The 54,053-nt window shown below is 40.4% G+C and carries 52 protein-coding genes; 29 read left to right on the plus strand and 23 right to left on the minus strand.

Features of this window, described 5'->3' with window-relative positions; genetic code table 11:
• The first annotated feature begins 587 nt into the window (after positions 1 to 587).
• The gene (locus tag J5X91_RS12215; RefSeq protein WP_011326765.1) at positions 588 to 1,127 is read left to right on the plus strand and encodes a gamma carbonic anhydrase family protein; all 540 of its coding nucleotides are present in this window, start codon (positions 588 to 590) and stop codon (positions 1,125 to 1,127) included.
• Positions 1,128 to 1,131: 4 nt separating this feature from the next.
• Here J5X91_RS12215 and J5X91_RS12220 read toward each other — a convergent pair whose 3' ends face one another.
• Both J5X91_RS12220 and aroE read right to left on the minus strand, forming a co-directional pair.
• The gene (locus J5X91_RS12220) at positions 1,132 to 1,386 is read right to left on the minus strand and encodes a DUF1488 domain-containing protein (protein WP_011326764.1); all 255 of its coding nucleotides are present in this window, start codon (positions 1,384 to 1,386) and stop codon (positions 1,132 to 1,134) included.
• Positions 1,383 to 2,207, minus strand: a complete 825-nt coding sequence (gene aroE, locus J5X91_RS12225) for a shikimate dehydrogenase (RefSeq protein WP_179807557.1) — start codon at positions 2,205 to 2,207, stop codon at positions 1,383 to 1,385. The genes J5X91_RS12220 and aroE overlap by 4 nt, the downstream gene beginning before the upstream one ends.
• A gap of 54 nt (positions 2,208 to 2,261) precedes the next feature.
• On the opposite strand from aroE, the gene J5X91_RS12230 reads away from it, so the two are divergent.
• Positions 2,262 to 2,699 (plus strand): group II truncated hemoglobin, encoded by a 438-nt coding sequence (locus J5X91_RS12230; protein WP_179807558.1) that lies wholly within the window; start codon positions 2,262 to 2,264, stop codon positions 2,697 to 2,699.
• Positions 2,700 to 2,759: 60 nt separating this feature from the next.
• Here J5X91_RS12230 and hemF read toward each other — a convergent pair whose 3' ends face one another.
• The 6 genes from hemF to J5X91_RS12260 all read right to left on the minus strand — a co-directional run bounded on the left by hemF (position 2,760) and on the right by J5X91_RS12260 (position 7,859).
• The gene (gene hemF, locus J5X91_RS12235) at positions 2,760 to 3,710 is read right to left on the minus strand and encodes an oxygen-dependent coproporphyrinogen oxidase (protein ID WP_208834945.1); all 951 of its coding nucleotides are present in this window, start codon (positions 3,708 to 3,710) and stop codon (positions 2,760 to 2,762) included.
• Position 3,711: 1 nt separating this feature from the next.
• On the minus strand, positions 3,712 to 4,275 hold the full coding sequence (locus J5X91_RS12240) for an L-threonylcarbamoyladenylate synthase (protein ID WP_208834935.1): 564 nt from the start codon (positions 4,273 to 4,275) through the stop codon (positions 3,712 to 3,714).
• A gap of 24 nt (positions 4,276 to 4,299) precedes the next feature.
• Positions 4,300 to 4,875 carry a topoisomerase DNA-binding C4 zinc finger domain-containing protein gene (locus J5X91_RS12245; RefSeq protein WP_011326759.1) on the minus strand — a complete coding sequence of 192 codons (576 nt, stop codon included), beginning with the start codon at positions 4,873 to 4,875 and terminating at the stop codon, positions 4,300 to 4,302.
• A gap of 248 nt (positions 4,876 to 5,123) precedes the next feature.
• Positions 5,124 to 5,597 carry a DUF494 family protein gene (locus tag J5X91_RS12250; RefSeq protein WP_208834936.1) on the minus strand — a complete coding sequence of 158 codons (474 nt, stop codon included), beginning with the start codon at positions 5,595 to 5,597 and terminating at the stop codon, positions 5,124 to 5,126.
• 20 nt (positions 5,598 to 5,617) lie between these two features.
• Positions 5,618 to 6,709 carry a DNA-processing protein DprA gene (gene dprA, locus J5X91_RS12255; RefSeq protein WP_208834937.1) on the minus strand — a complete coding sequence of 364 codons (1,092 nt, stop codon included), beginning with the start codon at positions 6,707 to 6,709 and terminating at the stop codon, positions 5,618 to 5,620.
• 28 nt (positions 6,710 to 6,737) lie between these two features.
• Entirely contained in the window at positions 6,738 to 7,859 is a 1,122-nt protein-coding gene (locus J5X91_RS12260; protein WP_011326756.1) for a LysM domain-containing protein, read from the minus strand.
• Between the two features lie 118 nt (positions 7,860 to 7,977).
• On the opposite strand from J5X91_RS12260, the gene def reads away from it, so the two are divergent.
• The 4 genes from def (at position 7,978) to trkA (ending at position 12,235) form a co-directional block, all read left to right on the plus strand.
• Positions 7,978 to 8,481, plus strand: a complete 504-nt coding sequence (gene def, locus J5X91_RS12265) for a peptide deformylase (RefSeq protein WP_011326755.1) — start codon at positions 7,978 to 7,980, stop codon at positions 8,479 to 8,481.
• 36 nt (positions 8,482 to 8,517) lie between these two features.
• A complete protein-coding gene (gene fmt / locus J5X91_RS12270; protein ID WP_208834938.1) occupies positions 8,518 to 9,483 on the plus strand; it encodes a methionyl-tRNA formyltransferase in 966 nt (321 codons plus the stop codon).
• Positions 9,476 to 10,771 carry a 16S rRNA (cytosine(967)-C(5))-methyltransferase RsmB gene (gene rsmB, locus J5X91_RS12275; protein WP_011326753.1) on the plus strand — a complete coding sequence of 432 codons (1,296 nt, stop codon included), beginning with the start codon at positions 9,476 to 9,478 and terminating at the stop codon, positions 10,769 to 10,771. The genes fmt and rsmB overlap by 8 nt, the downstream gene beginning before the upstream one ends.
• Positions 10,772 to 10,858: 87 nt before the next feature.
• Positions 10,859 to 12,235, plus strand: coding sequence for a Trk system potassium transporter TrkA (gene trkA / locus J5X91_RS12280; protein ID WP_011326752.1), 1,377 nt, complete (start codon positions 10,859 to 10,861; stop codon positions 12,233 to 12,235).
• 75 nt (positions 12,236 to 12,310) lie between these two features.
• Here trkA and J5X91_RS12285 read toward each other — a convergent pair whose 3' ends face one another.
• The 8 genes from J5X91_RS12285 to J5X91_RS12320 form a co-directional block, all read right to left on the minus strand.
• Positions 12,311 to 12,526 (minus strand): EF-hand domain-containing protein, encoded by a 216-nt coding sequence (locus tag J5X91_RS12285; protein WP_086996434.1) that lies wholly within the window; start codon positions 12,524 to 12,526, stop codon positions 12,311 to 12,313.
• A 68-nt stretch (positions 12,527 to 12,594) separates the two neighbouring features.
• A complete protein-coding gene (locus J5X91_RS12290) occupies positions 12,595 to 12,807 on the minus strand; it encodes a calmodulin (protein WP_011326750.1) in 213 nt (70 codons plus the stop codon).
• 149 nt (positions 12,808 to 12,956) lie between these two features.
• Positions 12,957 to 13,169, minus strand: coding sequence for an EF-hand domain-containing protein (locus J5X91_RS12295; RefSeq protein ID WP_011326749.1), 213 nt, complete (start codon positions 13,167 to 13,169; stop codon positions 12,957 to 12,959).
• 467 nt (positions 13,170 to 13,636) lie between these two features.
• Positions 13,637 to 14,308, minus strand: coding sequence for a flagellar brake protein (locus J5X91_RS12300; RefSeq protein ID WP_011326748.1), 672 nt, complete (start codon positions 14,306 to 14,308; stop codon positions 13,637 to 13,639).
• A 39-nt stretch (positions 14,309 to 14,347) separates the two neighbouring features.
• The gene (locus J5X91_RS12305) at positions 14,348 to 15,799 is read right to left on the minus strand and encodes a TrkH family potassium uptake protein (protein ID WP_011326747.1); all 1,452 of its coding nucleotides are present in this window, start codon (positions 15,797 to 15,799) and stop codon (positions 14,348 to 14,350) included.
• Positions 15,800 to 15,848: 49 nt separating this feature from the next.
• Positions 15,849 to 16,463, minus strand: coding sequence for a YigZ family protein (locus J5X91_RS12310; RefSeq protein WP_208834939.1), 615 nt, complete (start codon positions 16,461 to 16,463; stop codon positions 15,849 to 15,851).
• 78 nt (positions 16,464 to 16,541) lie between these two features.
• A complete protein-coding gene (gene pepQ / locus J5X91_RS12315) occupies positions 16,542 to 17,864 on the minus strand; it encodes a Xaa-Pro dipeptidase (protein ID WP_182684422.1) in 1,323 nt (440 codons plus the stop codon).
• A gap of 118 nt (positions 17,865 to 17,982) precedes the next feature.
• On the minus strand, positions 17,983 to 19,869 hold the full coding sequence (locus tag J5X91_RS12320; RefSeq protein WP_208834940.1) for a transglycosylase SLT domain-containing protein: 1,887 nt from the start codon (positions 19,867 to 19,869) through the stop codon (positions 17,983 to 17,985).
• 192 nt (positions 19,870 to 20,061) lie between these two features.
• On the opposite strand from J5X91_RS12320, the gene fadB reads away from it, so the two are divergent.
• The 3 genes from fadB (at position 20,062) to tusA (ending at position 23,943) form a co-directional block, all read left to right on the plus strand.
• Entirely contained in the window at positions 20,062 to 22,221 is a 2,160-nt protein-coding gene (gene fadB / locus J5X91_RS12325; RefSeq protein ID WP_208834941.1) for a fatty acid oxidation complex subunit alpha FadB, read from the plus strand.
• Between the two features lie 4 nt (positions 22,222 to 22,225).
• Positions 22,226 to 23,395 (plus strand): acetyl-CoA C-acyltransferase FadA, encoded by a 1,170-nt coding sequence (gene fadA, locus J5X91_RS12330; RefSeq protein ID WP_011326742.1) that lies wholly within the window; start codon positions 22,226 to 22,228, stop codon positions 23,393 to 23,395.
• A gap of 308 nt (positions 23,396 to 23,703) precedes the next feature.
• Complete coding sequence (gene tusA / locus J5X91_RS12335; RefSeq protein WP_086996459.1) at positions 23,704 to 23,943, plus strand: sulfurtransferase TusA; 240 nt, start codon at positions 23,704 to 23,706, stop codon at positions 23,941 to 23,943.
• 48 nt (positions 23,944 to 23,991) lie between these two features.
• On the opposite strand, the gene J5X91_RS12340 is transcribed toward tusA, so the two are convergent.
• The 7 genes from J5X91_RS12340 to dnaA form a co-directional block, all read right to left on the minus strand.
• Entirely contained in the window at positions 23,992 to 24,444 is a 453-nt protein-coding gene (locus J5X91_RS12340) for a hypothetical protein (RefSeq protein WP_011326739.1), read from the minus strand.
• Between the two features lie 95 nt (positions 24,445 to 24,539).
• On the minus strand, positions 24,540 to 26,609 hold the full coding sequence (gene glyS, locus J5X91_RS12345) for a glycine--tRNA ligase subunit beta (protein WP_011326738.1): 2,070 nt from the start codon (positions 26,607 to 26,609) through the stop codon (positions 24,540 to 24,542).
• Positions 26,610 to 26,611: 2 nt separating this feature from the next.
• Complete coding sequence (glyQ, locus tag J5X91_RS12350; RefSeq protein ID WP_011326737.1) at positions 26,612 to 27,514, minus strand: glycine--tRNA ligase subunit alpha; 903 nt, start codon at positions 27,512 to 27,514, stop codon at positions 26,612 to 26,614.
• Positions 27,515 to 27,654: 140 nt separating this feature from the next.
• Positions 27,655 to 30,081, minus strand: coding sequence for a DNA topoisomerase (ATP-hydrolyzing) subunit B (gyrB, locus tag J5X91_RS12355; RefSeq protein WP_011326736.1), 2,427 nt, complete (start codon positions 30,079 to 30,081; stop codon positions 27,655 to 27,657).
• 12 nt (positions 30,082 to 30,093) lie between these two features.
• Positions 30,094 to 31,188: a DNA replication/repair protein RecF gene (recF, locus tag J5X91_RS12360; protein ID WP_208834942.1), complete on the minus strand. Its 1,095-nt coding sequence runs from the start codon at positions 31,186 to 31,188 to the stop codon at positions 30,094 to 30,096.
• Between the two features lie 15 nt (positions 31,189 to 31,203).
• Complete coding sequence (gene dnaN, locus J5X91_RS12365) at positions 31,204 to 32,307, minus strand: DNA polymerase III subunit beta (protein WP_011326734.1); 1,104 nt, start codon at positions 32,305 to 32,307, stop codon at positions 31,204 to 31,206.
• A 13-nt stretch (positions 32,308 to 32,320) separates the two neighbouring features.
• A complete protein-coding gene (gene dnaA, locus J5X91_RS12370; RefSeq protein WP_041454303.1) occupies positions 32,321 to 33,703 on the minus strand; it encodes a chromosomal replication initiator protein DnaA in 1,383 nt (460 codons plus the stop codon).
• Positions 33,704 to 34,220: 517 nt separating this feature from the next.
• On the opposite strand from dnaA, the gene rpmH reads away from it, so the two are divergent.
• The 20 genes from rpmH (at position 34,221) to glmU (ending at position 53,254) form a co-directional block, all read left to right on the plus strand.
• A complete protein-coding gene (gene rpmH, locus J5X91_RS12375; RefSeq protein WP_004335215.1) occupies positions 34,221 to 34,355 on the plus strand; it encodes a 50S ribosomal protein L34 in 135 nt (44 codons plus the stop codon).
• 7 nt (positions 34,356 to 34,362) lie between these two features.
• Entirely contained in the window at positions 34,363 to 34,785 is a 423-nt protein-coding gene (gene rnpA, locus J5X91_RS12380) for a ribonuclease P protein component (RefSeq protein WP_208834943.1), read from the plus strand.
• A gap of 128 nt (positions 34,786 to 34,913) precedes the next feature.
• Positions 34,914 to 35,189 carry a membrane protein insertion efficiency factor YidD gene (gene yidD / locus J5X91_RS12385; protein ID WP_011329641.1) on the plus strand — a complete coding sequence of 92 codons (276 nt, stop codon included), beginning with the start codon at positions 34,914 to 34,916 and terminating at the stop codon, positions 35,187 to 35,189.
• An 8-nt stretch (positions 35,190 to 35,197) separates the two neighbouring features.
• Entirely contained in the window at positions 35,198 to 36,832 is a 1,635-nt protein-coding gene (yidC, locus tag J5X91_RS12390) for a membrane protein insertase YidC (protein ID WP_011329640.1), read from the plus strand.
• 135 nt (positions 36,833 to 36,967) lie between these two features.
• Positions 36,968 to 38,332 (plus strand): tRNA uridine-5-carboxymethylaminomethyl(34) synthesis GTPase MnmE, encoded by a 1,365-nt coding sequence (mnmE, locus tag J5X91_RS12395; protein WP_086996465.1) that lies wholly within the window; start codon positions 36,968 to 36,970, stop codon positions 38,330 to 38,332.
• Between the two features lie 1,034 nt (positions 38,333 to 39,366).
• Positions 39,367 to 39,816, plus strand: a complete 450-nt coding sequence (gene mioC, locus J5X91_RS12400) for an FMN-binding protein MioC (protein ID WP_208834944.1) — start codon at positions 39,367 to 39,369, stop codon at positions 39,814 to 39,816.
• A gap of 426 nt (positions 39,817 to 40,242) precedes the next feature.
• Positions 40,243 to 42,132 (plus strand): tRNA uridine-5-carboxymethylaminomethyl(34) synthesis enzyme MnmG, encoded by a 1,890-nt coding sequence (gene mnmG, locus J5X91_RS12405; RefSeq protein ID WP_011329637.1) that lies wholly within the window; start codon positions 40,243 to 40,245, stop codon positions 42,130 to 42,132.
• A 15-nt stretch (positions 42,133 to 42,147) separates the two neighbouring features.
• A complete protein-coding gene (gene rsmG / locus J5X91_RS12410) occupies positions 42,148 to 42,768 on the plus strand; it encodes a 16S rRNA (guanine(527)-N(7))-methyltransferase RsmG (RefSeq protein ID WP_011329636.1) in 621 nt (206 codons plus the stop codon).
• 14 nt (positions 42,769 to 42,782) lie between these two features.
• Entirely contained in the window at positions 42,783 to 43,568 is a 786-nt protein-coding gene (locus J5X91_RS12415; RefSeq protein ID WP_011329635.1) for a ParA family protein, read from the plus strand.
• A 20-nt stretch (positions 43,569 to 43,588) separates the two neighbouring features.
• Positions 43,589 to 44,515, plus strand: coding sequence for a ParB/RepB/Spo0J family partition protein (locus tag J5X91_RS12420; protein ID WP_086996472.1), 927 nt, complete (start codon positions 43,589 to 43,591; stop codon positions 44,513 to 44,515).
• Positions 44,516 to 44,657: 142 nt separating this feature from the next.
• Positions 44,658 to 45,038, plus strand: coding sequence for an ATP synthase subunit I (locus J5X91_RS12425; protein ID WP_011329633.1), 381 nt, complete (start codon positions 44,658 to 44,660; stop codon positions 45,036 to 45,038).
• A gap of 14 nt (positions 45,039 to 45,052) precedes the next feature.
• Positions 45,053 to 45,910 (plus strand): F0F1 ATP synthase subunit A, encoded by an 858-nt coding sequence (atpB, locus tag J5X91_RS12430; protein ID WP_011329632.1) that lies wholly within the window; start codon positions 45,053 to 45,055, stop codon positions 45,908 to 45,910.
• A gap of 59 nt (positions 45,911 to 45,969) precedes the next feature.
• Positions 45,970 to 46,203 (plus strand): F0F1 ATP synthase subunit C, encoded by a 234-nt coding sequence (gene atpE, locus J5X91_RS12435; protein WP_011329631.1) that lies wholly within the window; start codon positions 45,970 to 45,972, stop codon positions 46,201 to 46,203.
• A 41-nt stretch (positions 46,204 to 46,244) separates the two neighbouring features.
• Positions 46,245 to 46,715 carry a F0F1 ATP synthase subunit B gene (gene atpF, locus J5X91_RS12440; protein WP_011329630.1) on the plus strand — a complete coding sequence of 157 codons (471 nt, stop codon included), beginning with the start codon at positions 46,245 to 46,247 and terminating at the stop codon, positions 46,713 to 46,715.
• A gap of 16 nt (positions 46,716 to 46,731) precedes the next feature.
• On the plus strand, positions 46,732 to 47,265 hold the full coding sequence (gene atpH / locus J5X91_RS12445; RefSeq protein WP_011329629.1) for a F0F1 ATP synthase subunit delta: 534 nt from the start codon (positions 46,732 to 46,734) through the stop codon (positions 47,263 to 47,265).
• 14 nt (positions 47,266 to 47,279) lie between these two features.
• Positions 47,280 to 48,821 carry a F0F1 ATP synthase subunit alpha gene (gene atpA, locus J5X91_RS12450; protein WP_011329628.1) on the plus strand — a complete coding sequence of 514 codons (1,542 nt, stop codon included), beginning with the start codon at positions 47,280 to 47,282 and terminating at the stop codon, positions 48,819 to 48,821.
• A 60-nt stretch (positions 48,822 to 48,881) separates the two neighbouring features.
• The gene (atpG, locus tag J5X91_RS12455) at positions 48,882 to 49,742 is read left to right on the plus strand and encodes a F0F1 ATP synthase subunit gamma (RefSeq protein ID WP_011329627.1); all 861 of its coding nucleotides are present in this window, start codon (positions 48,882 to 48,884) and stop codon (positions 49,740 to 49,742) included.
• A gap of 33 nt (positions 49,743 to 49,775) precedes the next feature.
• Positions 49,776 to 51,161, plus strand: coding sequence for a F0F1 ATP synthase subunit beta (gene atpD, locus J5X91_RS12460; protein WP_011329626.1), 1,386 nt, complete (start codon positions 49,776 to 49,778; stop codon positions 51,159 to 51,161).
• A gap of 14 nt (positions 51,162 to 51,175) precedes the next feature.
• Positions 51,176 to 51,598, plus strand: a complete 423-nt coding sequence (locus J5X91_RS12465) for a F0F1 ATP synthase subunit epsilon (protein ID WP_011329625.1) — start codon at positions 51,176 to 51,178, stop codon at positions 51,596 to 51,598.
• A gap of 297 nt (positions 51,599 to 51,895) precedes the next feature.
• Positions 51,896 to 53,254 (plus strand): bifunctional UDP-N-acetylglucosamine diphosphorylase/glucosamine-1-phosphate N-acetyltransferase GlmU, encoded by a 1,359-nt coding sequence (glmU, locus tag J5X91_RS12470; RefSeq protein WP_089368914.1) that lies wholly within the window; start codon positions 51,896 to 51,898, stop codon positions 53,252 to 53,254.
• The last annotated feature ends 799 nt before the right edge of the window (positions 53,255 to 54,053 follow it).

Here is a 54,053-nt window from a genome sequence, read left to right on the forward strand (position 1 = left end):
AGTTTTATGTCTTTCGACAGCTCAATGAATTCTGAATTTATTTTAATATCTTTCGATATTGAATTGACTGTGCCGAATAATTACCGAAATAACTATTCTGTTGGTCACTCAGTTTTCAATTGAGACTCTAATTTGTTTGCCTTACTTAGCGAACTAAGCTTGGCTGTTAGAACTCAATCTGTACGAGTGCCCACACAGATGATTGCTTTATATTGTTAAAGAACATTTTGAGTCGCTTTAGCGTCTCAAGGGATGCGTATAATACATCCTTTATTTTTCGAGTCAACACTTTGTTTTAAACTTTCTTTTTGGAAGATTTAAAACGAAGTTTTATTTAACTCTCTGAGTAGTTCGTGTCTCGCTAGGCGTTGACGTTTCCCGTCTCAGTGGGGTCGCATTATAGGGAGATCCGAAAACAGATCAAGCATTTTTTACTGAAAAACTAAAAAAAAACGACGTTCGCTCAGTAACTGAGCTAAAGCGCCTAAAACTGATAGTTTTATAAACAATTACTGCTTTTGTGGCACTTAAATAAGCTCTGCTGTTACACTCATAATTTAATATAACTGTTAGTTAAAGGTGCAGATATGACAATCCGTTCTTATAAAGGTGTTATCCCTTCATTTAATGCGTCTGTTTATATAGATGAATCATCGGTATTGGTTGGCGATATTACTTTGGGTGATGATAGCAGCGTGTGGCCGTTAGTTGCTGCCCGTGGTGATGTAAACTATATACGCATTGGTGAGCGTACTAATATACAAGATGGTAGCGTGCTGCATTTATCGCGAGCAACCAAAAGTAACCCCGAAGGTTATCCGCTTATAATTGGTGATGATGTAACGGTTGGGCACAAAGTTATGTTACATGGTTGTCAGTTAGGTAATCGTATATTGGTGGGAATGGGCGCAATTATTATGGACAATGCCATTGTTGAAGATAATGTGATTATTGGCGGGGGTTCATTGGTGCCACCAAATAAGCGTTTGGAGTCTGGTTACTTATATGTAGGCAGTCCAGTTAAGCAAGCTCGAGCGCTTACCGAGCAAGAGCTTACATTTTTAAAAGTATCTGCGGATAACTATGTACTGCTTAAAAATGAGTACTTAAGTGACGACGTTATATAAGCACTTAGCTAATTAAGCTGACTTCTATTTGGCCTGCCGAGTTGTAACTTTCATCTTCGATAAGTTGCTCGGCGCGCTCTTCGTAATCAAAACGATTTTTTTCAAAATAACTTGTTGCATGACTTTCATCGGTCAAACCTAAACTACTTACCGCAATAACACATTCCACCAGCATGCCATTTACTTGTGCAAAAAAGACTAATTGGTGCGCTGGCTCTCTAAATTCTAACCTATCTATAAATTGTATTGCTTGGTTCATGTAAGTGCTCCCTGTTTTAGTGCATTAACGACAGGTAGTATTGCAGGCATTTTATTACGCCATACATAATATGCCTGGGCAGCCTGACCAACTAGCATGCCGCTGCCATCCAGCAATTTAGTCTTACTATTATACTGCGCTACCCAATTCATAAAAATGGTATTTTGCAGTGAATAAAACATGTCATACGCTACTTCACAGTTAGTAATATGTTTTTGATCAAGTGCTGGAAGCTCGTCATTCATACTGCTAGAGGTAGAGTTTATGATAAGCGCATAATCGTTTTCTGGTAGATTGTTAAAACCATAACCCGATACATTCCCATGTTGAGCAAACAACTTTGCTAAATTTTGTGCTTTTTCGGCGGTACGATTAACAATAACAACTTCCTGTGGCTGATGATCCAGCAAGGGTAAAACAACCCCCCTTGCAGCCCCGCCTGCGCCTATTATTAAAATACGTTTACCGGTAATACTGACATTATTAGCCAGCAGATCGTTTACAAAGCCGATGCCGTCGGTGTTATCGCCTAGTAACGTGCCGTCTGTTTGCTTTTTTAAGGTATTTACTGCACCGACAATTTTAGCTAAAGGTGTGAGCTCATCTGCCATTGCAAAAGCCTGTTCTTTAAAGGGCATAGTTACATTAGCTCCCTTACCGCCTTGAGCAAAAAAATTCGATACTGTTTTTTCAAAGTTATCGATAGGTGCTAAGATTGCGCGATAGTCGATTTGCTCACCTAAAGAGATAGCAAATTGTTTATGTATCGCGGGGGATTTTGAATGTTTTATTGGATTTCCAAAAACCGCATATTTGTCCATTTTAAAGCAACCTCTTTGCAGTAGTAATACTGCCTATTAACGATGATAAATAATATGATTAAACGACTTTTTTCAAAATCTAAGCCCACCACAATAGAGCAAACACCCACACCTGAAAAAACACCTTATGAAATACTAGGTGGAGAAGCAGGCGCACTTGCTATTGCAAATAGATTCTACGATATTATGGCTACAGATGAATACGCTAAACCATTATATGATATGCATCCTCTGCCATTAGATAGAATTCGCCAAGTGTTTTTTGAATTTTTATCTGGCTGGTTAGGCGGCCCAGACCTATTTGTAGCAAAACATGGCCATCCTATGCTGCGTAAACGCCATATGCCTTTTACCATTGATCAAGACTTGCGCGACCAATGGATGTACTGTATGAATAAAACATTAGACCTTGAAGTAGATAATCCATTACTACGAGAAGGCCTTAAGCAATCGTTTGGACAGCTAGCGAGCCATATGATTAACCAGCATTAACGCATAACGCTAAATACAAAAAGGCGCTATGTAGCGCCTTTTATATTTACACGAGAAGCCTTAAAGCTGGCACTCTCTAGCAATTAAATCATTTGGTTGTGTACTCAACCATTGCTGAGGGCGTAAGTAATACTGGTATAACTTAGCCTCAGCACTCTCTGCGTCTGGAGTGTAGTTATACTCCCAACGCGCTAACGGTGGCATAGACATTAATATAGATTCGGTGCGACCACCCGTTTGCAAACCAAACAGAGTGCCTCTATCCCAGACTAAATTAAACTCTACGTAGCGGCCACGACGATAAAGCTGGAAGTCGCGTTGCTGCGCTGTGTATTCATCTTTTTTACGACGCTCTATAATAGGTAAGTAAGCCTCTAAAAAGCCATTACCTACTGCTTGCGTAAAGGCAAAGCTTTGCTCAAAACCCAGTTCATTTAGGTCGTCAAAAAATAACCCACCTACACCGCGTGTTTCATCGCGATGCTTTAAATAAAAATATTCATCGCACCAGGTTTTGTACTTTGGATACAACTCATCGCCAAATGGTGCACATAAGTCATGTGCTACTTGATGCCAATGTACTACATCATCAAGTACAGGATAAAAAGGGGTTAAGTCAAAGCCACCACCAAACCACCATATTGGTTGTTCGCCTTCTTTTTCGGCAATAAAAAAACGCACATTGGCATGACTGGTTGGTATATGTGGATTTTTTGGATGAATAACCAATGACACACCGCAAGCATGAAAGCTTCGCCCTGCAAGTTCGGGTCTGTGTGCGGTTGCAGATGCGGGCATAGAGGCACCAAATACATGCGAGTAGTTAACACCGCCTTGCTCAATAATATTACCATTAGTGATAACGCGTGTACGTCCGCCGCCGCCTTCGCTACGCTGCCACTTATCTTCTATAAACTTAGCTTTACCATCGGCTGCTTCAAGGCCTTGGCTAATAGTGTCTTGCAAAGCCATAAAGTAGGCTTTTACTTGCTCTAATAATTCACTTTGCATATTAACCTCTAAATACTTTGCCATTCATGGCATCTTTAATTGTACTTGGTTGCGTATTACCACCGAGTGGCTCATCAACATAATAACCTACCTGCTCAGTAAACTGGCTTTTAGCCTCGGCAATGCTTAATACTGTATTTTGACCGCTTAAATTAGCGCTAGTTGATACCAGTGGCTTACCAAACTCTTGGCATAAGCGCTTTACGGTTGGATGGTTAGTCACCCTAACTGCAATAGTGTCATACTGCCCAGTTAACCACTTTGGGGTGTTTTTAGCTGCGGGCATAACCCAAGTAATCGCATTTGGCCAACTTGAAAAAATGTCGGCACGTTTATCCATTGGGATTTTGGCATCATCTACATATTTTAATAACTGCCCGTAGTTATCGGCAATTAAAATAAGGCCTTTTTCGACCGGGCGCTGTTTAATAGCCAGTAGTCGCTCAACTGCTTGTTGATTATCTGGATCGCAACCTAAGCCATATACAGCTTCTGTAGGGTATAAAATCACTTCGCCTTGCGCTAAACATGTTATAGCAGCAGCTATAGTAGATTGTTCTGACAAAATCGTCTCCAGGAGTTTTAAACGTTATTCAGTGGCTGCAAGTTTATGCATACAACTTTTTTGCGGGCATTGTAACACAGTGCTATTAGCCATTTTTCTCTCAATCAGCAGTGGCCAGTTACATTCTGGGCACGATTGCTCAACCGGTTTATTATTCAGCGTATATTTACAGCTTGGGTAGCAATCGCATGAATAAAATATTTTACCAAATTTATTACTACGTGAAACTAAACGGCCTTTTTTACATTTAGGGCAACTAGGTAATGGTTCTTCATTTTGCTTTGCCTCGTTTTCATTGGCAATGTAATGACACTCTGGATACCCTGTACAACCAATAAACATACCGTAGCGGCCATTTTTTACCACCAGCTGCTTACTACATTGTGGACATGCGGAATCTTCTAGCACTTTTATTTCACTGCTATCGTGATGCGCCAACGGGCGAATAAAATCGCACTTGGGGTAGCTGGCACAACCTAAAAATGGGCCTGATTTACTATTGCGGATCACTAACTCTGAACCACATTGTGGGCATATCTCATATTCTTTTTCTAGGGCGTGCTTATTCGCCGAGAAAAGCGAATGGTCGATTTTACTCATGGTGATCCTAAAGGTTGGTGAATTTTCGCCTAATATACCCAAAACACTTAAAGATACAATAGCTATACCCATTACATTAAATTAGCGGCCAATTATAGCGTAAAAAGTACGGTGCAATAATAAGGCAAAGATTATGGCATATACTTGCTATATAAATTACTTTTTCGAAAGTACTTAAGCAATTTAATTTACTCGTATGCTCATATTTTGTATTAAATAGGTATTAATAGGTATCTTGAATTTAGGTATTAGTGAAGTAAGTCGCCGGGCTGGTCAAATATAAGATCTTCCATTTGCTCACAAGCCACTTCTGCTCCGGGTATATTAAATAGCACCATTAACACCACCCACTTTAAATCGTCTAACCCTATAAAAGATTTATCTAGCGCTGCTAAGCGGTCCATTAACATTTCACGGGTAATACCATTAGTAACGCCAATGCGTTCAACAAACATTAAAAAATTACGGCACTGCACATCCAGCATTTTGCATTCGTGGTCGGTAAATATTCTCATTGTTTGTGGCGAGTCAGTGATTAAATATGGTGATGTGTCACTATGCTGTAATTCGGCTAGCTGCTCTAGCCAATCTAGTGCTTTAAATATTTCGGCTTGATTAAAACCAGCTCGTAATAATTCATCGGTCAATTCGTTAGGTTCAATGAAGAGCCCAGCGTCGTTGTGAATATAGTTTTCAAAAAGATACATAAGCACTTCAAACATATCACCACCTCGCATTTAGCTTAAGTATTTAACCTGATGTAACCATCTAAAACTCGCTCTATTTGATCATCTAGCTCCAAGTCCAGCAATCTGGCTTGCACTTTATCAATTGGCCACTGAGCACGGCGAACAATGTCATCAACACTGGTTACCTCAAAGCCAATACTATTTAACACCTCACACTGGGAGTCTTTATTGGTTTGGGTTGACTGCTCTGGAGTTAAAAAACCACTTTGATAAGCAAAGCTCACCTCATCAAGAATATCACTTACATTCTCCACGAGCTTAGCACCTTGCTTAATTAAAAAATGACTCGCTTGGGCAAGTGGGTTTTTAATCGATCCGGGAACAGCAAATACTTCTTTATTTTGCTCCAGCGCATAGCGTACAGTAATAAGCGAACCGCTTTTAATTTCAGCTTCAACAATAAGTACCCCCAGCGACAACCCCGATATAATACGATTACGACGCGGAAAATTATGTGCATTCGCGGCAGTACCAGGTAAAAACTCACTTACAAGCAAGCCCTGCTCTAATACTTGATTTGTAAGTAGCTTATGCTGCTTAGGGTAGTAAATATCAACACCGGTACCCAGCACGGCAATGGTTTTTCCGCTGCCAGCTAAGGCCCCTTTATGCGCAGCTCCGTCTATACCGCGGGCCATGCCTGAAGTAATAGTGATTCCAGCTAAGGTAAGTTGATATGCAAACTCAGCAGCTATTTCCAGCCCGGTGGGAGTGGCGTTACGGCTCCCAACTATGGCTATTTGTGGGCTAGTTAATAACGACACATCGCCTTTGCAAAAAAGCAATAAAGGCGCACTGGCTATTTGTTTTAAATCTTCGGGGTAAGCGGCATCAAAAATACTAATAACCGTTATATTATTGTGTAGGATTAACTGTTCATAATGCGTAATTTGCTGCCAATTAGTGTGCAACAAATTAGTAGCTTGATTAGCACTTAGTCCTAATTGCAGTAATTGCTGATGAGATAAGCCAAACAATGACTCAAGGGAATGGTTTTTAGATAGTGCTAAAAGGGTTTTAATACCCAACCCTTTACACATATAAAAGGCAAGCCAGTGGGCTAGCTTGCCAGATGACTGATCCATGCTCTCTCCTAGAGCACCGACTCGCTACTTAATGAATAACTGCAATATCTCCAACGCGAATTGGGTGCTGATTTTTAGTTATTAGCGCATAACTTACGTTGTCATACACCTTAAATACAATTAACTCACCTACTTTTTCTTTCGGCATTTTCCAAACCGTACTTCCATCATCGGGTTCAGCACCAAAAAACTCGTTAGCATTTGAAATTAACTTCTCAAAGCGACTTGAGTCCTCGGTGTAACGAGGACCACGAGGACCATCTATAACGCTTGGTGATTGGCGTTCAATATCAAGTACATGACCCACTTCTACTTGCTGCTCTGATCCTAAGTTTAGCACCACTACATCCATAGTGCTAAATTCTCTAGAATCGCTTGGCGAAGCAATAACATAACCCAATACAGCCTGGGTAGGACGATGCATATTAAAATACGCTGGTAGCATTTGCCCTTCCATTGCTGGAAGTAAAAAGTCGCCTTGTTTTATTTCGCGTTTCACCGACTCAACTCTGACCGATGCAGGCTCACCATTAGCGGCATCACCTTTTCTAAAGGCGCGAGCCATACCAACATAAGCAGCACGATTAGCAAGTACCCTTCCAGTTTCTGGGTCTAAATATGGCTTACCTTTATGATAAATTGCATAAGCTTGGTGTAACTTTAAATCGCCTTTAACGTATAAAATATGCCCTAACGTTTGTGTTTTCGTGTTCTCGTTTGCCCCTAAAATATAAGGTTTAGCTTTTATATCGTCGCTATTTATAGCTTGCTCATAAGTTATATAAGGTCTGATCATTTCTAGTGGCAAGGTGGTAATTGCATTTTTGCCTTTAGGGGTAATTCGCCCCTGAGGAGACAGCTTTCGGTACGCTTTATTTATCACTAAACGTGGATTTCCCTGCGCATCGTAGATTAATGCTAAGGCATCGCCGGGATAAATAAGGTGAGGGTTATTAATTTGCGGGTTCAATTGCCACAACTCAGGCCATAGCCAAGGTTCGTTTAAATAAACCCCAGAAATATCCCAAAGTGTATCGCCTTTTTTCACAACATACTGTTTAGGTGCATCTTTTTTTATTTTTAGCACATCAGCATAAGTAGAGAATGCAGCACCTAATGCAACGATAATTGCAATTAATGGAGATTTCATTGGGCTTCCTTGTATTGTTTTTTCATTATTATTGACCAAAACCTGTTAAAGGGGAACGCGAATGGCTAAAATAAGAGCATACAATACCCTAAATTAAGCATAAGTGTAAAAGGTAACTATGGCTACGTTAGAAGTTTTAAGATTCCCAGATGAACGTTTACGTACAATAGCACAAGAAGTTGCACATGTTGACGACCAAGTCCGTGTGATTATAAAAGACATGCTAGAAACTATGTATGATGAAAATGGCATTGGTCTTGCTGCCACACAAGTTAATATTCATCAACGCATTGTAGTGATTGACGTATCAGAAGAGCGCAACGAACCACTGGTATTAATTAATCCACAAATCATTAAAAAAGACGGTACAACCGTAAGCGAAGAAGGCTGCCTTTCTGTGCCTAACTCTTACGCAAAAGTTGATCGCGCAGAAACGGTTACTGTTGCCGCGCTTAACGAGCAAGGCGAAGAATTTGTACTAGATGCAGATGAACTACTGGCTATTTGTATTCAACACGAACTAGATCACCTTCAAGGTAAGCTTTTCATTGATTACTTATCGCCATTAAAGCGCCAACGTATTCGTAAAAAGCTTGAAAAAGAAGCCAAATTTGCAGAATAGTAATAAGCACCGTAACAAGCACCTTAGGAAAACTCAGTGACTCAACCATTACGCATTATATTTGCCGGTACGCCGGACTTTGCCGCACGTCATTTACAAGCGCTGATACAAAGCGAACACAAAATAGTGGGTGTGTATAGCCAGCCAGACCGCCCGGCAGGTCGTGGTAAAAAATTAAAAGCCAGTGAAGTCAAAGAGCTCGCACTTGAGCACAACTTACCGGTTTTTCAGCCACAATCACTAAAAACAGAAGACGCCTTAAATGAGCTTACTAGCCTTAATGCCGACATCATGATTGTAGTGGCTTATGGCTTAATTTTACCTAAAGCCATTTTAGATGCGCCGCGATTAGGCTGTTTAAATGTGCATGGTTCTATTTTACCACGCTGGCGTGGTGCTGCCCCGATTCAACGTGCTATTTGGGCAGGTGATGAACAAACCGGCGTCACCATAATGCAAATGGATGAAGGGCTAGATACTGGCGACATGTTACATATAAGCCGCTGCCCTATTAGTGCCACCGAAACCAGTGCCAGTTTATATACTAAATTAGCTGATCTTGGCCCTGGTGCACTTATTGACACTATTAACAACTTAGCGAATGGTAAAATAACCCCTGAGCCACAAAATGATGCCGCGGCTAATTACGCTAAAAAGCTCTCAAAAGACGAAGCCAATATTGACTGGTCTATGAGCGCGGCGCAAATTGAGCGTAACATTCGCGCGTTTAATCCGTGGCCGGTATGCTTCACCCAAATGGGAGGGCAGCCAGTAAAAATTTATCAAGCACATGTTGTAGAGCAATCAAGCAACCAGCCTGATAATAACGGGCGCGTTCTGTCGAGCGACAAAAATGGCGTTATTGTAGGTTGTGGCGAACATGCTTTATGTATTACGCAATTACAACCGCAAGGTAAAAAACCAATGGCAATTAACGACTTTTTAAATGGTCGTAGTGACTGGGTTACTCCTGGCACAATATTAGGCGAAAATAATGAGTAATGTTCCAAACGTACGAGCGCTTGCCGCTGAAACTTTATATAACGTAGTTGATAAAGGCGCTTCGCTTAATCAAGAACTACCATTTGCCAGCCAAGGCTTGCCACCTAAAGATAAAGCCCTGCTACAGCAAATTTGCTATGGCGTTTTACGCTATTTACCAAGCCTTGAAAACTACTGCCAACATTTAGTTGAGGAGCCGTTAAAAGGTAAGCGTAGAATATTTCAGTTTTTATTGTATGTGGGCATTTACCAACTACAACACATGCGTGTTCCGCCACATGCGGCAATTTCAGAAACTGTAAATGCACTACAACAATTGCGTGCTTTGGGTTTAAAAGGACTTATTAACGCTATTCTACGTAGTTTTCAGCGCCAACAACTTGAGCTTGAAGAAAAAGCCAAACTTATTCCGGTGTGTTTATACAATCATCCAAACTGGTTTATCAAACAAGTTAAAGAAGCTTATCCTGATAGTTGGGAAGATCTGCTTGCAGAAAACCAACAGCAAGCGCCTATGTGGCTGCGTGTAAATCAAGCGCAATACAGCACGCAAGAATACAGCGATATGCTAACAGCTAACGATATTGAGCATACACTTAACCCTGATTTTATAGATGGGATAAAGTTAGCTAAACCACGAGATGTATTTTCATTACCCGAGTTTGATACCGGTGCTTGTTCTGTACAAGATGCTGCTGCACAGTTAGCTGCGCGCTTTTTAGAGCCTAAAGATGACGACACTATTTTAGATGCCTGCGCCGCGCCGGGTGGCAAAACCTGTCATATTTTAGAATTGGCCGATGCTGAGGTACTTGCCCTTGATAGCGATGCAACTCGCCTAGAGCGTGTTAAGCAAAACTTAACTCGTATAGGCTTAGGTGCCGACCTACAATGTGGTGATGCATCACAACCACACACTTGGTGGGATGAAAAACAGTTTGATCGTATTTTACTCGACGTACCTTGCTCGGCTACCGGTGTTATTCGCCGCCACCCCGATATAAAGTGGTTGCGTCGTGCATCAGACATTGCCGATTTAGCAGCATTACAAGGCGATATACTCGATAGTATTTGGCCGCTTCTAAAGCCAGGTGGCACCTTGGTATACGCTACTTGCTCAGTACTCCCTCAAGAAAACCAACAACAAGTTGCTAAGTTTTTAGCTAATAACAATGATGTTGAGCATATTCCTCTACATGATAAAGACACGCCCACCACACCTGGTTTACAGTTACTTCCTGGTGAAAGCGATGGCTTTTATTACGCTAAACTAGTTAAAAAAATATAACCTATACAGCACACAACAATTAGCTATCTATCTTATTTTAGATAGCTAATACTTCATAGCAATAGGTACTTATAACACTGGTAAATAATGAAAATAATCATACTCGGAGCTGGCCAAGTAGGCGGCACACTAGCTGAAAATTTAGTTGGTGAACAAAACGAAATAACGGTCGTTGATATTGACGGCAACCGCTTACGCGAGCTTCAAGATAAGTATGACCTACAAGGCGTTGCTGGTCACGGCGCTCACCCAGATGTACTTCGCAGAGCCGGTGCGGAAGACGCCGATATGATTATCGCGGTAACCAGTTCAGATGAAGTAAACATGGTTGCCTGCCAAGTTGCGTATAGTATTTTTAATACCCCGACTAAAATAGCCCGAATTCGTTCTGAGCAATATTTAAAGTATCGTGAAAAGCTGTTTCATAACGATGACTTGCCGGTCGATCACTATATTGCTCCTGAGGCATTAGTAACTAAGTACATTCGCCGCTTAATAGACTACCCAGGCGCATTGCAAGTGCTGCAGTTTGCCGATGGCATGCTCTCTTTGGTTGCTGTAAAAGCTTACTATGGCGGTTTATTAGTAGGTTATGCGCTATCTACGCTTAAACAGCATATTCCCAATGTGGAAACTCGTGTAGCCGCTATTTATCGCCAAGGAAAAGCGATAAAACCTCTAGGCACAACAATTATTGAAGCCGATGATGAAGTGTTTTTTATAGCAGCCACTAAACACATCCGCGCCGTTATGAACGAACTCCAAAGGTTAGAGCGTTCATATAAAAACATTATGATTGCTGGTGGCGGTAATATAGGCGCAGGCCTAGCGCGCTCACTGGAAAAAAATCACAGTGTAAAATTAATTGAGCGCAGCAAAGAGCGCGCCGAGCAACTCTCTGAAATGCTCGACAACACGATTGTTTTTTGCGGAGATGCGTCAGACCAAGAGCTATTGTCAGAAGAGCATATAGATCAGGTTGATGTGTTTATTGCGGTAACCAACGATGATGAAGTAAATATAATGTCGGCCATGCTAGCAAAACGTATGGGCGCACAAAAAACCATGGTACTTATTCAACGCAGTGCATACGTTGACTTAGTACAAGGCGGCGATATTGATATTGCAATTTCACCACAAGAAGCCACTATTTCGGCATTACTTACTCATGTTCGCCGCGGCGATATTGTTAACGTATATTCACTACGCAAAGGTGCAGCTGAAGCTATTGAAGCTGTTGCCCATGGTGATGAAAACACATCTAAAGTAGTTGGCCGAACTGTAAGGGATATAAAACTCCCAGCAGGTACTACCATTGGTGCTGTAGTACGTAACGACGACGTGCTTATTGCCCACGACGATACCATTATTATGTCGGGCGACCATGTCATCATGTTCTTAATTGATAAAAAGCACATTAATATTGTAGAAAAACTATTTCAGGTGAGCGCTATATTTTTATAGCAGTACATTGTTGGTACTTTAAACACAAAAAAGCAGCTTAGTTAAGCTGCTTTTTTAATATAGGGTACTAAAGCTTTATTGTACTTTGGCAAACTCTTCTTTAGAAAGTTCGCCATTACCGTCAGTATCTAGCTGATCAAATATTTTTACTAACTGTGTATTTGCCGCAGCTTCTTGCTGAGAAATAACACCATCGCCGTTGGTATCAAAAGAGGCAAAATCCACTGCTGCATAGGCTGCTGCTGAAGACGCTAAAACTAAAATCGCAAGTGATGTATTTAATACTTTCATAATAATCTCCTAAAAATGAGAGGTCCTTCTCAGAAATCCCTGGCTGTGAAAAATAACCGAAAAAGTAATTAGTAGTTAGCAAACTCTGCTTTAGAAAGCTCACCGTTACCATCTGTATCTAACTCTGCAAATTGTGCGATTAAATCGGAATCTACCGACGCTTCACTTTGGCTAATTGCGCCATTACCATCTACATCAAGGGTATCAAAATCACTTGCTGCAAAAGCGGCTGATGACGATGCTAGAGCGATAAGTGCGAGTGCTTTATTTAACTGTTTCATAATTTAATCCTTTACTATGTTATTCAATGCTTTATCAAAAAATTAGATATACTAAGGTTTATACTTTCCTTGTTATTCTTTTTCATAAGCTCCCTTGCTTACTTAGGTTGTCTTTGGCAACACAGAATTTTATCAACCTTGCATTTTGCTTATGCTTTAGAAAATTCTTCTTTTGATAACTCACCGTTTTGGTCAGTATCAAGCTCTGAGAAAATACTCATTAACTCTGCATCAACAGCAGCTTCGCTTTGACTAATTGCGCCATTACCATCTACATCAAGGGCATCAAAATCACTTGCTGCAAAAGCGGCTGATGACGATGCTAGAGCGATAAGTGCTAACGTTTTATTTAATGTTTTCATAATCAATCTTCCTTCAAAGTTTATGTTAACTGCGATTAAGTGCTTCACTTTAAATCACGTTTAATGCAATACAGCTTAACTATTACAACTTCGATGCCAACATTTAAAACATCAATAACTTCAATTAGTTAAAGGTAACATGCACTTAAAGGTGATAATTAACTATCTATTTTTGTTGCCTTTTTGCAACACACTTTAAGCCCAAACAATAAGTTCGAACAAATTCAATGCCTTACAAAAAACAAAAAATGCCACAGATTATAAATACACACTGTAAGGAGACTGTTTAGCTGAGGTATTCAACTCGGTTACAGCTGAATAATTTTTGAAATGAAAATAACCAATAGCTTTTACTTTTATAAATTATTGTTTTTATAGATTATTTTATTTTTATCAATGCAGGTATGCGTTATTTAAAATTAAATTTAATAAATCGCTATTTTGTTGCAAAATAGCGAAATGTACAGTTACTCGGTTTCTGATTGGAGTATTGAAGGGTCAATAAAGTGATCCCCCATAAAGCTTTTCATTTCTTCTTCGCTGGCTAATAGCTTTATTCCACAGTAAGCACCTTGAACGTGTTCTTTCACGCTACAAATTTCTCCCTGAAAGTCTTTAACTTGCTTATTACTACTATCGAGGATGATTGAGCATTGCATCCCTTTAATATTTTCAGCCTGGGTTTTGTCTTTAAGATCAAACTTTACGCCCGTTAGCGAAATATCTTTAATTACCCCGTCGAGTATCCTGTCATCACTAAGTTTTAGCTTGGCCGATAATAAGGTAGGTATACGAGTTTGCGAGCGTAAATCGAATAACTGCACTTGCTTTGGGTAATTAATAAAAAGTAAGCGTGCGGGATGAGATGCAACTGACATTATTTGCTGACGAAAAGCGATAACCTGCCCACCACTTCCCTCTATTAGTGCTCTTACTACCACCATTACCCCATCGTGCAGGTAGTCGCTTGCTGTAGGCAGGCGCTTTGAGCTCGGATAGTTTAAAATAATAAATCGATTTTCGAGCAAACCTATAAACTCTGTTTTTACACGCTTGCTGGCTGTTGGTGTTAAAATTTCAAGATCAACCATGGCACCAGACATTATTTGGTGTAACTTTTCTAGGTTAGTTGTTGGCATATCCTTTTCCCTAATACTCTTTATAAACTAACAATTAAATTATCCGCGCCAAAATGTAGGCGTAAACAGCACTAATAAAGTAAATATTTCTAAACGGCCAAATACCATAGCAATAGTAAGCAACCATTTAGCACCATCACTAATAGACCCATAGTGCGATGCAACATCTCCTAAGCCCGGGCCAAGGTTATTTAAACACGCTGCAGTAGCAGAAAATGCTGTAATGTTATCCATACCGGTTCCCATCAGCGCTAGCATAATAATTATAAACACCAATGCGTACGCTGAGAAAAACCCCCATACAGCTTCTACTACTTTGTCTGGCAACGCTTTGCTGCCTAACTTGATAGAATATATAGCCCGAGGATGCACTAGCCTATTAAGCTCTCGCACGCCTTGTAAGTATAGTAAGAATACGCGCACCACTTTCATACCGCCACCGGTAGAGCCCGCACAGCCACCTATAAAGCTCGAAAATATAAGCAGTATTGGTAAAAATAATGGCCAAGCCGAAAAGTTATCGGTGGCAAATCCTGCCGTACTGCTAATTGAAACAGCATGAAATAGCGCTTGGTCGAGTGTTTCATCGCCATTCGCATACACTTCATGAGACGAAAGCACGGTAAAGCAAATCACCACCAGCGCTAACTGAATACATAAAAACACTTTAAACTCAGGGTCGCGAATATAAACACTGATATTTCTACTTGCTACCGCAGCGTAATGCAGTGAAAAGTTAATGGCTGCAATAATTAAAAAGAACACACAAATAAAGTTAATTACTGGGCTATCAAAATGCCCCATAGAGGCATCATAAGTAGAAAACCCACCAATGGCGACCGTTGAGAACGCATGGCTTATTGCGTCAAACCAATCCATACCTGCAATCCAATATGCCAAGGTACACGCAAGCGTAATTGACACATATATATACCAAAGGTGCTTTGCGGTGTCGGCAATTCGCGGGGTCATTTTAGAGTCTTTTACTGGCCCTGGTATTTCGGCGCGATATAGCTGCATACCACCAACCCCTAGCATAGGTAAAATAGCAACCGCCAATACAATGATCCCCATACCGCCAAACCACTGTAGTTGTTGGCGATAAAATAATACCGATTTAGGCAAGTACTCTATACCGGTTAGTACCGTTGCTCCGGTGGTGGTTAACCCCGAAAACGCTTCAAATACCGCATCAGCCAGTGATAGGTTTGGCTCTTGTAAAAATATCAGCGGTAAGGATGCAAACGCGCCAAGTACCAACCAAAACAACACAACAATTAAAAACCCTTCCCGCGCTTTTAAATCGCCATCTTCGTGGCGGTTAGGGTAATAAGCCATTAAGCCAATAGTGACACTAAAAATAAAAGCCAAAACAAAAGGAACACCACCACCGTCTTTATAAATTAAAGACACGATTGCCGGAGGCACCATGGTAATACTAAACAGTGCAACAAGTTGCCCAAGGATTTTTATAATGGTACGAAATTGCATTTAGCGTATCGCTTTTATTATTAGTAAGTTTAACGAGTAAGATATTGTCTTACTCTTTAATGGTTAACTCAACCGCGCCGTGGCTTAAATCAAAAATATCTTGAATTGCTTGCGTCGCTTGGCGGCTATCAATAGTAATAACCCATTCAATATTAGCAGTAAATTGCTTATCGATGTTAAGCACTTGATACTTCGTTTTTAATAGTTGCTCAATAACGCCTTGCATACTGTATTCACTACTACCAATTAGCTCAATACTTGGCACTTTATTTATCGTTGATAAGTTAGCTAATGCATTATTTAATGTGCCCCCATAAGCACGTACTAAACCGCCTGTACCTAGCTTTATACCACCAAAATAACGCGTAACCACAGCGGTAACTTCACCAAGCCCTGAGCCCATAAGCACATTTAACATGGGTTTACCGGCGGTGCCATTTGGCTCACCATCATCTGAAAACCCATACACATGGCTTCCTCCTGGTTTACCCGCTACGTAAGCCCAGCAATTATGCCGTGCATCGGCATACTTAGTTTCAATACTTTTTATAAACGCTTTAGCTGAACTTAAATCTGGGGTATGTGCAATATGCACAATAAAGGTGCTTTTTTTAATCTCTTCTTGATGAAAAACATCTGCTGCTGGGTATTTATATTCTGACATTCGTTGATGAACCAAGTTATAAACCAAAAAATGGGGCCAACAGGCCCCTCTTTATAATACAGCTAGTCTAACGCGTGATTAATCTAGCGCTAAATTTCGTGTCATATTCTCAAGGCTATCTTCGTGTACTATGATGTTATCTTCAATACGAATACCACCATAAGGCTTAAACGACTCTACCTTTTGCCAATTAATAAACTGTTTATTATCGGTTTGTGCTAAATCGCCTAGCAAAGAGTCGATAAAGTATAGCCCAGGCTCAATAGTAAACACTTGGTTTTTTTCAATTATGCGAGTACAACGCAAAAATGGATGTCCCTCTGGAGCTGCTTGTTGTGCGCCCATTTCATCAGCCATAAAACCACCCATGTCGTGCACTTGTAAACCTAGGTGATGCCCTAAACCATGTGGGAAGAAGGTAGAGGTAATTTTACGTTCAACTATTTCCTCAGCCGGTAGCTTAACAATATCAAAGTCGCTAAGTATTTGTGCAACGCTATTGTGACACTCAACATGTAAATCACCATAAAGCATGCCGGGTTTTAACCCCGTACCTAACTCTATTTGCGCTGCAGTCATTGCTTGCACTAGCTCTGCAAATTCGCCTTGTTTTTTAAAGTCATACGTACGGGTAATATCTGCCGCATAGCCATTAAAATTAGCGCCTGCATCTATTAAAAATGAGTTGTGTTGCTGCGGTGCTTTTGCCTCAAAGTGCGTGTAGTGCAAAATGGCGCAGTTTTCGTTTAGCGCCACAATGTTGCCATAAGGCATTTCGTTTTCACTTTGGCGAGTTGCCATTAAGTAAGCTTGCTGAATATCAAACTCACTGCCACCATTAAAAAAGGTATCGCGGGCAGCTTTGTGGCCATCTACTGCAATACGGTTGGCGTTGCGTAAACATTCAAGCTCATATTGGGTTTTATAAGCGCGGTGGTAATGAAAGTAATTTAGTACCGGCTCAGGATTCATAACACTAAAGCCTAGTGCTTGTGCTACTTCTAAGTATTCGCCCACATAAGCGTAGTTAGCTTTGTCGTAGGGCAATAGCTTTTCAACCTGATCGGGCTGTAATAACAATTCAATGTCAAAATACTCAGCCCAAAAATCGCGCGGCTCATCTGGCACTTTATGCCAAAAATCAACCGGACGATAAAAAATAAGTTTAGGCTTGTCGCTACCATTTACCACAATCCAGCAATGTGGATTGTCTAGTACAGGTAACCAAGCTTTAAAGTGTGGATTAACTTTAAACGGATAATACATATCATCTAAAAACTGACGCTTAGCTTGGCCCGAGTGAATAACTAATCCCTCTAACCCTTCACGTTCACAAATTGTACGAGTACGTTGTTGCAGTGTTGCAATATGTTCGGCGTATAAAACGGCTAATTTATCCATAATAAACCCATCTGTTGTATTTAACTTGCTTTGAGTCTACCACACACATAATCCATACCCAAAGCGCTCAAAATAAGGGGAACATCTAACCTTATTAGCATCCCCTTACCTTTATTAATTATCCGCCCATTTTCATTTCGAGTAGCGGCGCCAGTATATTTCCCTCGCGGTGTAAACGCGTATGATAAACCTGCCTGTAGGCAAATACGTTTTTAACATAATCGCGAGTTTCTCTATACGGGATCAATTCAATCCATAGCTCTGCTGGAATAGCTTCATCTGGTAACCAGCGTTTAATACGATGATACCCTGCGTTATATGAAGCCGTTGCCAATATTTCATTGCCGTGGTTTTTCTTTTTTAAATACTGCAAATAGCGCGTACCTAATCTTATATTTGTTTGTGGTTGATATAAGCGGCGGCTCGACACACTGCCTTTATTTACGTAATCGGCAGTACTGGGCAATAACTGCATTAACCCTCGCGCATTTGCTGATGAACGTGCATCGGGGGCAAATGAGCTTTCACGGCGCGCAATGGCAATACTCCACGCCACGTCTATTTTACTGCGCTTACTGTAGCGCTCAAATACATCTTGAAACGCAAACGGAAAACGCTGCTCTACGTTATCCCACGCTTTTATTTTTGCCAGTGTAAAAATAGTGCTGTCATGCCAACCCAGCTCTGTGGAGAGTATTGAAGCAGCTAACTTTTCTTCGTCACTCGAGGTGTTTGTTAGGTAATTCCATTCGCGACGTGCCGAGGTAAAGCGCTCAAGCTCATAAAAAGCTTTCGCACGCTTGTAGCCCGGGGCATTTTTTACTTTATTAACAAGCGCCTGATCAACAACTAAAGGTTGGTTATTTAAATCAACCGGTAACCCTAATCGTGCCGCGGCTAAAAAACCATAATAATCGCGATTAGCTGCTACTGTTTTCCAAATAGCGTCTGCTTTTTGTTGCTCACCACGTTTTGCGTAGCTGTACGCTAACCAGTATTGCTGGCCAAGACTTAAGTTATCTTTACCAGTAAAAAAGGCTGCAATACCCTCCCAGTCTTGGGTTTTAAGCATATTACCGAGTTGCCACTGAATTAGTTTGCTGTCTTGGCGATCTTTTGGCACTTTGTTTAGCCAAAAGCTTGCTTGTTTATGTCCGCTGGAAGCAAGCGACAGTGCAAAGGTATAATACACATCTGCTTTAGCTGCATCGCTGTAAGTAAATATTTTCTCTAGCTTTTCCCATGCTTTTAAAGCAAGCTCTTTATCGCGCCAAATTAAACGCTTTACACCATAAAGAGCTATTTGCCCTTCTTTAACCGACTTATTTTTGTATCTGTATAATCCGGCTGCAGCACTTGGATCGCGGCGTACTTTTAAGTATAAATCAGCTAAGTAACCTTCATTACTGGGTAGTAATGTTTTTAAATAAGGTAATAGGCTTTGAGTACCGCCTTCTGCCGCCATAGTCACCCGCTGCCAAACACCCTCTTTACTCATATAGCCTTTTTTACGCCATAACGAAAAAAGCCCATCGCACGCTTTAGGTTGCGACTTTCCTACCGTCCATAAATCAGTTACTTGGTTAAATATCGCTTTTTCTGGCGCACCTAAATCAAGTTGATAATCTAAATATGTACAAGTCAGTTCAGTATCAGAGGTTTTACGGTAATTGCGAATATACGCTGCTTTTTTATTATGCTTTTCTAAATAGCTTAACCATGCTTTACGCACTGGCCACTCTAGCGGCGTATGCTGATAAATAGTGAGGTAATCCTCTATTTCTGCTTGGTGTTTTATATCGGGATGTCGTTGCCAATATACTTTTTCAACATAAGGCTTTAATGGATGATCAAGATTACTTATAGCCATTTTAAAGTCTTGGTAATCACCATAGCGAACTTTTTTTTCAGCGTCTAAAAATGCATCGTTATCGATGTTTGCCTCAACGCAGTGAAGAGGGAAAATAAAAACCGCTGCCATAGCATTTAATAAATATTTTTTCATAATGCCTTCATAATAAAATTAAAATAATAAGCAAAAACTTTTGTTCCACCATAGCACCAAACAAGCTATATTTTAACCAACTGTTTTGTAACCAAGTTAAATTTTTCGTTGCATTTTTAATTCAAAGCAAGCACACTGATTAAATCGCAACTCATCGTACCAGTCTTAGTTCGTCAACTAGGGAGAATAATAATGTTATATAAAAGCGATTCCTTTGAAGTTAGCTTCATAAAGGAAAACATCGCCGAGTTTAAGTTTTGTGCTACAGCTTCTGTAAACACACTATCTCAGCAAACCCTTTCAGATTGCGCAACAGCATTAAAACAATTAGCTGCAAATACTGATATAAAAGGCATGATTTTTACCAGTGATAAAGAACACTTTATTATTGGTGCCGACGTATTCGAATTTTTACCTATATTTACTAGATCTGAAGCAGAACTAGTAACTTGGATAAAAGAAGCCACTGACGTTTTTGACGCTATCGAAGACTTACCATTCCCAACTCTAAGCGCTGTAAATGGCTTAGCACTTGGCGGTGGCTGTGAGTGGGTACTTGCTACCGATTATCGTGTAGCAAGCGAAACTGCACAAATGGGTCTTCCAGAAGTAACCCTTGGCATAATGCCTGGTTTTGGTGGCACAGTACGCTTACCGCGCATTATTGGTGCCGATAACGCCATGATGTGGATTACCTCAGGTTCTACTAACCGCGCAGCAGATGCCCTTAAAGTAGGTGCTTTTGACGCAGTAGTTAGTGCTGACAAACTTATAGAGTCAAGTGTATCAACACTTGAATTAGCAATTGCTGGCAAGCTCGATTGGCAAGCAAAACGCAATGTAAAGCTACAACCACTTAAATTAAATCGTGTTGAGCAAGGCATGAGCTTTGCAATGGCTGAAGGCATGGTAATGGCTAAAACTAAAGGCCACTATCCTGCACCTGTAATGGCTGTAAAAACCATTAAAGCAGCTGCTAACTGTACTCGTGATGAAGCAATGGCAATCGAAAATGCCAACTTTGCTAAATTAGCAGGCACGCCAGAAGTTGCCGCGCAAATTGGTATATTTCTAGCCGACCAGTACATTAAAGGTAAATCACGTAAACTTGCTAAACAAAGCGATGTAGAAATTAAACAAGCTGCAGTGTTAGGTGCTGGCATTATGGGCGGCGGTATTGCATACCAGTCTGCTTATAAAGGTACACCTATTATAATGAAAGACATCCAACAGGATGCACTTGACTTAGGTATGGGCGAAGCCTCTAAGTTACTTGGCCAAAAAGTTAAACGTGGCCATATGTCGATGGAAAAAATGCTTGGTACGCTAAGCAAAATTAAACCGACCCTTAATGATTCTGATCTACAAAGTGCCGATATTATTGTTGAAGCCGTAGTAGAGAACCCTAAAGTTAAGCAAGCAGTACTTGCAGAGCTTGAGAAAACCATGCCAGAGGGCACGGTACTTACCTCAAACACTTCAACTATTTGTATTGATTTACTTGCAGAAGCGTTAGATAAACCAGAAAACTTCTGTGGTATGCACTTTTTTAACCCAGTACCGAAAATGCCGTTAGTAGAAATTATCCGTGGTGCAAAAACCTCTGATAAAACCATTAACGCCGTAGTTGATTACGCGCTTAAATTAGGCAAGTCTCCTATTGTTGTTAACGATTGCCCTGGCTTTTTTGTAAACCGTGTTTTATTCCCTTACTTTGCAGGTTTTAGCAAATTAGTAGTTGAAGGTGCTAACTTTGCAAAAGTAGATAAAGTAATGGAAAACGTATTTGGCTGGCCTATGGGTCCGGCTTACTTACTTGATGTTGTAGGTATTGATACCGCTTTTCATTGTACTGGCGTAATGGCCGATGGCTTCCCTGAGCGCATGGCGCGTGCAGATAGAGACCCAGTGACTATTTTTGCTAACGAAAAGCGTTTTGGCCAAAAGAACAAAGCTGGTTTTTATAAGTACGAAACAGATCGTCGCGGTCGTCTTAAAAAATCGCATGACGAAACTGCAATTGAGCTGCTTAAGCCAATTACTGAAGCAGAAAAAGCATTCGATAAACAAGAAGTCATTGACCGTTGTATGATCCCAATGCTTAACGAAGTGCTACTTTGTTTACAAGAAGGCATTGTTGCATCACCACAAGAAGCTGATATGGCACTTGTTTACGGTGTTGGTTTCCCTCCATTTAGAGGCGGCGCGTTCCGTTACTTAGATCAAACCGGTTTAGCTAACTTTGTGGCAACTGCCGACAAATATGCTCACTTAGGTGCGATTTATCAAGTATCAGAGCAAACTCGTCAATGGGCCGAAGAAGGTCGTGTTTTCTATAAGGTGGAAGGTTAATATCATGAATAATCCAGTAATTGTAGATTGTATCCGCACACCTATGGGTCGTTCTAAAGGTGGCGTATTCAAAAATAAACGTGCCGAAGACTTAAGCGCACATTTAATGAAAGGCTTACTCGATCGCAACCCAGCAGTTGATCCAGCATCAATTGACGATATTTATTGGGGTTGTGTACAGCAAACATTGGAGCAAGGCTTTAACGTTGCTCGTAACGCTGCATTACTTGCCGGTATTCCACATAGCGTACCAGCAGTAACAGTTAACCGTTTATGTGGCTCGTCAATGCAAGCATTGCATGACGCAGCACGCGCAATAATGACTGGCGCTGGCGACACTTACCTAATTGGTGGTGTTGAGCACATGGGCCACGTACCTATGACTCACGGTAACGACTTTCACCCAGGTTTAGCAACAAGCATTGCGCAAGCTGCTGGCTCTATGGGCTTAACAGCTGAATACCTAGCAACACTGCATGGTATTAGCCGTGAGCAGCAAGATGAATTTGCGTACCGCTCACATCAACGTGCTCAAGCTGCAACTGTTGAGGGACGTTTTCGCCGCGAAATTTTAGCAATGGAAGGTCACGCAGCAGATGGTTCTCTTATCTTAGTTGAAGACGACGAAGTAATTCGTCCAGAAACAACGGTAGAAGGCCTATCAAAGCTGCGCCCAGTGTTTAATCCTGCATCGGGTACGGTAACAGCCGGAACTTCTTCTGCACTTTCTGACGGCGCATCTGCAATGTTAGTAATGAGCGAAGCAAAAGCAAAAGAACTTGGCTTACCAATTCGCGCACGCATTAAAGCAATGGCAGTAGCGGGTTGCGATCCATCAATCATGGGTTACGGCCCAGTACCAGCAAGCAAAAAAGCACTTGCACAAGCCGGTATTACAATTGATGACTTAGGCGTAGTTGAGCTTAACGAAGCCTTTGCAGCACAATCATTACCTGTAATGAAAGATTTAGGGTTAATGGATGTAGTTGACGAAAAAGTGAATTTAAACGGCGGCGCAATCGCACTTGGACACCCACTAGGCTGTTCGGGTTCGCGTATTAGCACATCGCTTATTCACTTAATGGAAGACAAAAATGTACGATACGGTTTAGCAACTATGTGTATTGGTTTAGGCCAAGGCATTGCCACTGTATTTGAACGTGTTCAAGACTAATTAGTTTAAACATGTAAAACCATCTTGGTGATTAAAAAGGCGAACTGATTTTATGCAGTTCGCCTTTTTTATTGGTTTATTTTTAGTTATTTTATATGGTTATATTGAAAAACTGGAATACTGTGATCGGGTGTATTATCTGTTATTGCCACGCTCTATTGATTAAACCCTTTGATTAAATAAGGTGTGTAATTTAGATATGAGTAAAATAGTTAAATAACGCTTTAAATTGCGCTAAACTCTACAACATTATAAAATGTAAAACCCTAATGTGCAGCAATCGCTTTAACTAAACAGGCAAATTTATTATGAGCTTTAATAACCCCGATCACCAATTAGATGCCATAGGCCTTCGCTGCCCAGAGCCAGTGATGATGGTACGCGCTGCTATTCGTAAAATGAATGATGGTGAAACGTTATTAATAACCGCTGATGACCCATCAACAACTCGCGACATTCCGAGCTTTTGTACGTTTATGGATCACACGCTGGTGGCTAAAGATGCAGAAGCAGCACCGTATAGATATGTAGTTAAGAAAGGGCTTTGAACTGGCGTAGGTTGGGTTTCGTTTCACTCAACCCAACCTACAGAAAATCTACTTCTTCGTTATCGTCACTTGTGGCTTGTCGTAATTACTGTAATCAATACTTACTATGTAGGTGCCTTTTATTGCGGGCGTATAGCTAAAGTAATTATAAATAGTATTACAGTCGGCAACTGCAGGTTGGCCTAGTGTTAGTTTTTGCCCTGCTGGCTGAGTATCGCTGTAGCCACAGTTGTAACCTTCACTAAAGTCGGCATCGGCAATTTTAAATTCGTATACTTTACCAGGCGTTGAAAATTTAACTTCTGCTTGATACAGCGATCGCGCTACTTGGGTAAATTGGTACTGTGGCTCTGCATCCCATAAGGTAAAGTCGCCCCTTAAATACACGGTACGATCTAATTTTTGTTGTGGCAATACATCATCAAGCGTTATTTGCGTAGAACAAGCAGTTAAAAAACTAACAAGTGCTAAGGTTAAAATACGTTTTATTGGGCTTTTCATTCGAGATCCTTACTTTATATATGCAGGTTAATAATACACCAAAATTAAAACTAAAAAGCCAGCAAAACGCTGGCTTTTTACATTATCGAATAATGTTATTTTTGTAGTACAGAAATGTCTGCAATACCTAAAAACAATCCGCTTAACTGACTTAAAAGCGCCAGACGATTTTGCTTAACTGCTTCGTCGTCGGCCATAACCATCACGTTATCAAAAAAGCTATCAACACTTTGACGAATACCAGCCAATTGGCTTAATGCTTCTTGGTAATTACCACTGGCGTAAAGTGGTGCAAGTTCAGTAGCAAATTTTGCTACTTGTGCCGCAAGTACTTTTTCAGCGTCGTCGGTTAGTAAACTTTCATCTACATTACCTTCGCTGGTAATGTCATTTTTAGCAAGTATATTACTTACGCGCTTATTAGCGGCTGCAAGCGCTTCTGCTGCGTCTAATGTGCGAAAATGGCTTACGGCTTTAACACGGCGATCAAAATCAACAGGTTTAGTCGGACGACGTGCAAGCACAGCTTGAATCACATCTACTTCTATTCCTTCGTCTTGATACCAAGCACGGAAACGCCCTAGCATAAACTCAAACACATCGGTTGATACATTAAGATTAGTTAGCTTATCGCCAAACAAGGTTTGCGATTTAGCAACTAGGTCTAAAATATCAAGCGGTAGCTCTTTTTCTACCATGATGCGCAATGCGCCAATAGCAGCACGGCGTAAAGCAAATGGGTCTTTGTCGCCTTTTGGCGCTTGGCCTATGCCAAAGATACCCACTAAGGTATCAAACTTATCGGCAATCGCTACTGCGCAACTAATTAAGTTGGTAGGTAAGCTGTCGCCTGCAAAGCGTGGCATATATTGCTCATTCTGCGCTAGTGCTACATCTTCAGCTTCGCCGTCAAAACGTGCGTAATGCATTCCCATAACACCTTGGATGTCGGTAAATTCCATCACCATTTCGGTCATTAAGTCAGTTTTACTCAATAAACCAGCACGTTGTGCTAGCTCTTTATCTGCACCAAGTTGCTGGGCAATATAACCGGCAAGCTCGCTAATACGCGCAGACTTGTCTTTAAGTGTACCTAACTGTTTTTGGAACAATACGCTATCGAGAGATTCTAAACGGCTTTCTAGTGTTTTCTTTTTATCGCTTTCAAAAAAGAATTGCGCATCGGCTAATCGAGGACGCACTACTTTTTCGTTACCCGAAATCACTACGCTAGGATCTTTACTTTCTATGTTAGACACAAACAAAAACTTATTTAAAAGTTTGCCGTTTTGATCTAAAAGCGGAAAGTATTTTTGATCGTCTTTCATCGTGTAAATAAGCGCTTCGGCCGGTACTGCCAAAAACTCTTCTTCAAATGTAGCCGTTAATGTTACTGGCCATTCTACCAGTGATGTTACTTCTTCAAGTAAATCTTCATCCATGGCTACAACCGCATTTATTGCTTTTGCTGCAGCTTCTATTTGCGCTCGAATTTGCGCTTTACGCTGCTCGTAATCGGCAATAACGTAGGCTGATTTTAAAACATCAAAAATATCATCAGCATGGTTAATGGTAATTTTTTCAGGATGATGAAAGCGATGTCCTTGAAGCTGATTACTTACCTGCTTACCCAGCACTTCACCTGTTACTAACTCATCACCCAATAAAATAGTTACCGTATGCACTGGACGAATAAATTGTGTTTTATTCGCGCCCCAACGCATTGGCTTAGGAATAGGTAATTTAGCCAGCGCTTTATTAATAACGTCAACCATCAGCGTTTTAGTTTCTTGCCCTGCTACTTTAGCAAGGTGCAGCAACCACGCGCCTTTGTCGGTTTCAAGTGTTTGCGCATCTTTTACTTCAATACCACAACCACGTGCCCAACCCATTGCAGCTTTAGTAGGATTGCCATCTGCATCAAACGCTGCCTTAATTGCTGGGCCGCGTTTTTCTACTTCTTTATCTTGTTGTTTTGCATCAAGCGCTATTACGCGAAGGCCTAAACGACGTGGTGATGCATACCAGCTTACGCCTTGATGCGCTAATTCTAATGTCTCTAGTTCTGCAGTTAAGTTTGCAGCAAATGCTTCTGCTAATTTACGCAGCGCTTTTGGTGGCAACTCTTCGGTGCCAATTTCTACTAATAAGTTTTGTGCTGACATGCCTACTTATCCTTACACAGCGGGAAACCAAGCGCTTCACGTTTATCATAATAACTTTGTGCACACGCTTTTGATAAAGCACGAACGCGTAGTATGTAACGTTGGCGTTCGGTTACCGAAATTGCGTGGCGCGCGTCTAATAAGTTAAATGCATGCGATGCCTTCATTACTTGCTCATAAGCCGGTAACGGTAAGTTTGCTTCAATTAACTTTTGGCTCTCTGCTTCACATTTATCAAACTGAGCAAATAGATCTTCTACGTTGGCGTGCTCAAAGTTATAAGTAGATTGTTCTACTTCATTTTGATGAAACACATCGCCGTAAGTTACTCGCCCAAGCGGACCATCAGCCCATACTAGGTCGTAAATACTGTCTACGCCCTGAATATACATGGCTAAGCGCTCTAGGCCGTAAGTGATTTCGCCAGTTACCGGTGAGCACTCAATGCCGCCCACTTGTTGAAAGTAGGTAAACTGGGTTACTTCCATGCCGTTTAACCAAATTTCCCAACCTAGGCCCCACGCACCTAAGGTAGGTGATTCCCAGTTGTCTTCAACAAAGCGCACTTCGTCTGTTAAGGTATCTATGCCTACGGCCGCTAAAGAGCCTAAATAAAGCTCTTGAATATTATCTGGCGAAGGCTTTAGCACAACCTGAAACTGGTAATAATGCTGTAAGCGGTTTGGGTTTTCGCCGTAACGGCCATCGGTAGGTCGTCGACACGGTTGTACGTATGCACTCGACATTGGCTCTGGGCCAATCGATTTTAAAAATGTTTGCGGGTGGAATGTCCCAGCGCCCACTTCCATATCAAGTGGTTGAATAATAACGCAGCCTTGCTGCGCCCAATAATCCTGTAAAGCCAGGATCAAACCTTGAAAGGTTTTAACGTCATATTTTTGCATATTTGGCTTTTTACTATCTGAGAAGTAGCGTGAAAATTACCCTCAGTATACCTTGTGCACACGCAGGTTTTAAGCAGTTTGTGCAATTGAAAAAATAAAAAAGGAGCCATTGGCTCCTTTTTTGTGAGTAGTATTACTAATTATACGTCTAGGTTAACTACGCGTAGCGCGTTCTGTTCTATAAACTCGCGACGAGGTTCTACTTGGTCACCCATTAGCGTTGCAAATAACTGATCGGCAGCTACTGCATCTTCAACGGTTACTTGTAGCATACGACGTGCATCGGGATCCATTGTAGTTTCCCACAGCTGACTTGGGTTCATTTCGCCCAACCCTTTATAGCGCTGTATATAGAGGCCACGCTTAGATTCAGCAATTAGCCATTCTAAAGCATCCACAAAGTTATCAACAGGTTGTGTTTTCTCACCGCGTTGAATATAAGCGCCTTCGGTAATGATATTTGCAATGTTTACACCAGTAACAGCAATGCGCTGATAATCGCGTGAAGCTATAAAATCATAATGAAGTACGTGCGCTTTATCTACACCGTGCTGACGAATTTTCACTACTGGGTAGTATAAATTGCGCTCAGTATCGTGCTCTGTTGCAGCTTGGAAAATAGTAGCATCTTCATCACGATCAATTAAGTCATCAACTAATTCTTTAGTCCATGCTATTACTTTAGCTTCATCTGAAAGATCTTCTTTTTTCAGTTCACTTTGGTAAATAAGACGGTTCATTACAGTATTAGGAAACTTACGTTTTAGACGCTCAATTACCTTAACGGTATTTTGATAATCGTGAACAATTTTTTCTAGTGCTTCGCCTTCAATACCGCTTGCATCTGTACTGGTGTACAAAGTTGCATTATTTAAAGCAAGTGTTGTTAGGTATTCAACTAGTGCTGGATCATCTTTAATATAACGCTCTTGCTTACCTTTTTTCACTTTATAAAGTGGTGGTTGTGCAATATAAATATATCCGCGCTCAACAATTTCAGGCATTTGGCGATAAAAGAACGTAAGTAATAAGGTACGAATGTGCGAACCATCCACGTCAGCATCCGTCATGATAATGATACGGTGATAGCGCAGTTTTTCAGGATTATATTCATCACGACCAATACCACAACCTAATGCCGTAATGAGTGTTGCTACTTCTTGTGATGAAAGCATTTTATCAAAACGTGCTTTTTCTACGTTTAATATTTTACCTTTAAGCGGAAGAATAGCTTGGTTTTTACGGTTACGTCCCTGCTTGGCTGATCCGCCAGCAGAGTCTCCTTCCACTATGTATAGTTCTGATTGTGCTGGATCTTTTTCTTGGCAATCGGCTAACTTACCAGGTAAACCGGCTAAGTCCATTGCACCTTTACGACGTGTCATTTCACGTGCTTTACGTGCAGCTTCACGCGCACGTGACGCATCTATTATCTTACCTACAACAATTTTGGCATCTGTTGGGTGTTCTAATAAAAATTCAGTGAATTTTTCAGCCATAGCTTGTTCAACCGCAGACTTAACTTCGCTCGAAACTAGCTTGTCTTTAGTTTGTGATGAAAACTTAGGATCTGGTACTTTAACACTTACAACAGCAGTTAAGCCTTCACGAGCGTCATCACCCGTTGCATTACTGGTTGTTTTAGCTTTTTTGTTAAAGCCTTCTTTTTCCATATAGTTGTTAAGTGTACGTGTTAGCGCAGATCTAAAACCGGCTAAGTGAGTACCACCATCGCGTTGTGGGATGTTATTTGTAAAACAGTATATGTTTTCTTGATAAGCATCATTCCACTGCATTGACACTTCAACAACAATACCATCTTCTTCACGCGTATGTGTAAAGTGAAATACACCTTTATGTATAGGTGTTTTATTACGGTTTAAATACTCTACAAACGCTCTGATACCGCCTTCGTATTTAAAGTGATCACTTTTATTCTCTTCACGCTCATCATTTAAAATAATGCTTACGCCAGAGTTTAAAAATGAAAGCTCGCGTAAGCGCTTAGCTAAAATGTCGTAATGAAAATCTAAGTTAGTAAATGTTTGATCACTTGGCCAAAAACGTAACTCTGTACCAGTTGTGTCTGCGTCGCCAATTACGGCTAATGGCGCATCTGGTACACCATGAGAGTATGTTTGCTCATGAAGTTTACCTTCACGGCGAATTGTTAATTTAAGCTTTTCTGATAATGCGTTAACAACCGATACACCAACACCGTGTAAGCCACCTGAAACTTTATAAGAGTTATCATCAAACTTACCACCGGCATGCAGTACCGTCATGATTACTTCGGCTGCAGATACACCTTCTTCTTCATGAATTGAAGTTGGGATACCACGGCCGTTATCTCGTACAGATACCGAACCATCTAAGTGAATCGTTACAAAAATATCATCACAATGACCTGCTAAGGCTTCATCTATAGAGTTATCGACGACCTCAAACACCATATGGTGTAAGCCCGTGCCATCATCGGTGTCCCCTATATACATTCCAGGACGCTTTCTTACTGCGTCTAATCCTTTAAGTACTTTTATACTCGACGAGTCATAATTCTCAGACATGGTTAATCCCACTTATCTTGTTATTAGGTTGCCATGTTTCACGTGGAACATTTGCAGTTCTCGTTGCATGGGTTCCACCACAGCAGAAATACTTTCAGACAAAATTGAAGATATAAAAATTTGAGAACTGCAGTGAGCTAATAGTTGCCCCACTTTCTCTTTTGTATCTTCGCTTAACTCTGAAGGTAAATCATCTATTAGCAATATAGATTGCTTATCTGTCTCTGACTCAATTAAGCTATTTTGCGTTACTTTTAACGCATAAAGTAATAGCTTTAATTGTCCACGAGAGAAAATATTCTCAACGCTGCTGCCAGCGACACTAAAACTAAAATCAGCCTTATGAGGCCCTTTACTAGTAAAACCTTGGCGAGCATCTCGCTCAAAGTTTAACTTTAATGCATCGCTAAGAGATTCGCTCTCTTTCCAGCCGGCATTAAAGCTTATTTCTAAATCGCGTATTAGCGTTAATTCTGCACACATTTTATCAAAAAACTGCTGCTTAAACCTACTTATATACGCCATTCTTAATTTATTTATTTGCTCAGCCAGTCTAACAAATTCTTTGTCCCAAAACTTAATTTGGTCAAAATAATTCTTTGGCTTACTTTTTAGTAGCGCATTTCGTTGTTTTAACACTTTATTGAACGATTGCCATAAAAAGAAAAACTCATGTTCCACGTGGAACAAACCTAAATCTAAAAACTTTCTGCGCTCTTTAGGCCCACCAAAAAATAACGAGTAACTCTCTGGAGTAATTATTTGTACCGGCATAAGCTGTGCAAGTTCTGATATTTTTCGGCTCGCCTTACCTTGAATTTTTAAATTCGTTTCGCCCGCTTGGGTTTTACTAATACCAATAGGAATAGATAAGTCGTGTATAGCTTTGCGGCCATGAATTACAAACTGCTCTTGCTGATGCGCAATAATACTTTTATGCTTTGATGTTCTAAAAGATTTGCCGTGTGAAAGGTAATAAATAGCTTCTAAAAGGCTGGTTTTTCCGCTGCCGTTTTCACCATAAATTATATTAACGCCGTTAACTGGTTCTAGCGTCAGCGCCTCAATATTACGAAAATATTTGAGGCTCAAATGACTTAAGCTCATTGGGTACTTATAGTCTTATAAACGCATAGGCATAACTACGTACATTGCTTCTTCATCGCCTGCACCTTCAATTAGTGCGCTGCTGTTTGAATCGGCCAATGTAAACAGTACATCTTCTGTTTTTAATGTGTTTAATACATCAAGTACATAAGAAACGTTAAAGCCTATTTCTAGGTCGGCGCCTTCGTAACCAACCTCTACTACTTCCTCAGCTTGTTCTTGCTCAGGGTTATTAGCAGTGATTTTTAACAAACCATTGGATAAGTTTAAACGCACACCTCTAAACTTTTCGTTAGATAAAATAGAGACTCGCTGAAACGCACTACGTAACCATTCGCGATTAGCAGTAATGACTTTATCGCCACCACGAGGTAACACACGCCGGTAATCAGGAAAGCGTCCATCAACTAACTTACTAGTAAAGGTAAACTCTATATCGATAATACGAATATGATTAGCACCAAACTGAATAGTGACTAGTTCTTCGTCGGCTACCATAAGGCGCATAATTTCTTGCACCCCTTTACGAGGTATAATTAGCTGACGCTGCGTATTAAGCGATTGCTTTAATTGCTTTTGTGCAATAGCTAAGCGATGTCCATCAGTGGCCACTGTTTTAATGTCAGTATTGTCTACTTCAAACGACATACCATTTAAATAGTAACGTACGTCTTGATTCGCCATCGAAAAATGCGTGCTTTCTAGTAATTTTCGCAGCTCTAAACGCGTTAGTTGAAACTCAACTTCGCCATCCCACTGTTCTAAATTAGGAAAGTCTTCGGCGGCTAAGGTCGTTAACGAAAAACGACTTTTACCGCTGGTTAGTAATAACTGATGCTCTTGTAAGCTTAACGTTAGGTCTGAACCATCTGGTAGGCTTTTACAAATATCGAGTAATTTTTTAGCCGGTAATGTTAACTTAGTATCGGCAATATCATCACCTACAAACACGCTTGCAACGAGTTCAATTTCAAGGTCGGTACCTGTCATTGAAAGTTGCCCGTTTTCTACTGCTAACAATACGTTAGATAAAATTGGCAATGTATGCTTACGCTCAATAGCGCCCGATACTTGCACTAATGGCTTTAAAAACTGTTGTCTTGATATTGTTATTTGCATAATAAAGTCAGCCTTAAGATGACAATGTTCTTATTAAATTTTGGTAATCTTCTTTAATTTCGTGGCTTTCATCACGTAGTGATTTAACCTTACGACACGCATGCAATACAGTTGTATGATCGCGGCCACCAAAGGCGTCTCCAATCTCAGGTAAACTGTGATTGGTTAACTCTTTAGATAATGCCATAGCAACTTGTCGAGGCCTTGCTATAGAGCGACTACGGCGTTTAGACAGCAGATCAGAAATACGAATTCTGTAATACTCTGCCACAGTGCGCTGTATGTTATCTATGGTAACTAGCTTATCTTGTAAGGCAAGTAAATCGCGTAGCGCTTCTTTTACAAAGTCGATAGATATGGGACGACCGGTAAAGTTAGCATTGGCAATAACACGATTAAGCGCACCTTCTAGTTCGCGTACATTAGATCGTAATTTTTTAGCAATAAAAAAGGCGACTTCGTGCGGTAAATTAATTTTACTCTGCTGCGCTTTTTTCATCAATATAGCAACGCGTGTTTCAAGCTCAGGAGGCTCAATTGCAATAGTTAAACCCCAACCAAAACGCGATTTAAGTCTGTCTTCAACGCCTTCTATCTCTTTTGGATAACGGTCAGAGGTTAAAATTATTTGCTGATTGCCTTCTAATAACGCATTAAAGGTATGAAAAAACTCTTCTTGTGAGCGCTCTTTGTTAGCAAAAAATTGAATGTCATCAATCATTAGCGCATCAACACTACGATAGTAACGCTTAAATTCTTCAATCGCGTTATTTTGCAGTGCTTTTACCATATCTTGTACAAAGCGCTCTGAATGCATATAAACTATTTTTGCATCTGGCTTATTAGCCAAAATACCATTACCTACAGCATGCAATAAATGCGTTTTACCTAAACCTGTACCACCGTATATAAATACAGGGTTAAAAGCGGCACCTGGATTATCTGCAACTTGTGTTGCTGCTGCTTTTGCTAACTGGTTTGATTTACCTTCAACAAAACTGTCAAAGGTATAATTTTCTTTTATATTCGATTTATATTCAGATTTTGGCGCTGGCTCTACAACAGGTTTTGGTTGTCGTGATTGTTGTTTGGCTTGTGTAGTTGGCGCCGATTGCGTTCCAGCAACAGATACAGGCTGTGCATTTAATAAAGGCTTACTGCCTACATCAAAACGTAGCTCTGGAGCTTCAACACCACAAATCTCTACTAATAATTCATTAATTCTATTTAGGTATTTTTCTCTTACCCAATCTAGTACAAAGCGATTAGGTGCATAAATCGTCAAGGTATCTTCGGTACTTTCTGCTTGTAGTGGTCGCACCCACATACTGAACTGCTGCGAAGGCAATTCATCTTGCAATACATATAAACAACTTTGCCAAACCGACAGATACACAGTCAAACTCCCAGAGATATAATTTTTATTCCCGCACATCATTAATGATTAAAAATCACCTCTGTAATGCGTTTAAATGGCCCAATAAGCGACCCAAGACCGGCTATTATGAAGACACTTTATCCACAAGTAAAAGACTGATTTTTATAAAATTGTTGATATCACGGTATAAAACACTTAACACAATGATTTAATACAAGTTTAATTTTAAAGCCTGAGCACAGATCATAACAAAATTAGCTCTGGATCGCGAAACAAATCTGCGATCTAATTTAGTTTTCCCCTGCTTTTATTCACTTTTTATACAGGGGCTGTGGAAAACTTCTTATTAATGATGATCCTAATAGATCACTCTTTATGATCTACATTAAATAGCTGGTATACTCTAAGGGTAGTGCGTAATTATGATTGACTTTAATACACTTCATCTATAATATCTCGCGCTCGCAATGGCACCTGTGCCAGGATCGCGACCTGCATAGGATGTTTTAACTTTAACCGATCGGAAGAGATTGTTATGAAAAGAACTTTTCAACCAAGCGTTTTAAAACGCAAACGTGCTCACGGTTTCCGTGCTCGCATGGCAACTGTAAATGGCCGTAAAGTATTAGCTCGTCGCCGCGCTAAAGGCCGTAAAGTTCTTTCTGCTTAATTTATAAGTGGAAGACTTTAACTTTGGCAGGGAGTTACGTCTGTTAACTCCCTCGCATTACTCTCGCATATTTAATGAACCCGCCCGGGCTGCAACTCCTTTCTTTACTCTTTTAGCTAAACCTAATGACCAAGATCAACCTCGGTTAGGACTTACTGTTGCTAAAAAACGAGTTAAAAAGGCATGTCAACGTAACCGTATTAAACGTTTAGCTCGCGAATGCTTTCGTTTAAATAAACACAATATCGACAATATAGATATTGTGCTTATGGTTAAAAGTGGTATTGATGAGCAGTCTAATGAAGAATTAACCAAACAACTGACCAAGTTGTGGCGTAAAATTGATGAGCGCTGCAAACCGGGTGCGCCCAAACCACCACCTTTTAAAAAGCGCCCTAATAAATCAGTTAAATCAAATAAACAGACCTAATAGCAATAGAATTACAGGGTTAATTAAGGTATCTTTAGCTCACCTTTTAATCATGCATTTGAAATCTCATATTGAGTCTTTAAATACATGGTATCTATTTACTAAACTTACGTAGGAGCATATATATCATGAGGTTACTTAAACCACTTGTTGCTTTGCCAACGTATTGTTTAGTTTTATTTATCCGCGGTTATCAAAAGTGGATTAGCCCGCTATTAGGTCCGCATTGTCGTTTTAATCCAACGTGCTCTAGTTACGCTATTCAAGCAATTAATTTGCATGGATCAGTAAAAGGCAGTTGGTTAGCAGTTAAACGCATATTAAAATGCCATCCTTTACATTCAGGTGGGAACGACCCCGTTCCTGAAAAATTAACCCATATTAACCACCAACACGAGAAATAAGAGCTGTTATGGAATCGCAACGCACGTTTTTATTCATTGGCCTGATGCTGGTGTCGTTTTTATTATTTCAAGAATGGAATACTGATTACAACACGCCAAAAGCCGATCCGAGTGCCACCACACAAACATTAAACCCAACATCATCAGAATCAGAAGATTATGTACCAACTTCATCTGACTCTGCGTTACCTGCCTCAGCAACTTTAGCAAAACGCTCTGTAATTGAAATTACAACAGATGTTTTCAAAGTTAAAATTGATACCCGAGGCGGTGATATTGTTGAAACTTACTTACTTCAATATGAAGAAACTAAAGGCAGTGAAACACCTTATATGCTGCTTGGTGAGTTTGATGGTAAACAATACTTTTCACAAAGTGGTTTAATTGGCTTAAATGGTCCTGATGCTTCTGCACAAGGTCGCCCAACTTACCACGTAGAGCAAAAGTCATACACTTTAACGGGTGATGAGCTTAGAGTGCCGCTACAGTTTACTGATAGTAATGGTGTTAACTTTACAAAAACCTATGTATTCAAAAAAGGTCAATATGATGTTGCTTTAGAATACACAATTAACAACACCACTAGCACGCCACTTCAAGTACAGCTTTACACACAAGTTAAGCGCACTGTACAAGACAAAGGCAGCATGGTTGATCAAAACTATTTAGGTGCAGCATACGGTACTGATGATGACCCGTACGAAAAGTACAGTTTTTCAGATATGGCTGACAAAAACCTAAATAAAATTACACTTGGTGGCTATGTTGCGTTTATTCAACATTACTTTGTAAGTGCTTGGGTTCCAATGCAGGATCAGTCAAATACACTTTATAGTTTAATTACTAAGAGTAATGCTGCCATCATTGGTGTTAAAGACGAAGCGGTTAATATTCAAGCTGGTAGTGAGCAAACACTTACTGCGACTTATTATATGGGCCCTAAAGAGTCTGATGTACTTGAAGCTATTCACCCAGATTTAGATTTAACCGTAGATTACGGTTGGTTATGGTTTATCTCACAACCTTTATTTGTATTGTTAAAGTGGTTACACAGTATTTTAGGTAACTGGGGTGTGGCTATTATTGCCATTACTATTATCGTTAAGTCGTTAATGTACCCACTGACTAAAGCGCAATATACTTCAATGGCTAAAATGCGTGCCCTTCAGCCTAAAATGGCAGCGCTTAAAGAAAAATTTGGTGACGACCGTCAAAAATTCGGCCAAGCCACAATGGAAATGTACAAAAAAGAAAAAGTGAACCCTATGGGTGGCTGTTTCCCTATTTTGCTACAAATGCCTATTTTCTTAGCCTTGTTCTACGTGTTCTTAGAATCAACAGAACTTCGCCACGCTGAATTTATTTTTTGGCTAACTGACCTTTCTGCGAAAGACCCATACTACGTGTTACCAATCTTATTTGGCGCCAGTATGTTTATTACGCAAAAATTACAGCCTATGACGGTTACCGATCCAATGCAGCAAAAAATGATGACCTTTATGCCGGTTATCTTCTCTGTGTTCTTCTTATGGTTCCCATCTGGTTTAGTTCTTTACTGGTTAGTGTCTAACCTTATTTCTATTGTCCAGATGCTCATCATCTACCGCGGCATGGAAAAGAAAGGTATTAAAGTAAGAGGCTAATTAAGCTCCTACTTATATAAAGGCGACTTCGGTCGCCTTTTTTATTACCTGTTTTTCACCACAGCTATTCGCTACAAATAAATCCATAGGTTACAATACCGCCATAAAGTTACTCATTGTTGGCAAATTAATAGCATGATCAATCAAGACACAATTGCAGCACAAGCAACAGCCCCCGGACGTGGTGGTGTTGGTATTATTCGCGTTTCAGGCAGCCTTGCTAAAAGTGTTGCCGAAAAAGTAGTAGGTAAAATACCTAAAGTTCGCTACGCCGATTATGTGCCATTTAAAAGCCTTGCTGGCGAGCAACTTGATCAAGGTATTGCCATTTACTTTGCCGGCCCTAACTCATTCACTGGTGAAGATGTACTTGAACTACAAGGCCACGGCGGTCCTGTAGTACTGGATATGTTACTTAAAGAAATTAGTAAAATAGAGGGCGTTCGTTTAGCAAAGCCTGGGGAGTTTTCTGAACGTGCATTTATGAATGACAAGCTTGATTTAACACAAGCAGAAGCCATCGCCGATTTAATTAATGCTACAAGCGAGCAAGCCGCTAAAAGCGCCCTACAGTCTCTCCAAGGTGAATTTTCTAAGCACATAGAAACACTTGTAGAAAAAGTAATTCACTTGCGTATGTACGTAGAAGCCGCAATTGATTTTCCCGATGAAGAAATCGATTTTTTATCTGACGGTAAAGTTTCTGGCGATTTAGATGCCATTATTGCCCAGCTCAATACGGTAACCGATCAAGCTAAGCAAGGCAGCATAATGCGCGAAGGTATGCGGGTTGTTATTGCCGGTCGCCCTAATGCGGGTAAATCAAGCTTATTAAATGCCCTTGCTGGGCGCGAAGCCGCTATTGTAACCGAAATTGCCGGCACTACACGTGACGTACTACGTGAACATATACATATAGATGGCATGCCACTGCATATTATAGACACAGCAGGTCTGCGTGAAAGCCCTGATTTAGTAGAACAAATAGGTATTGAGCGCGCATGGGATGAAATAAACCAAGCCGACCGAGTGCTGTTTATGCTTGATGGAACCGACACTATTGATACTGATCCCCATAAAATTTGGCCAGAATTTATGGCTAAATTACCCGTTGGATTAGGGGTTACAGTGATTAGAAATAAAGCCGATTTATCGGGCGATGTTGTTGGTATGGAGCAAAATCAGCAATACCCGGTCATCAGTTTAAGTGCTAAAAATGCCGACGGTATTGAGCTGGTTCGCGAGCATTTAAAAGCCTGTATTGGTTTTGATGGTGCAACAGAAGGCGGCTTTATGGCACGTCGTCGCCACCTTGATGCGCTTGAGCATGCAGCGTACCACTTAGATACAGGTAAAGCTCAGTTAGAAATGCATATAGCGGGCGAAATACTCGCCGAAGAATTGCGTTTAACCCAGCAATATCTAAACGAAATTACCGGTGAATTCACCTCAGATGACCTACTTGGAAAAATATTTAGCTCGTTTTGTATTGGTAAATAAGTTGCCAAATATATTTTAAAGAGCCCTAGAGGCTCTTTTTTATTGTCAAAATCCCCTGCTTTCACTACCTATTTCCTCCCTAAAAACAGCTTTATTGCGCTAATATTAATGCCTGATAAGAGCTGGCCAGTCTTTATTTGTTAGAGTAATGTCGTTTTAACTAAAAATAATGCCACTTTAATAGCTATAAAACGGCTAATTTATAGCATTAACGCAGTCTGTTTTTTACAAAACAGACTGCTATTTTAACTGCAGTGGATCAATTTTACGGTGGCTATTATGGTAATACTTCCTATTAAAATAGCCTTAATTAAGCTTAAGAGCTGCAATATATGTTTATAATTTATTCAATATAGGAGCCTATTTTAGGCTTTTATTGACTCTAAATTACGCATATTTATAAAATTGAGTAGAGCAACACAACACCAAGTAAGCGTGAATTATATTTTTGGTCGGCCAAGTTAGCTAAAATTAATGATGATCTGCGCTGAAAAAATAAATAATCTCAGATCAGTTATCCACAATTAGCCTTTATTACCTTTTATAGAGACTTAAATTTCCGTATTTAACTAAGTAAATATCCTAGATCCGCCATTAAAACTAACTATTTACTGTTAATTGACTCATTTAATAAAAAGATCAGCTTTATTTGATCTCATTTAAATTTATTTTATGATCTAAATAGCACTTATCAACAGGCATTCTATCCACATTATGATCAGGCTATATATTATTGCTTAATAATGTCTATTTAAGCATTTTCATATTTTTTAAATCAATAACTTAGCGATCAATCATAAATAATAAAGCGGCTTTAAACAGAGCTTTCCCCACTGTTATCAACAACTTGATCAGAAGATTACATTTAAAGATTATTTGTTAAACCCTATTTAATCAACAACTTAAAACATCACAAGTAAGTAAGGCTAAATTTACAGCTAAAATAGTTATACAAAAAAGCACTCTTAACTTTACTGTTATACAAACTCAGTTATTATAAGCGGCAATTAAAAGCCATGTGATCACAAAAATTAATGAGTGCAGTAAATATTATTATTGGCAGCCAAATGGGATCCGCTGAATATGTTGCAGAACAATTAGGTGATCAACTTAATGCTCAAGGTATCAGTACGCAACTACATGAACAGCCTGCATTTAACGATATAGATCAGCAAAATACTATTTGGTTAATATGTACATCTACTTATGGCGCAGGAGATTACCCTGAAAACTTAATTAGCTTTATTGACGATTTAACACAAGCTGATGATTTATCTAATATAAAATACTCAGTCATTGGTTTAGGCGATACCAGTTACGATACTTATAACCTTGCTGGGCGCAATATAGATGAGTTATTAGCACAAAAAGGTGCACTTAGAGTAGCCGAACGCTTAGAGCTTAATATTCTTGATGAAGCGCTACCAGAGGATACTGCACTGGCCTGGCTTGACTCTTGGCTAGCTAAAACAGGCTTAAATTAATAGATCAAGCTAAAAAACCAAATTAAAGTTACCCACAATTTACTAATAATTTAATAGTTTTTGTGGATAAACACTGATTAAACTGCATTTATAGCTATGCTTATCCATTGGATAAGATCCGGTTGATATTGCCCTGTGCATAAAGTGCCTTTTTGATCAGAGCTTATTCGCTGGATGATCCGATCATGTTCACAACTTTAGATCTGATCTAATCGCATGTTTTAAATAAAGATCTAAACCTTATCAACAGAAAAGTGCTTCAGTAGTAGTAATAGTAATAAAAGATCTCTTTAAAAGATCCTTTATATTATTAGAGATCACACACTTAGATCTTGACCGCTGTTAATCATTTATCTTCTGCTAAATTCTAGGTAGAATACGCTCCCTTTTGAAGTTTACTGGTTTGATTTAAGTAGGATCCCATTAATGATTTTTCACGAAAATTTTGACGTTATCGTAGTAGGTGGTGGACATGCTGGCACTGAAGCCGCATTGGCAGCCGCACGTATGGGGATGAATACCCTGCTGCTAACTCACAATATGGATACCCTTGGTCAAATGTCATGTAACCCAGCAATTGGTGGCATTGGCAAAGGTCACTTAGTTAAAGAAATTGACGCTCTAGGTGGTGCAATGGCACAGGCCATTGACAAAGGCGGGATCCAATTTCGCACACTTAATTCTTCAAAAGGCCCAGCCGTTCGTGCAACCCGAGCACAGGCTGATCGCGCTTTGTACAAAGCGGCAATTCAAACAACATTGCAAAACCAAGATAACTTAAAGATTTTTCAACAATCGTGTGATGATCTTATTGTTGAAAACGATCGTGTTACTGGTGTGGTTACCCAAATGGGTTTACGTTTTAGTGCTCCAAGTGTTGTGCTAACCGTAGGTACTTTTTTAGGTGGCCAAATACATATAGGTTTAGAAAACTTTAAAGGTGGTCGTGCAGGCGATCCTCCTTCAATTGCATTGGCTGATCGTTTACGTGAATTACCTTTTAGAGTGGATCGTTTAAAAACCGGTACTCCACCACGTATTGATGCCCGTACTGTTGATTTTAGTAAAATGCAAGAACAAGCAGGTGATACGCCTATACCGGTATTTTCATTTATGGGTAAACCAAGTGATCACCCACAACAAATACCGTGTTACATCACCTTTACTAATGAAAAGACCCATGATGTTATTCGTAAAAACTTACATCGCTCGCCAATGTATGGTGGTGTTATTGAAGGCATAGGCCCGCGCTACTGCCCTTCTATTGAAGATAAAATTGTTCGTTTTGCTGATAAAGACAAACATCAAATTTTTGTTGAGCCAGAAGGTTTAACATCATATGAGTTATACCCAAATGGTATTTCGACCAGTTTACCGTTTGATGTGCAAATTGAAATTGTGCAATCTATTACTGGCTTTGAAAACGCTCATATTTGTCGTCCTGGTTATGCTATTGAATATGACTTTTTTGATCCGCGCGATTTAAAACGTTCATTAGAAACTAAATTTATTGATGGCTTATTTTTTGCGGGCCAAATAAATGGTACTACCGGTTATGAAGAAGCGGGTGCTCAAGGTTTAATTGCAGGTATGAATGCTGCTTTAAAAGTTCAGGGTAAAGAGTCTTGGACTCCACGTCGTGACGAAGCTTATGTGGGTGTACTTATTGACGACTTAACTACTTTGGGAACGAAAGAACCTTATCGTATGTTTACTAGCCGTGCTGAATACCGTTTATTATTACGTGAAGATAATGCCGATATTCGTTTAACTGAAAAAGGCCGCGAATTAGGCTTAGTGAATGACGAACGTTGGCAGGCATATAACGAAAAAATGGAAGTGATCGCTAAAGAGAAACAGCGTATTAAAGATACCTGGATCCACAAAGATCATACTATGATAGATCAAGTTAATGCATTGCTAAAAACGCCATTAACGCGTGAAGCTAGTTTAGAGGAATTATTACGTCGTCCTGAAATTCGTTATAACGATCTAATGGCAATTGACGGCTTAGGATCTGAATTTACTAATCAAGCCGCGCTTGAACAAGTTGAGATCCATACAAAGTACGCAGGTTATATTGTGCGCCAGCAAGATGAGATCAATAAACAGTTACGCCATGAGCAAACAATTTTACCAAAAGAGTTTGATTATAAAACCGTATCGGGTTTATCAAATGAGGTTGTTGCTAAGCTGATTGATGCTCGTCCAGACACTATTGGTCAAGCTTCGCGTATTTCTGGTATCACCCCAGCGGCGATTTCGTTATTATTGGTGTATCTGAAGAAGCAAGGCTTGTTACGCAAATCAGCATAACGGCGAGGGTACCTAGTGTTACAGCAACAATTAACTACATTGTTAGCGCAAACTAATATTGCGCTAACCGAAAAACAACAGCAACAGCTGGTTCGTTACGTTGAGTTATTAACTAAGTGGAACAAAGCTTATAATTTAACCTCAGTACGCTTACCTGAAGAAATGATGGTTAAGCACATAATGGACAGCTTAGTTGTTGCACCTCATTTACCCGGTCATCATTATATTGATGTAGGAACTGGCCCTGGCTTACCTGGTATTGTATTAGCGATTGCATTACCTAACACTCATTTTGTGTTACTTGATAGTTTAGGTAAACGTGTACGTTTTTTAATGCATGTTAAACATGAGCTAGGACTTGATAACGTCACTCCGGTGCAGTCAAGAGTTGAAGAATATCAGCCAAGTGTTAAATTAGATGGTGTACTCAGTCGCGCATTTGCTTCATTGCAAGATATGGTTGACTGGTGTGGACACTTAATTGATCATTCAGGAAAATTTATTGCCCTTAAAGGTGTGTTCCCTAGCGAAGAGCTAGAGTCATTACCGACTGGCGTTAAGTTTGAGCAAAAAATTGCATTAGAAGTACCTAATTTAGATGCACAACGACATTTAATTATTCTTTCTAAAGACTAGGGATCAGAGACACTGTGGCAAAAGTCATCGCATTAGCAAATCAAAAAGGTGGTGTAGGTAAAACTACAACCGCTGTTAACCTCGCTGCATCTATGGCTGCAACAAAACGAAAAGTGTTGTTAATTGATCTCGATCCGCAAGGTAATGCCACTATGGGTAGTGGCGTAGATAAGTATGGCGACGTGCCAACTATTTACGATTTGCTGATAGAAAACAAGCCAATTGAAGAGGTTATAATTAAAGAAACCTCTGGTGAATATCATATGATTGCTGCAAATGGTGATGTAACCGCTGCAGAAGTAAAATTAATGGAATTATTTGCCCGCGAAGTACGTTTGCGTAATGCGCTGGAAAAAATTCAAGACCAATATGAATTCATTTTTATCGACTGCCCTCCTTCTTTAAATATGTTAACAGTAAATGCCATGGCTGCAGCCGACTCTATTTTAGTCCCTATGCAATGTGAATATTATGCGTTAGAAGGTTTAACCGCATTAATGGACACCATTACGCAACTTGCCAAGTTAGTTAATCCTAAGCTACAAATTGAAGGCATACTTCGTACTATGTACGATCCGCGTAATCGATTAGCTAATGATGTATCAGAACAATTAAAACAACATTTTGGCGATAAAGTTTACCGCACAGTGATCCCGCGTAATGTTCGCTTAGCCGAGGCACCAAGTTTTGGTGCACCAGCGATGTATTATGACCGGGCATCAAGTGGTGCTAAAGCATATTTAGCACTGGCTGGTGAAATGTTACGCAGAAAAGAAAAAACAACGCCAGTTGTCGCCTAACTTTGAGGTAAAAAAATAATATGTCTGCTAAAAAAAGAGGTTTAGGCCGAGGACTCGATGCGCTGTTAAGTTCATCAAAACCTGCACCAACAAGTAGCAATGAGCAAAATTCGTCAAATACAACTGACATTATGCACAATGTAACGCAATCTCAACAAAGCGAATTACAAAAATTACCGATCGAATTTTTACACTCGGGTAAATATCAACCGCGTAAAGATATGTCGGAAGAAGCATTAGAAGAGTTAGCTAGTTCAATTCGTGCGCAAGGCATTATTCAGCCAATTGTAGTGCGCCCTATTGCTCAAAATAGCTATGAAATTATTGCCGGTGAACGTCGTTGGCGTGCAGCGCAAATTGCTAAGCTTGATACTGTACCTTGTATTATTAAAGATGTACCCGATGAAGCTGCGGTTGCTATTGCTTTAATAGAAAATATTCAGCGTGAAGATTTAAATGCCATGGAAGAAGCGGTTGCTTTAAACCGTTTACTAAATGAGTTTGAATTAACGCATCAACAAGTAGCCGATGCCGTTGGTAAATCTCGTACTACAGTGACTAATTTATTGCGTTTAAATAATTTAAATAATGACGTAAAAACATTGTTAGAACACGGCGATATTGAAATGGGCCACGCTCGTTGTTTATTAGCGCTTGAGGGAGATACGCAATCTGATGCGGCGCGTTTAGCTGTGGCTAAAGCACTTACAGTGCGAGAAACCGAAAAGCTTGTACGTTCAATTTTAGAGCCTGTAGCCGCTAAAGAAGCAACAGAAAAAGATCCAGATGTTAAACAGTTAGAGCAACAACTCGCTGAAAACATAGGTGCCAAAGTAGAAATAAACTATAACAAAAAAGGCAAAGGTAAGTTGGTTATTTCTTACACAAACCTTGATGAATTAGATGGCATTTTAAACCGTATCAACCAAGACTATTCCCAGCATTAATAAATAACATGTCTAAAATGAGACAATTGTCGTTATTTTACACCACAATACAGCTACTCAAGTTGCAAAACTGGCAGGATTAAGTATAATTTCGCCAGTTTTCATACCCTGACAATTAGAACGCCATTAAGGTTAACTAAACGTGACGAATAAGTTAGCAAGACCATATAGGCTTGCCGCATTGAAATTAATTCTTCTGCAGGGAGTAGTAGCGTTAGTTACTACAGTAATTATTTTTTTAGGTTGGGGAATAAATGCCGGGCTATCAGCATTTGCTGGAGGCACCGTAGCAGTACTCCCCCACTTAGTATTTGCCCTCTACGCATTCAGATATATGGGTGCGAGTAAAGCAAATCAAGCGTATGCCTCGTTAAAACGCGGCAACGGACTAAAATTTATGCTAACAATCATATTGTTCGCGCTAATACTAAAGCTTTACCCGGTAGTGTTACTGCCTTTTTTTAGTGCTTATGTGTTGGTGTTGTTTACTGGATTGTTTGCACCCGTTTTTTTTAAACATTAACTTTGGGATATAACATGGCTGCAGAAGAAGTTACTCTATCTAGCCATATTCAGCACCACTTGACCAATGCGAAGATGTGTTCGACCGATGCCGGTTTAGCCTTCAATAAAGCATGTGCGGATAGTGGATTCTGGACATGGCATGTGGATACCCTCGCATGGTCTATCGGATTAGGTCTAATATTTTTATGGATCTTCCGTAGTGCCGCAAAAAAATCAACACTTGGTGTACCAGGAAAATTTCAGTGTTTTATTGAAATTATCGTTGAGTTCGTTGGCGACAACGTACGCGATACCTTCCACGGTAAAAGTAAGCTTATTGCGCCATTAGCCCTAACGATATTCGTTTGGGTGTTCTTAATGAACTTAATGGACTTAATCCCGGTTGACTTTTTACCATCATTTGCAGGTTTCGTTGGTGAAACAGCATTCGGTATGGACTCACACGACGTGTACATGAAAATTGTACCGACTACCGATATTAATATGACCTCTGCACTTGCGCTGGGTGTATTTATTTTAATGGTTGGTTTTGCAATAAAAATCAAAGGCATTGGCGGCTTTATTAAAGAACTAACGCTTCACCCGTTTAGCTCTAATAACGTGTTTGTGCAAATTTTATTGATTCCTTTCAACTTGTTACTTGAGCTTATCGCATTGGTTTCTAAGCCATTTTCGTTAGCACTACGTTTATTTGGTAACTTGTATGCAGGTGAATTGATTTTCATCTTGATTGGCGCAATTGGTTTTATGCAGTTACCACTGCACTTTGTATGGGCAGTATTCCATATCTTAGTTATTACACTGCAAGCATTCTTATTTATGATGCTGACCATTGTTTACCTAAGCATGGCAAGTTCAGATAATCACTAATTTATAATCTTTACCTTTAATATTTAACTTTAATTACAATTGAAACTTTGGAGAAAAAAATGGAACTAGTATTAGGTCTTAAGTACATCGCAGTAGCTTTACTAATTGGCTTCGGTGCAATCGGTACAGCAGTTGGTTTTGGTAACATGGGCGGTAAATTCCTTGAAGCATGTGCGCGTCAACCTGAGCTTGCACCTTCGCTACAAGTTAAAATGTTTATCCTTGCTGGTCTAATCGATGCTGTAGCAATGATTGGTGTTGGTATCGCTATGGTATTGTTGTTCGTACTTTAATTTTATTTTTTGAACAGCTTACTATTTAAGGAGGAGCGGTTGTGAATTTAAACGCCACTCTTATCGGTGAATTGATTGCGTTTACGGTGTTCGTACTTTTTTGTATGAAGTTCGTATGGCCACCACTAAACGGTGCAATTGAAGCTCGCCAGAAAAAAATCGAAGATGGTTTAGCTGCCTCTGATAGAGCCGAAAAAGACTTAGAACTAGCGCAAAAGAAAGCTGCAGAACAGCTTAAAGATGCCAAAGTTCAAGCGGCTGATATCATAGACCAAGCTAAAAAGCGTGCTGTGCTAATTGTTGACGAAGAGACAGTTCGTGGTCAACAAGAGCGTGAAAAAATCATTGCTCAAGGGCACTCTGAAATTGAATCAGAGCGTAACCGTGTGACAGAAGAGCTACGTAAGCAAGTAGCAACTCTGGCAGTGGTTGGCGCACAGAGAATTTTAGAGCGTGAAATTAATCAAGCTGCACATAGTGACATCGTTGAAAAACTTGTCGCTGAGCTGTAACTAGGAGGGTATGAGCATGTCTGAATTGACTACTATCGCTCGCCCATACGCTAAAGCGGCTTTTGAACTTGCCGTTGAAAAAGGCACTATTGAAAGTTGGAACGAGATGTTATTTTTTGCTGGCCACGTTGCTAGCAATGAAAAAGCATCTGCGCTTCTAGCGGGTATGCCTACTGCTACTACACAAGCTGAATTATTTATTCAAATTTGTGCTGAGCAGCTCAACGAACAAGGTCAGAACCTAGTTAAGGTGATGGCTGAAAATGGACGTTTGATCGCACTACCAGCAGTTGCACAGTTATTTGCTAAATTTAAAGCAGAATACGACAAAGAAATCGACGTTGATGTGATTTCGGCAACCCCTCTTGTTGCAGCGCAACAAGAGTCATTGGTAGCGGCACTTGAAAAACGTTTCGCACGCAAAGTTAAGCTGAATTGTAGTGAAGACGCAGCAGTAGTTGGAGGCCTTATTATTAAGGCGGGTGACACTGTAATCGACGGCTCTATTCGCGGTAAATTAAACCGCTTAGCCACAACACTACAATCGTAATTGGGAAAAAGAGCATGCAACTTAATTCCACTGAAATTTCAGATCTGATCAAACAACGTATTGAGCAGTTCGAAGTTGTAAGTGAAGCTCGTAACGAAGGTACTATTGTATCTGTTACAGACGGTATCATCCGCATCCACGGTCTAGCTGACTGTATGCAAGGTGAGATGATTGAGCTTCCAGGCAACCGTTATGCTATCGCACTAAACCTTGAGCGCGACTCAATTGGTGCAGTAGTAATGGGTCCGTACGCGGATCTTACTGAAGGCGTAAAAGTATATACAACTGGTCGTATTTTAGAAGTGCCTGTTGGTCCTGGTCTACTTGGTCGTGTTGTTAACACACTAGGTGCTCCGATCGATGGTAAAGGCGCGCTAGATAATGACGGGTTTGAACCTGTAGAAAAAATTGCACCAGGTGTAATCGAGCGTAAATCTGTAGATGAGCCAGTACAAACTGGTTATAAATCTATCGATGCGATGATTCCAGTTGGTCGTGGTCAACGTGAACTTATCATTGGTGACCGCCAAACAGGTAAAACTGCACTAGCAATCGATGCAATCATCAATCAAAAAGGCACAGGCGTTAAGTGTGTGTACGTTGCGATTGGTCAAAAAGCATCTACTATTGCTAACGTAGTTCGCAAATTAGAAGAGCACGGTGCATTAGCAAATACTATCGTAGTTGTTGCATCTGCTTCTGAATCAGCGGCACTTCAGTACTTAGCACCGTTCGCGGGCTGTACTATGGGTGAATACTTCCGTGACCGCGGTGAAAACGCTTTAATCGTATATGATGATTTGTCTAAGCAAGCAGTTGCTTATCGTCAAATTTCATTACTACTTAAGCGCCCACCAGGTCGTGAAGCATACCCAGGTGACGTATTCTATCTTCACTCTCGTCTTTTAGAACGTGCTTCGCGTGTAAACGCTGAATACGTTGAAAAGTTCACTAATGGTGAAGTGAAAGGTACAACTGGTTCATTGACGGCATTGCCAATCATTGAAACTCAAGGCGGCGACGTTTCTGCGTTCGTACCGACTAACGTTATCTCTATCACCGATGGTCAAATTTTCTTAGAAACTGACCTATTCAACTCAGGTATCCGTCCGGCAGTAAACGCTGGTATTTCGGTATCGCGTGTTGGTGGTGCTGCACAAACTAAAATCGTTAAGAAACTAGGTGGCGGTATTCGTCTAGCCCTAGCTCAGTACCGTGAATTAGCTGCGTTCTCGCAGTTCGCGTCTGACCTTGATGATGCAACTCGTGCTCAACTTGAGCATGGTGAGCGTGTAACAGAGCTAATGAAGCAGAAACAGTACGCGCCAATGTCTGTTGCTGAAATGTCTTTGTCGTTATTTGCTGCTGAAAAAGGTTTCCTTCAAGATATCGAGATCGCTAAGATCATGGATTTTGAAGCGGCTTTACTTTCGTATGCAAATAGCACATACGCAGAGCTTGTGGCTCAAATCAATGAAACTGGTAACTACAACGCCGAGATCGAAGCGCAACTTAAAGAACTTCTAACGAAGTTCAAGTCTACGCAAACTTGGTAATATAGTTATTAATGGTGCGCTTTAGGAAACTAAAGCACACCTTGATTCGGAGAGAGAGTCATGGCCAGCGGAAAAGAGATTAAAAGCAAGATCGGTAGTATTAAAAATACTCAAAAGATCACTAGCGCAATGGAAATGGTTGCTGCGTCTAAAATGAAAAGGGCGCAAGAACGCGTTGCTACAAGCCGTCCATACGCTGCAAAATTACGCACAGTGATTGGTCGTGTTGCTCAGGCAAATCTTGATTTTACCCACCCTTTTTTAGAAGAGCGTGAAGTAAAACGAGTTGGTTATATTGTTATCTCTACAGACCGTGGTCTGTGTGGCGGTTTAAACTCAAATGAGTTTAAAAAAGTTGCACTAGATATTAAAGCATGGAAAGAAAAAGGTGTAAGCGCAGAGTTTGCAACTTTAGGCAGTAAAGCTGCTGGTTTCTTCCAACGCTTTGGTGGTCAAGTCCTTGCTAAAAAAGCAGGCTTAGGAGATAAACCTTCAATTCAGGATATAATTGGTCCTGTAAAAGTAATGCTTGATGCATTCTCTGAAGGTAAAATTGACCGTTTATTCTTGGTATACAACAAGTTTGTAAATACCATGAAGCAAGAGCCAACAGTAGATCAGTTACTCCCTTTGCCAAAAGCTGAAGAAGAAGTATCTGCCCACACATGGGATTACTTGTATGAGCCAAACCCAGACGCTATTTTAGAAGCGTTGTTAGTACGGTTTGTTGAGTCTCAAGTATACCAAGGTGTAGTTGAAAATGCTGCATCTGAGCAGGCTGCCCGCATGGTTGCAATGAAAGCTGCAACAGACAATGCCGGCGACCTTATGGATGAGTTACAGCTTATTTATAACAAAGCTCGCCAAGCAGCAATCACACAAGAAATTAGTGAGATTTGTTCTGGTTCAGCAGCGGTTTAATGCTTCAGGCAAAGATTAACGAGAGGAATAGACATGAGTTTAGGTAAGGTCGTCCAAATTATCGGTGCCGTTGTGGATATTGAATTTCCACAAAACAACGTGCCAGCCGTATATGACGCGCTAAGAGTAACAGATGGCGATTTAACTGGGTTGACTCTAGAAGTTCAACAACAGTTAGGTGGCGGTGTGGTACGTACTATCGCTATGGGTACTACAGACGGTTTGCGTCGTGGTGCTTCGGTAATGAATACAGGTGAGTCGATTCAAGTTCCAGTTGGTAAAGCAACACTTGGTCGTATCATGAACGTACTTGGTGAGCCAATCGATGAAGCTGGCCCAATCGGCGAAGAAGACCGTATGTCTATTCACCGTGCAGCGCCTACTTACGAAGAGCAATCAAGTTCAGTTGAGCTTTTAGAAACTGGTATCAAGGTTATCGACCTTGTATGTCCATTCGCTAAAGGTGGTAAAGTTGGTTTATTCGGTGGTGCCGGTGTTGGTAAAACCGTAAACATGATGGAACTTATCCGTAACATCGCAATCGAGCACAGCGGCTACTCAGTATTCGCCGGTGTTGGTGAGCGTACACGTGAAGGTAACGATTTCTACCATGAGATGAACGATTCAAACGTACTTGATAAAGTATCGCTTGTATACGGTCAGATGAACGAGCCTCCAGGTAACCGTTTACGCGTAGCGTTAACAGGTCTTACTATGGCTGAAAAGTTCCGTGACGAAGGTCGCGATGTACTTTTCTTCGTAGATAACATCTACCGTTACACACTTGCTGGTACAGAAGTATCTGCACTTCTTGGTCGTATGCCATCAGCGGTAGGCTACCAGCCTACACTTGCTGAAGAAATGGGTGTATTACAAGAGCGTATTGCTTCTACTAAGACGGGTTCAATCACTTCAATCCAAGCGGTATACGTACCTGCGGATGATTTAACGGATCCATCTCCAGCAACTACCTTTGCTCACTTAGACGCAACTGTAGTACTTTCGCGTGATATCGCGTCACTTGGTATCTACCCAGCGGTAGACCCACTTGATTCATCTTCACGTCAACTTGACCCACAAGTAATTGGTCAAGAGCACTACGATACAGCACGTGGCGTTCAAACAGTTCTTCAGCGTTATAAAGAACTTAAAGACATCATTGCAATCCTAGGTATGGACGAGCTTTCTGACGAAGATAAGCAACTTGTATCTCGTGCACGTAAAATCCAACGTTTCCTATCTCAGCCATTCTTCGTGGCAGAGGTGTTTACAGGCGCGTCTGGTAAATACGTATCACTAAAAGATACAATTTCTGGCTTTAAAGGCATCTTAAACGGTGAATTTGATGACATGCCAGAGCAAGCGTTCTACATGGTTGGCTCTATCGAAGAAGCTCAAGAAAAAGCCAAAAGCATGTAACTTAGGAGGGGAGTATGGCAGCTATGACTGTACATCTTGATGTAGTAAGCGCAGAGCAGAGTTTGTTCTCTGGCCGTGTTGAATCGATTCAAGTTACTGGTAGTGAAGGTGAGTTAGGCGTTAATGCTGGTCACGCTCCACTACTTACTGCCCTTAAACCTGGTATGGTACGTTTAGTTAAGCAATTTGGTGAAGAAGAGTTCATCTACATTGCTGGCGGTACATTAGAAGTACAACCTAATCTAGTGACTGTTCTTGCTGATACAGCTGTTCGTGGTGAAGACCTTGACGAGCAAGCTGCAGAAGCTGCTAAACGTGACGCTGAAGCTCAAATGGCGAAAGGTGCATCTGCTGAACTTGATTATAATCAAGCCGCAGTGCAACTAGCTGAAGCAATTGCTCAGCTACGCATTATTCAGCAATTACGTAAAAAGTAAGCCTATCTGGTTTTTAAAAGCCCACATAACGTGGGCTTTTTTGTGCCTGTAATATAAATCAGCAATGTTATAAAAATTATAAATTTACTTTTTGTGCTCACTATTTATCCCTTGTTACTTATATCCATCACTAATCCCCGTTACAATAACGCCATTGAAGTGTCTGAGTGTTTCAGCCAAGATTCAGTAGTCAGTAATTAAGCTACTGAGTATTTGCACATGATGTGATTTACATAATCTACTGTGCACCAGTACGCGCTTATTTAGCTAAAACAACGAAAAAAGGAAATTGTTTTAATGTCTCTAACAACGGTTATTCTTGCAGCGGGTAAAGGTACTCGCATGCGCTCAGCGCTACCTAAAGTTCTTCATAAAGTGGCTGGCAAACCTATGGTGCAGCACGTTATTGATAACGCAAAAGCACTAGGTGCAACTACTACTAACTTAGTTTACGGTCATGGTGGCGAACTATTACAACAACAACTGGCCAACAACAACGTAAATTGGGTACTCCAAGCTGAGCAGTTAGGTACGGGTCATGCAGTAGCGCAAGCCAACTCTCATGTTAATGACGATGATACAGTGCTGATTTTATACGGTGACGTGCCTTTAACTAAGCAATCAACGCTTGAACGTTTATTAGCTGCGACACCTAAACATGGTTTAGCGGTATTAACCGTAAATTTAGCCAATCCAAATGGTTACGGACGTATGCTACGTGTTGATGGCAAGTTAGTGGGTATTGTTGAGCAAAAAGATGCCAGCCCAGAGCAATTACTTATTAGCGAAGTAAATACCGGTATTATGGCCGTTAATGGTCGATTGCTAAAAAGCTGGTTAGGCAACTTATCTAACAATAATGCACAAGGCGAATATTACCTAACCGACATAGTGGCAATGGCGCATAGCGAAGGTGTCGAAATTACATCAGCTCAGCCAGATCACCCAATGGAAGTAGAAGGCGCTAATAATCGTATACAACTAGCTGGTCTTGAACGTGCGTACCAAGCATGGCAAGCAGAAGAGTTAATGCTTAATGGGGCAACACTTGCCGATCCTGCCCGTATAGATGTTCGCGGAACAGTCACCACCGGTGAAGATGTACTAATAGATATAAACGTGATTTTTGAAGGCAAAGTGACTATAGGTCATAACGTTGAAATTGGACCAAACTGTGTGCTCAAAAACTGCAGCATTGGCGATAACGTTATAATAAAAGCTAATACACTCATAGAAGATGCAACAGTTGCTGCTAAATGTACGCTTGGTCCCTATGCCCGCCTTCGCCCAGGTGCCATTATGGAAGAAGACTCACATGTTGGTAACTTCGTCGAAATGAAAAAAACCCGTTTAGGTAAAGGCTCTAAAGCTAATCACTTAAGTTACCTAGGTGATGCTGAAATTGGCGAAAAGGTTAATATTGGCGCGGGTACTATTACCTGTAACTATGACGGCGTTAATAAAGCAAAAACCATTATTGGCAACAATGCCTTTATTGGTTCTAACTCATCGCTTGTTGCACCCGTAAATATTGGTGCAATGGCAACAATTGGTGCAGGCTCTGTTATTACGAATACAGTAGCAGATGAGCAACTAGCTATTGCTCGAGGCAAACAGCGTAATTTAGATGGCTGGAAACGCCCAGTTAAAAAATAACGACTTATATTTAGTTAAAAAGTATAAGTAGATAGAAGCGAGTTATTAACTCGCTTTTTTATTGTCTGAACAATATGAGCCCCCTACTCTACATCAGATATTTAACTGAGTATTTTGCTAAACCTTAAAAGGTGTAAAGTACCGGCTTTTAACTTATTTAGAGCTACCCAGTAAAGTACTATAACTAAGCCGCATTTAATTATTTAAACATAACATTTAAACTAAACAACCTACCTTCTACCTAGCGTAACTATAACTTCCCTATTACTGCCATTTATTTGGTGCTTTTTTAAGCTTAAACTTCATTGCAAGCCTTTGTTTGTATGCCTTTTATACAATATTCATTTAATTGTCATAAAGCGGAAATAAAGTGTTGACCCTCACTCGTTTATCCCTATAATGCGACCCCACTGAGACGGGAAACGTCAACGCTTAGCGAGACACGAACTACTCAGAGAGTTAAATAAAACTTCGGTTTTAAATCTTCCAAAAGAAAGTTTAAAACAAAGTATTGACTCGAAAAATAAAGGATGTATTATACGCATCCCTTGAGACGCTAAAGCGACTCAAAACGTTCTTTAACAATATAAAGCAATCATCTGTGTGGGCACTCGTACAGATTGAGTTCTAACAGCCAAGCTTAGTTCGCTAAGTAAGGCAAACAAATTAGAGTCTCAATTGAAAACTGAGTGACCAACAGAAGTAACTTATTTATAAGTTGCTTCGGCACAGTCAATTCAATATCGAAAGATATTAAAATAAATTCAGAATTCATTGAGCTGTCGAAAGACATAAAACT

The sequence above is a fragment of the Pseudoalteromonas sp. K222D genome, assembly GCF_017653575.1.
In the GTDB taxonomy this organism is placed as follows: Bacteria; Pseudomonadota; Gammaproteobacteria; order Enterobacterales; family Alteromonadaceae; genus Pseudoalteromonas; species Pseudoalteromonas nigrifaciens.

Coding starts and splice junctions, on each gene's coding strand:
- fadB (WP_208834941.1), top strand. CDS start 20,062: ATGTTATATAAAAGCGATTCCTTTGAAGTTAGCTTCATAAAGGAAAAC.
- aroE (WP_179807557.1), bottom strand. CDS start 2,207: ATGGACAAATATGCGGTTTTTGGAAATCCAATAAAACATTCAAAATCC.
- rpmH (WP_004335215.1), top strand. CDS start 34,221: ATGAAAAGAACTTTTCAACCAAGCGTTTTAAAACGCAAACGTGCTCAC.
- atpA (WP_011329628.1), top strand. CDS start 47,280: ATGCAACTTAATTCCACTGAAATTTCAGATCTGATCAAACAACGTATT.
- glmU (WP_089368914.1), top strand. CDS start 51,896: ATGTCTCTAACAACGGTTATTCTTGCAGCGGGTAAAGGTACTCGCATG.
- atpE (WP_011329631.1), top strand. CDS start 45,970: ATGGAACTAGTATTAGGTCTTAAGTACATCGCAGTAGCTTTACTAATT.
- rsmB (WP_011326753.1), top strand. CDS start 9,476: ATGAGTAATGTTCCAAACGTACGAGCGCTTGCCGCTGAAACTTTATAT.
- J5X91_RS12310 (WP_208834939.1), bottom strand. CDS start 16,463: ATGTCAGAATATAAATACCCAGCAGCAGATGTTTTTCATCAAGAAGAG.
- gyrB (WP_011326736.1), bottom strand. CDS start 30,081: ATGTCTGAGAATTATGACTCGTCGAGTATAAAAGTACTTAAAGGATTA.
- J5X91_RS12465 (WP_011329625.1), top strand. CDS start 51,176: ATGGCAGCTATGACTGTACATCTTGATGTAGTAAGCGCAGAGCAGAGT.
- J5X91_RS12340 (WP_011326739.1), bottom strand. CDS start 24,444: ATGAAAAGCCCAATAAAACGTATTTTAACCTTAGCACTTGTTAGTTTT.
- J5X91_RS12220 (WP_011326764.1), bottom strand. CDS start 1,386: ATGAACCAAGCAATACAATTTATAGATAGGTTAGAATTTAGAGAGCCA.
- J5X91_RS12285 (WP_086996434.1), bottom strand. CDS start 12,526: ATGAAAGTATTAAATACATCACTTGCGATTTTAGTTTTAGCGTCTTCA.
- mnmE (WP_086996465.1), top strand. CDS start 36,968: ATGATCAATCAAGACACAATTGCAGCACAAGCAACAGCCCCCGGACGT.
- trkA (WP_011326752.1), top strand. CDS start 10,859: ATGAAAATAATCATACTCGGAGCTGGCCAAGTAGGCGGCACACTAGCT.
- glyQ (WP_011326737.1), bottom strand. CDS start 27,514: ATGCAAAAATATGACGTTAAAACCTTTCAAGGTTTGATCCTGGCTTTA.
- atpG (WP_011329627.1), top strand. CDS start 48,882: ATGGCCAGCGGAAAAGAGATTAAAAGCAAGATCGGTAGTATTAAAAAT.
- J5X91_RS12320 (WP_208834940.1), bottom strand. CDS start 19,869: ATGAAAAAATATTTATTAAATGCTATGGCAGCGGTTTTTATTTTCCCT.
- dprA (WP_208834937.1), bottom strand. CDS start 6,709: ATGGATCAGTCATCTGGCAAGCTAGCCCACTGGCTTGCCTTTTATATG.
- J5X91_RS12250 (WP_208834936.1), bottom strand. CDS start 5,597: ATGTTTGAAGTGCTTATGTATCTTTTTGAAAACTATATTCACAACGAC.
- J5X91_RS12230 (WP_179807558.1), top strand. CDS start 2,262: ATGATTAAACGACTTTTTTCAAAATCTAAGCCCACCACAATAGAGCAA.
- dnaN (WP_011326734.1), bottom strand. CDS start 32,307: ATGCAAATAACAATATCAAGACAACAGTTTTTAAAGCCATTAGTGCAA.
- J5X91_RS12295 (WP_011326749.1), bottom strand. CDS start 13,169: ATGAAAACATTAAATAAAACGTTAGCACTTATCGCTCTAGCATCGTCA.
- J5X91_RS12260 (WP_011326756.1), bottom strand. CDS start 7,859: ATGAAATCTCCATTAATTGCAATTATCGTTGCATTAGGTGCTGCATTC.
- J5X91_RS12215 (WP_011326765.1), top strand. CDS start 588: ATGACAATCCGTTCTTATAAAGGTGTTATCCCTTCATTTAATGCGTCT.
- J5X91_RS12420 (WP_086996472.1), top strand. CDS start 43,589: ATGTCTGCTAAAAAAAGAGGTTTAGGCCGAGGACTCGATGCGCTGTTA.
- pepQ (WP_182684422.1), bottom strand. CDS start 17,864: ATGGATAAATTAGCCGTTTTATACGCCGAACATATTGCAACACTGCAA.
- tusA (WP_086996459.1), top strand. CDS start 23,704: ATGAGCTTTAATAACCCCGATCACCAATTAGATGCCATAGGCCTTCGC.
- hemF (WP_208834945.1), bottom strand. CDS start 3,710: ATGCAAAGTGAATTATTAGAGCAAGTAAAAGCCTACTTTATGGCTTTG.
- yidD (WP_011329641.1), top strand. CDS start 34,914: ATGAGGTTACTTAAACCACTTGTTGCTTTGCCAACGTATTGTTTAGTT.
- atpB (WP_011329632.1), top strand. CDS start 45,053: ATGGCTGCAGAAGAAGTTACTCTATCTAGCCATATTCAGCACCACTTG.
- J5X91_RS12245 (WP_011326759.1), bottom strand. CDS start 4,875: ATGAGTAAAATCGACCATTCGCTTTTCTCGGCGAATAAGCACGCCCTA.
- yidC (WP_011329640.1), top strand. CDS start 35,198: ATGGAATCGCAACGCACGTTTTTATTCATTGGCCTGATGCTGGTGTCG.
- fadA (WP_011326742.1), top strand. CDS start 22,226: ATGAATAATCCAGTAATTGTAGATTGTATCCGCACACCTATGGGTCGT.
- def (WP_011326755.1), top strand. CDS start 7,978: ATGGCTACGTTAGAAGTTTTAAGATTCCCAGATGAACGTTTACGTACA.
- recF (WP_208834942.1), bottom strand. CDS start 31,188: ATGAGCTTAAGTCATTTGAGCCTCAAATATTTTCGTAATATTGAGGCG.
- atpD (WP_011329626.1), top strand. CDS start 49,776: ATGAGTTTAGGTAAGGTCGTCCAAATTATCGGTGCCGTTGTGGATATT.
- J5X91_RS12305 (WP_011326747.1), bottom strand. CDS start 15,799: ATGCAATTTCGTACCATTATAAAAATCCTTGGGCAACTTGTTGCACTG.
- mnmG (WP_011329637.1), top strand. CDS start 40,243: ATGATTTTTCACGAAAATTTTGACGTTATCGTAGTAGGTGGTGGACAT.
- glyS (WP_011326738.1), bottom strand. CDS start 26,609: ATGTCAGCACAAAACTTATTAGTAGAAATTGGCACCGAAGAGTTGCCA.
- atpH (WP_011329629.1), top strand. CDS start 46,732: ATGTCTGAATTGACTACTATCGCTCGCCCATACGCTAAAGCGGCTTTT.
- J5X91_RS12290 (WP_011326750.1), bottom strand. CDS start 12,807: ATGAAACAGTTAAATAAAGCACTCGCACTTATCGCTCTAGCATCGTCA.
- mioC (WP_208834944.1), top strand. CDS start 39,367: ATGAGTGCAGTAAATATTATTATTGGCAGCCAAATGGGATCCGCTGAA.
- J5X91_RS12300 (WP_011326748.1), bottom strand. CDS start 14,308: ATGCCAACAACTAACCTAGAAAAGTTACACCAAATAATGTCTGGTGCC.